This is a genomic window from Nonomuraea sp. NPDC049480 (assembly GCF_044465905.1).
GTDB lineage: Bacteria > Actinomycetota > Actinomycetes > Streptosporangiales > Streptosporangiaceae > Nonomuraea.
Map to the genome: position 1 here is coordinate 869,710 of NZ_JBITMD010000001.1, position 55,500 is coordinate 925,209.

Sequence of the window (55,500 nt, forward strand, 5' to 3'; positions counted from 1 at the left end):
GGGCCGTCTCCGCGAGGGACGCCCGGTTCGACGGGCGCTTCTACACGGCGGTGACGACGACACGCATCTACTGCCGTCCGATCTGCCCCGCCCGTACACCGTCGTTCCGCAACGTGCGCTTCTACCGGCACGCGGCGTCGGCCGAGGCCGCAGGGTTCCGCCCGTGCAAGCGCTGCCGTCCCGAGCTCTCCCCCGGCGACCCCGGCTGGGACCTGCGCGGCGACCTCATCGGGCGCGCTCTGCGGCTGATCGACGACGGCGCGGCCGACGAGCAGGGCGTCGCGGGGCTGGCCAAGCGGCTGCACATCACCGAGCGGCACCTGCACCGGCTGTTCGCGGCCGAGCTGGGCGTCGGACCACTGGCGGTGGCCAGGACGAAACGGCTGCTGCTGGCCAAGCAGTTGCTGACCGAGACCGGGCTTCCGGTGACGGACGTGGCGTTCGCGGCGGGGTTCGGGAGCGTGCGGCAGTTCAACGCGACGATGCGGGAGACGTACGGCTTCACGCCCAGCGAGTTGCGGGCCACGGCCGGGCCGCCGGTCTCCGACGCGACGCTGCGGCTCCGGCTGCACCGGCGGGAGCCGTACGACGTGGAAGGCGTCTTCGCGTTCCTGGCTTCCCGGGCGATTCCGGGGCTGGAGGTGGCGGACCGGACGTCGTACTCGCGCGCCGTGCCGGGCGGGACGATCACGCTCACGCCGCGGCGGGACCACATCGCGCTGGACGTGGCGGTGACGGACACCCGGCAGCTCGCCCGCGTCGTGGCGCGTTGCCGCCGCCTCCTCGACCTGGACGCCGACCCCGACGCCATCGCCGAGATCCTCGGCCAGACCTCGCTCGGGCCCTTGGTGACGGCCCGGCCCGGGTTGCGCGTGCCGGGGGCGTTCGACGGGTTCGAGCTGGCGGTACGGGCGGTCGTGGGTCAGCAGATCTCGGTGGCGGGCGCCCGTACGCTGCTCGGCCGCATCGTGGCGCGGGCCGCCGCCCCGGAAGGCCTCTTCCCCACCCCTGACCACCTCCTGGAGACCGACCTCACCGGCCTGGGACTGACCAACCGCCGGATCGACACGCTCAAGGACCTGGCCTCCCGCCTGGCCGACGGCCACATCGACCTGGACGGCGGCCAAGATCCCGCGGAGGCGGTGGCGGGGCTGCTCGAAGTCCCCGGCATCGGCCCGTGGACGGCCAGCTACATCGCGTTGCGGGCGCTCCGCGACCCCGACGCCTGGCCCGCGGGCGACCTCGTGCTCAAGAAGCGCATGACCGCCCTGGGCATTCCCGACGACCACATCGAGCGGTGGCGGCCCTGGCGGGCGTACGCCGCGCTGCATCTCTGGAGCTCATCATGATCACTGCTCAACTCATCCCCAGCCCCGTCGGCCCTCTGGCCGTTTTGTCCCGCGAGGGTGTGCTGGTGGCCGCCGGCTTCACCGCCGACCCCAAGGAGATGTTCGCCCGTCTCACGCCCGCGCTACAGGCGGAGGGCCTGGAGGTCGCAGACGACGTGGGCGCCGTTTCGGAGGCCGTCCGGGCCTACCTCGCGGGCGACCTGGACGCCCTCGACGCCATCCCGGTCTCCCAGCCGGGCTCCCCGACGCGCAAGCGGCTCCACGCGGCGTTGCGCGAGGTCAAGGCGGGGACGACGGTGTCGTACGCGGAGCTGGCCGAGCGGGCCGGGCTGCCGCGGACGGCGGCACGGGCCGCGGGCTCGGCCTGTGCACAGAACCTGATCGCGCCGTTCGTGCCGTGCCACCGGGTGCTGCCCAGTGGCGGGGGGTATGGCGGGTACTACTACGGCGTACCGGTTAAAGAGTGGCTGCTTGCCCACGAATCCGGAGGTATCGTCAACTCAAAGTAATGAGATGACAGCATTCGGTAATGTGCCCGGCATGCCGACGCTCGAACACGAGTACCTACTGGAACTCGTCCGGAAGCGCCCGTCTCTGGCAGCCGATCTACTGACCGAGGCGGGTGTCTCCCCATCCCCCTTCGAAAAGGCCCGAATGGACAGCGGCGACTTCACGCAGTGCACGCCGACGGAATATCGGGCCGACGGGGTCATCGTGCTGGAGGACGACCATGGACCGGTGTCCGCGATCGTGCTGGAGGTACAGCGGCAATACGACAAGGACAAGCGCTGGTCCTGGCCTCTCTATCTGGCCGCCCTCCGGGCACGGCTGGAGTCTCCAGTCGTGCTCCTCGTCTTCTGTGAGGACGCGGCCACCGCCCGACAGTGCGCGGAACCCATCGATATGGGGCATCCCGGGTGGGTGCTGCCGCCTGTCGTGGTCGGGCCGAGCAAGATACCCCTGATCACAGACCGCGCCTGGGCCATCGACCAGCCTGATCTCACCCTCGTCTCGGCCATCACGCATGCACGAGCCGACGATGGCCCCAAGATCGCCCAAACACTCTGGGAGGCGGCCGACGAGCGACCCGAGGACCTGAGAGAATATGTCCGCCTGATGCTCATGCTCCTGCCCGACGACGCAGTTGCCAAGCTCAAGGAGACCTTGATGACGATGGTGATCGAACCTAGAAACCAGTTCATGCGCGACATGATCGCCCGCTGGCAAGCCGAAGGAGAGGCCAAAGGCAAGGCCGAGGGCAAGGCCGAGGGCAAGGCCAAGGGCGAGGCCAAGTCCATCCTGCTAGTCCTGGAGGCGCGCGGCATTCCCGTGCCCGACGAGGCGAAGACCCGCATCACCGAGTGCACCGACCTGGACATCCTCGAGTCCTGGGTCCGCAAGGCCGCCACCGCCGCCAGCGTCGACGAGCTGTTCGACTGATCCGATCGTCCGGTACCGAAGGCGCCGGTCGCGAGGGCGAACAGGGCGAGAGGCATAGAGTTCTCCTCAGACGACGTTAGTGAGCTTAGGCATTATTTGCATACGCACACTAACCAGCCATACAAGGATGCCGAGGAGGCTGTCACATGCCCCTGGCTGATGAGGCCGTCGAGGCGCGCGCCCAGGGCTGGCGCACCCTCGCGGCGCTGCACGCGAAAATCGAGGACAGGCTGGAGAAAGCGCTTCAGAAGGAGCACGGCCTCAGCGTGAGCGAATACACGGTCCTCGACGTGCTGGGCCGGCAGGACGGCTGGCACATGCGCATGCAGCAGCTCGCCCGCGCCGTCGTGCTCAGCCAGAGCGCCACGACGCGGCTGGTCGCCCGGCTGGAGAACCGCGGGCTGCTCAGGCGCTACCTGTGTGAGGACGACCGGCGCGGCATCTACTCCGAGGTCACGCCCGCCGGGCGCGAGTTGCTCGCGCGGGCGGGCCCCACGCACGACGCCGTGCTGGAGGAGGTGCTGGCCGAGGCGGCGGAGCAACCCGAGCTCGCCCCGCTCGCCGCGGTCCTCGGTTAGGGCTTGACGTTGCTCTGGATCTCGCCAACGGGCACGTCACGGGTGGCCTCCAGCTGCACGGGCGCGAACTGGAACGGCACCACGTCGTCCTGCACCTCGATCGTCCACACGGTGGTCACGGAGAGCGTGTACTTCTCGCGCGGCTGGTCGATCGACGAGCGCAGGTAACGCACGCCGCACGAGAACGTGCCGCCCTTGGTGTACGGCTTGCCGGCGGTGCCGCAGCCGCTCTCGTTGACCTCGGCCCGGTCCTGCGTCGTGCCGGGGTCGATCTTGATGTCCTGGAGGTCGGCGTTCAGGGTCACGCTCATGACGCCGGGAATCTCCGCCGTGATCGTGCGGCGCGGCTCGCCGACGCCCTCCAGCCAGACCCAGGTGGGCAGGTTGACATAGCTCTTGGCGTCAGGATTCAGCTTGACGGTGTGCTCGGGCACGGTCAGCGCGGCTCTGGCGATCTGCGCCAGTTGCTGGAGCGTGATCCCGGACGGCGGCGTCTGACCGGGCGGCACGAACACGCCGGTCGGGTCGAGGTCGGTCATGCAGAGCACGTGGTTCGGGTCGGCCCCGTTGTAGGCGGGTGTCCACCACCGCCCCGGCTTGTCCAGTTTGTCCTCGAAAGGCTTGAGGTACTCCTGGGCGTAATGCTCGTCGATCCGCGCCCGGTTGGCCGCGTCGCGGCCCGTCCTCTGCTGGTCGAGCATCTCCTGGGCGGATGGACCCGGTTCGTACCAGCACGGGCGCGGGATGCGATAGCCGTCGCCCTTCCCGCCTTTGACGCCGTTGCCGCGGTAGCGGATGACGTTGCCGACATACGCGAACGCCCTGTTGCCATCCTGCCCGACCTTGGCGGTGGTCTCGCCGGCGCCTTCTTCCGGCCCATCGAGCAGCAGCGGTGCCATGAGCAACGCCGCGATCAAGACTTTCATCGGGTGCACCTCTCTCTGCCGGTGGCGTACAGCTTCATGCGCCACACCCCGTCGTCGCCGCGGCGGACGCCCACGCTCTGGGGGTATGGGGTGCGCAGCCAGTCGGGTTGGGGCCTGATGACCTTTCCGGTGCGGGAGGAGATCACCCGGACCCCCGACTCGTCGACACACGCGGTGACCTCGGCAGCTCTGCCCATCCGCGCGGCCACCCGCAGGTTGTAGATCCGCCCGACCCCGCGCATCGTCCAGCCCTCGTCGACCCACTCCTTCAGCCACGTGCTCGCCCTGACCCCCGCTTCGAACTCGAGGCCCTTCGTGTAGACGGTCTTCCCCTCGACGAGGGCCTTCCGGGTGCCGACGTACTGGTCGACCATGGGCTTCAGCGCCGGGTGGGGGTCGGCCGGCCACTCCACCCGGATGCGCAGGCCCTCGCCGACGTCGACGGTCTGGGGGCCGGACGGCAGCTTCTCGTCCGCGGGCTGCTCGGCCTGTGCCGGGCTGCTCCCTTCGGGCGTGGCGGCCTCCTGCGGCGTGGCGGGCTTGGCCGCATCTCGCGGCGTGGCGGGCCTGGCCGCCTCTCGCGGCGCGTACGGGCTTTCTGCCTGGCCGCAGCCCGCCGCGGCGAGCAGGGCCAGCGCTATCGCGATTCGTCTCATGCCGATGACTCCCTCACCACGTGGATCCGCCACGTGGGCAGCAGTTCTTCGATCAAGGCCTCGGTCTCCGGGGCCATCCCGCCGCCGTACGGGTGCGAGGCCGCCCTTCTGGTCAGGCCCTCGACGACGGCGCGCAGGCGTACGACGTCCTCTGTCGCGTGCGTGGCCCGCAGCAGGTCGCGCCACAGACCCTCGTCGTCGGGCGCCAGCAGCAGCGCCGCGCGTACGGCGGCCACCGCGGCGTCCGGCTGGTCCTGGGCGAGCCTGAGCTCACAGAGTTGGTGCGCCGCGTCGGCGACCTCGGCGGCCACGTCGTACTCCAGGTCCTCGGCCGCCAGCCACGCGTATCTGCCGGGCGGCCGGCCCGTCAGCAGCGGGCCTCTGACCAGGCCGAGCGCCTTCTCCAGGAGGACCGACCTGGCCGTCGGGTCGCCGTGCGAGCGGCGGACGAGCTCGCGGAACAGCGCCCAGTCCGTACGCACCTCGGGCCCCAGCCGCAGGCGGCCGGCCTCGTCGGTGAGCAGGTGGCGCGGCCCGAGCCATTCGGCGACCCTGGCGATCGTGGCGTCCCTGACCATCTCCTGGACGCCGCGCGGCCACAGCACGCCCCCGAGCACGACGGGATGCACACCGCCGGGATGCGTGGCCAGGTAGACCAGCAGCTCCGTGGCCAGGGCCATCCGGCCCTCCTCCAGCGGGCCAAGGCCGAGGACCTCGATGGGGCCGAGCATCCGGATCTCGACGGCGGGCGGTTGCGTGCCGGCCAGGGGTTCCGGCTCGGGTATGGACTCGCCGTCCATCCGGCCTGCCGTGCGGAACAGGTCGACGAGCGCCCGGTAGTGGCGGCGGGGCAGGAGCTGGGCGTCCACCTCGAAGCCCAGTTCGGCGATCTTGGCCTTGCCGTCGTCGGTGATCTCCAGCGTCCAGGTGGCGTGCGGGACGTCGCCGGCCACGACGTACCCGGCGGTGTCCCTGCGGGCCAGCAGCGCCAGCCGGCGCGCCTCCTCGTGCGTGGGCGCCACCGAGGACAGCAGGTAGTGGGCGTCGCGCGGGCTTCCGGTGATGCGGCCGGTCAGCACCTCCCTGCGCGGAGCCGCGGCGGCCTCCAGCTCGGGCAGCACCTCGGCCAGGCCGCCGACGGCCCTGATGCGGTCGGGCGCGATCGCGGTCAGCTCCTCGCCGAAGCCGACGAGCGTGACGCGCATGCCGTCGGACCAGCGGTTGGTGGCCAGTTCGACGGCGATGGCGGCGAGGGCGGCCGTGGTCTGCGGCCCGCGTACGTTGATCAGGCCCTGTGCGGCCTCCAGGTCGACCAGCACGCGGCCGTGGGAGTTGGTGCCGATCGAGACCAGCCCCGGGTACGGCGCCCCACCGGGCTGGTCCTCGAGCAGGCGGCCCTCGTGCGCGGGCAGCCGCCACACCTGGCCGCCGTCCTGGGCCGTCCAGGGCGGGGGCGGGTCGGCGTCCGGCGGATGGACCCACAGGTCGAGCGTGCGGGGCGACAGGTGGGCCGCGTACACGGTGGGCGGCGTGCGATGCTGCGCCGCCAGCTGTGCACCGAGCAGCCGCAGGCCGATGTCGAGGATGCGGGCGCCCGGCGCGTCGCCGCCCAGCCTGAGCGCGACCTCGGCCTCGGCGGCGTCGCCGCGCGGGCGGGCGATCCTGCGGCCGAACACGCGGCGCCAGAGCTGCTCGCGGCGCCGCCTGGCCAGCACGAGCAGCAGCCCGGCGGCGGCCAGCGAGGCCGCGGCGAGGTATTCGACCAGCTCGTTGTCCTGGGCTTCCCGAATGACGGTGGGTTGCTCCTCCTGCCGGGGATCCTGCTGCTCCGGCAGGCGGTGCTTGGCGCCGCCCCGCTTGGTCTCCTCCTTCTCGACCTCGCCGTGGATCCTCCCGTCGGGGACCTGCGCCCGGCCCGGGTGCTCACGCAACGTCTGGTCGCGGGGCTGGTCGACGGGGACGATGTGGACGTGCCTCGCGTCGTCCGGCATGTCGAGCACCCAGCCTGGCCTGATCAGGTCGGCCATCCGCAGGCGGGAGCCGTCCGGTTGCTCCTTCGCCTGGTTGAGCCGGTAGATCTCGGGGTATCGGCGGCCGTCGCCCAGGCACTTCTCCGCGATCTCCCACAGGCTCTCGTGGTGCCGCCCGTGCGGGGGCTGGACGACGTACACCTTCTTGGTCTTGTTCGTCTCCAGTTGCTTCTCGACGATCGGCGCCGAGTACGCCACCGCCGTCACGGGCGGCGCGGCGGGAGCGGGCCCGAGCTTGGCGATCGGCGCGATCATCGCCCCGGTCGTGAAGAGCAGCAGCACGGCGCCGACGAGCTTGTTGGCGAGGGCCTGCGTGCCGCCGGAGAGCGGTACGCGTGCGGGCATCCCGACCCGGCGGACCCCGGCGTACACCTCGACGAGCACGCACGCGAACAGCTGGAACCAGGCCAGCCACACCAGCAGCACCAGCACGGCCACGATCGTGCTCGGCCCGACGCGCCCGGTGAACGTCTCGAGGTCGAGCAGCTCGGGCCGGAGCGGCGGCCCGACGAACGTGAGCAGCGCGTACGGCACCCCGCCCACCAGCGCGATCAGCACGACCAGTGCCAACAGCCCGGCGAACACGTCGCCGGCGCTGCGTCTGGCCGAGATGCGCGCGGACGTGTGGCGCCCATGGGAACGCGCGGGCTCTCGCGTCGGCATCGCCTCTCCGTCTCTTTCAGCTCGGGAGCTCCGCTCCCCTCGAATCTCGCGTCCAGCGTCCTGCCGCACGCGTTCCGCATCCATTGAGTGAAGGGATTCGGTCTATCTCGCTTCGGGCGCGGCGGTGGCCTCGCCGGTCATCTCCGAGCCGGGGAATCCGATCGCGCCGAGGAAGAACGCCTCCCACCGCACCGACACGGTGACCGTCACCTGCGCGTCCCCCTGCACAACTGAGCACTCGCCGCTGGTCACGTCGTCGCCGCCCTGCGCCGCGACGATCTCTTCGGCCCTGGCGCACACCTGGTCGTCCCCGAGCAGCCGGGGCTCGCCGGTGGCGCGGAGGTGGTCGACGTCGATCTGGTCGGCGCCGGCTCGCGCGGCCTGCTCGGCCACGTCCGCGGCGCGCAACCGCGCGTTGATCGCCGACCCGCCGTCCACGAGCAGCCCGGCCAGCAGGAACGCGACCACGGAGAACAGCACGGTGAACACGGACATGGACCCCCGCTCCCTCACTCCTCGACCCTCCTGAACTGCTCCAGCGGCACCACGGCCGTGCCGGTCAGCTGCTTGGTGCCGCCGAACCCGAGGAAGCCGAGGTCCAGCTCGCAGGTGACCTCGGCCTGGATCTGGCCGCCCTGCTCGTACGCGGAGCCGTCCAGGGAGGCCGCCGGCGACCCGCAGGGCCCGGTTAGCGCGCTCTCGGCGATCGCCTCGGCGGCGGCCTCGGCCTCGTCGAACGTACGCTGCACGGACGCGGCCCTGGCGGCGTCCCTGGCCGCCCCGTCGACCCGCCCCTGCGACTCCACCAGCACCCCGGCGCCGACGAGGAACATGAGGAACAGCAGGAAGACCGGGGCCAGCATGACCGTCTCCACGGCCATGGACCCGCGCTCGCGATCCCTGGTCATTCGCAGTCCTCGCCGCCGTTGTCGGGACGGAAGCACTCCACCGGCCCGCCCGCGGTGGCGCTGATCGTGAACGTGAGCGGCGGCAGCAGCGGGATGACCTGCACGGCGCTGCCGGTCACGGTGACGAAGCGCTCGTCCGGATCCTTCTCGGACGTCGTGGCGGTGGCGTTGCCGAGCAGCCGGGGCCCGACGGCGCGGACGATGTCGGTGGCCTTGGCCGTGGCCGCTCCCGGCCAGTCGCCGGAGTCGATCGGCGCAGACCTGGCCACGCGGGCGCCTTCCCTGGCGGCCGCCTCCGCGACCTGCCGGGCGTGGAACCAGAGCGCGACCTGCACGATGAGCAGCGCCACCGCGAGGATGACCGGCATGAGGATGGCCAGCTCGACCGCCGTCACGCCGCGCTCGCGGTCGCGGCTTCTACGGCTCGGGGTTGCCGTTGCCACCGTCACCGCCGAAGCTCTGCTCGATCTCGCCCTGCTGCTGCTCGACCAAGGTCTTGATCAAGGTGGCCAGGCCGAGAGCGACGCCGGCGATGATCGCGGTGATGATCACCCATTCAACGGCGGAGGCGCCGCGCGTGGGCGCCGTGCGGGCACGGTGGACGCGTGAGCTCAGGTACGCGGTGAGATAGACGATCCAGGGATGGTTCATCAGACCCCCAACATCTTCATAGCGGCGGGAAAACTGAGAAAGATCACGAATCCGGCGCAGAGGAGGAGCTGGGCCACGAGCATCGATTGCGAGCGTTCGCCCGCCCGGCCCTCGATCTCCGCCAGCTCGCGGCGGCGCAGCGTGGCGGCCCTGGCCGTCAGGGAGGCGCGGACTTTCGCGCCGTCGTCGGCCACCAGGCCGAGCGCCGCCGACAGGTCGCGCAGCTCGTCGACGTTGATCTCCTCGCCGAGCTGGCCGAGCGCCTGCCATGGGGTGATGCCGACGATCCTGGCGCCGCTCAGCGCGTCGCGGATGCGGCCCATCGCCCAGTTGGGCCGCTCGCCGCTGACCGAGACGGCCATCATCAGCGCCTCGGGGACACCGCGGCCGCCGGCCAGATTCATGGAGACGAGGTCGAGGAACGCGCCCACGGCGTGGCGGAAGTCGCGTCTCCTGGCCGCAGCCTCCTTCTTCACCTGGAGGTCGGGCAGGAAGAAGAACACCATGGCGACGAGCAGCGAGGCCCAGAACGGGATGGCGAGCGAGGTGCCCCATTCCATGAGCACCAGCCAGCCGAGCAGCAGCGGGAACGCCAGCAGGCCGCTCGCGGCCAGCAGCGTCTTGGTGGCCAGGAACGCCTCGAACGAGCGCCCGACCAGAGCCAGATCCGCCTTGGTCGACCTGGCCTCCCAGCCTCGGGCGCCGTACAGGCGGGCCAGCCGGACGCCGAGGCCGCGGCGGAACGCGCTGACCTCCTCGTCGGGCAGCACGAGCTGGATGCGGGGCCCGTCCGTGTCCTCGCGCACGGCGTCGAGCGCGAGCAGCCGCGCCACCAGCCCTGGCCGGGCCGGGAAGAGCGCCCGCAGCAACGCGAAGAGGCCGAGTCCCAGGACCGCGCCGGCCAGCGCGCCCTCAACCATTGGCGCCCCCTCCCGTCAGCAGCCGCGTCGGCTTGTCGAACCTGGCCAGCCGCCTCATCCAGGCGAATCCGGCGCCGAACAGCCCGGCGACGACCACGAGGACGGCTTGGCCGAGGAAGCCCTCGTACTCGGCGACGTACGAGGGGTTGAAGATCACGAGGATGCCGGCGAAGACCAGCGCGGTGATCACCACGATCTGGACGCTGCGCCTGGTCGCGCGGCGTTCGGCCTCGACGCGGCGGCGCATGTCGAGCTCCTCGCGGGCCGAGACGGCCAGCGCGCCGAGCACGTCGCGCAGGCCGGGGCCGCGCAGCTTGGAGTTGAGGATGAGCGCGGCCACCACCAGGTCGGCCGAGGGGTCGTCGAGCTCGTCGGCGAAGAGCGCGAGCGCCTCGGGCAGCGCCATCCTGGTGTGCAGCCGGTCGATCATGGCGCGGAGGTGCGGCCGGAGCGTGGGGGCGGCGGCCCTGATGGACGACGGGATGGCCTGTTCGAGCCCGGCCGCGCCGGCGATCGTGTCACGCAGCGACTCGGTCCAGGCGGCCAGCCCTTCGAGTCGCCGCATCGCGGCGCGTTCCTCGGCCGCGCCGCCGGACAGCCCGCGCCAGGCGAACACGAGCAGCACCGTGCCCACCGCCACGACCGGCCACCCAGTGACCAGCAGGACCATGGTGGCGGCCACGGCGGCTATGGCGGTGCGGGTGGTCAGCATCTTGACCAGGTGGCGCTTGGGCTGGGGCGGGCGGGGGCGCAGGCCGTACAGGGCGATGACGAACAGGAACAGGCCGCCGCCGGCCAGGGCGCCGGCCAGCAGGGCGAGGGGGTCGAAGGCGATCATCATCGTCCGTCACCATCCCCCCGGCGTGTAGCCGTGCGCCATGAGCTCGTCCAGGCAGGAGACCGGCGCGTGCGGCACCGCGCCGCCGTCGGGTCCGGGCAGGAACACCTCGCTCGACAGGACGCGGCCGTCGCAGCCGTTGACCTCGCGGACGCTGGAGACGTAGCGGCGCAGCGTGCCGCCGCGGTGGTAGTCGTTGCGCTTCTCAATGAAGATCACAAAGTCGATGGCGCCCGCGATGAGCATGTGGGTGGCGTCGATGGGGAGGCGCTCGCCGGCCTGCAGGGCGTACGTGGCGATGCGGTTGAAGACCTCCATGCTGGAGTTGGCGTGGATGGTCGACAGGGAGCCGTCGTTGCCCTGGGTCATGGCGTTGAGCATGGTGACGATCTCGTCGCCGAGGACCTCGCCGACGATGACGCGGCTGGGGTTCATCCGCAGCGAGCGCCTGACCAGCTCGGCCATGGAGATCTCGCCCTGACCCTCGGAGTTGGGCAGGCGCTGCTCGAAGGCGACGACGTTGGGGTGCAGCTCGGGGAATTGGTCGAGGCCCAGCTCCAGGGCGCGCTCGACGGTGATGAGGCGCTCGCTGGGCTGGATCTCGTTGGCCAGGGCGCGCAGCAGGGTGGTCTTGCCGGCGTTGGTGGACCCGGCGATCATGAGGTTCTTGCGGGCGGCGACGGCCGCGCTGAGGAACCTGCCCACGTCCGGGCTGATCGTGCCGTTGCCCACGAGGTCGGACAGGAAGACCTTGCCCAGGCGGGCGCGGCGGATCGAGACGGCCGGCCGTACCGTGACGTCCATGACCGCGCTCAGCCGGGACCCGTCGGGCAGGCGCAGGTCGAGTTGCGGGTTCGCGGTGTCGAACGGCCGGCTCGACAGGCCCGAGTACGCCGCCAGGATCTGGATCAGCTCGATCAGCTCCTCGTCGGACTCGGCGACCGGGTCGTGCATGACCTCCTGGCCGTCGGCGTAGCTGACGAAGACCTTGTCGCAGCCGTTGATGTCGATGTTCTCGACCTGGGGGTCGTCGAGCAGCGGCTGCAGGCGGCCGACGCCGAACAGCGCGGCGTGGATGCCGGCCGCCAGCGCCTCCTCCTCTTCCACCGTGGGCGGCGTGCGGCCGAGGCCGATCTCGTTGCGCGCGTGCTCCTCCAGGACCTGGGAGATCAGCGCCCTGGCGAACTGGCGCTCGTCCTCCCCGGTCATCGCGGGCAGGCCGTTGGCCTGGTCGAGCCTGCGCTGGTGGGCCAGGCGGTCGCCGACCTCCTGGCGGAACCGCTTGACCAGCGTGTGATCGATCATCGGTGGCTCACCAGCCTCGCCGCGAGGTCGCGGGCCGTGCGGATGAGGAGTGAGCGGTCCAGGCGGCCGCCCCACTGGCCGCGCAGGAGCTCGGCGCCTTTGGGGTCGTACGCCAGGCCGTAGACGAACTGGACACTCGGGCCGACGATCCTGCGTACGTCGTCGATCGAGGCGCGGTAGGCCCGCGGGTCGGCGATCACCACGACGCCGTGCGCCTTCGTGATCTGGAGGCGCTCACGCAGGTGTGCCACGTGGTCGAGGGTCGCCCTGGTCAGCAGCACGACCTGCTCGGCCTCGGCCAGCAGGTCGCCGAGCTGCGGGTGCGTGCCGAGGCGGCCGCAGTCGGCGATCACGTCGGCGTTCGGGATCGCGGCCAGCGCCCGGCCGAGGGGGCCCCACAACCAGGTGAGCCCGGCGGCCTGCTCACCGTGCGTGAGCCCGGCCAGCACGTCCAGCCCGCCGACGATCTTCTGCGTGTGCTGGTGTATCTGGGCGGGCTCCAGGCCGCGCCGGGCCGTGGCGCCCAGCGTGAGCAGGCCCTTGCCCGGGTTGAGCACGCCGCCGCCGTCGGCGGGCAGCCGGTAGGCGAGGTCGCCGCCCGCCGGGTCGCACTCGGCCAGGAGCACCGGCCGCGGCCACACCGCGGCCAGGGCCGTCGCGGCCGTCGTGACGCCCGGCGCGCCCTTGTCGGCGGCCAGCACGATGAGTCCCACGTCAGCGCGCTCCCGGCAGCTCGGCCACCGCGATCTCGCCGCTGGAGGCGAACGCCACAATTTCCGGCGCGGCCGATGAATCCACAACCACCGTGATCTGGCCGGAATTTCCGGAACGGGACCTCTCGCCGGTGGCGAAGACGAGCGCGCTCGAAGCGAGCACGCGGGTTTGTCCCTGGCTCGACCGGCTCGGCACGTAAATTACCTGGACGCGGTCGCCCTGTTGAATGCCCGCGGGCATTTGGCCCGGCTTGAGCGCCAATCCTACGGTGGCCTTGCCCTCGCCGAGCTCGCTGCTGGCCTTGACGCCCATCTGATTCGTCAGCAGGGTGCCGGGCAGGATCGTGACGGCCGCGAAGCTGTTGATGACCTGCCGGCGCTGTGACCAGCTCACGAAGTCCACGCCGGTATTGGCGATCTTCACCTCTTCGAGCGCCTCCGGCGGGAACTTCTGACCTGCGCCGATCTGCTGGGTGATTCTGATGGCGGAGACGCGGTTCCCGCTGTTCAGCACGAGCAGGGTCGTGGCCAGCGCGCCGCCGAGTATGAGCAGGACGGCGAGCGCGGCCAGAGCCGGCTTGCGTTCTCTGGGTGGCACGGGGAGCTTGCGCGAGGCCGGGCCGGACAACCCCGCCGCCGCGTTGACGGCAGGCTTTTCACTGGTCCTCATGGGTGGGGGGCTCCCAAGGTGAATTGCGGAATCCACGCCATTATGTGGGGCTCATTGGATTGGCGGGGGCGGAATGCGAGGAACCATGCTTGTTTCGCAGGTGGCGAGATGTCAATGAGAAATAATCGATGCCTATTGTTTCTATCGAGTTGACGGAAAGGCATTTTTCCGGCTAGTCGCCACTTCTGTCACACATGCCACTTTCTTCACGGACGTTTACCGCTTTATGCGCGCCGGGCATGTATATCCGTCGCGCCATCGGGCCCGCCTTATCCACAGAACGCCGTTCTCATGCCATTGCGGTCAACCGACCGGCCTAACCTCGCTTCGGGCGCTACCTTGGCGGCCGAAGTCGAGCGAGGAGACGGCACCATGCGGATCATGCTCACCGTGCTCGGCGGGCAGGGCGACCGTGACGTCGTGATCGACGGCGACGACGGCGCCACGGTGGCCAGGGTGAGCGAGGCGCTCAGCGACCACGGGCCTCTGGCGAAGGTCGTCCGCCTGCCCAGAGCACGCGCCCCCTACGGCATGTCCGCCGGAGGGGCGGCCGACGGCGCCGGGTTCCACGTGCCGCCGCCGCGCAGGCCCGAGAGGGCGGGCGCGCCGGGCGGCCATGAGCCGGTCATGTGGCGCGACGGCCGCCCGCTCGACCCGCGCGCCCGGGCCGCCTCCGTGCTGCGGGACGGCGACAAGGTCACGCTCGACTCCCGGCTGGCCCGCGCCACGGTGATCGAGGAGCCGGGCGGCGTGGCCGAGGTGCGCGTGGTGGGCGGGCCGGCCGCCGGCGCGGTGCACCGGCTGGGGCTGGGCACGCACATCATCGGCTCCGACACGATGTGCGCGATCGCCGTCGCCGACCCCGCGATCGCCCCGGAGGCGGCGACCGTACGCGTGACGCCGGACGCGATCACCGTGGAACGCACCTGGCGGGAGCCGGGAGAGTCGCCCCGGCTCAAGCTCAAGGGGCGATGGGCCGAGGAGGTCGCCGAGCTGTCGGCGCGGGCCGCCGAGCGGGAGGCGGCCGAGTTCGCGGCCGACTACGGCGAGGTCCCCGAGCTGGACGGCAGACCGCTCACCGAGCCCGTCGAGTGGGCCGACCAGGCGGTGCTGACCTGCGGCTCCTCGGTGTTCGTGCTGACGTCGATCGAGCCCAAGGACGCCCACCTGGCGCCGCGCAGCGAGGGCGGCGTGGCCTACAACCGCCCGCCCAGGCTGCGCCGCCCCGAGCCCGAACGCACGTTCGTCCGGCCGAAGGAGCCGACCAGGAACGAAGGCCTGCGCCTGCAGTTGCTGGCCGCGCTCCTCCCGGCCGCGCTGGGGCTGACGCTGGCGATCGCGCTCAAGCAGCCCTACTACCTGCTCGTCGCCCTGATGACGCCGATCATCATGATCGGCCAGTGGTGGAGCGACCGCCGCCACGGCAAGAAGCAGCACAAGAAGGCGATCAAGGAGCACAAGGAGCGGCTCCAGGCGTACGACGAGGCGGTCGAGCGGGCCAGGGTCGCCGACGAGGCGGCCCGCAGAGCCGACGCGCCCGACCCCGCCCAAGTGCTGCTCACGGCCACAGGGCCGCGCAGGCGGCTGTGGGAGCGCAGGATCCACGACTCCGACGCGCTCAGGCTCCGGGTCGGGCTCGCCGACCTGCCCGCCAACCTGGAGCTGTCGGAGGAGCAGGGCGGGCCGATCGATCCGCCGATCTGCCGTTCCGTGCCCGTGGCGCTGCCCATGCGCAGGCTGGGCGTTGCCGGCGTCACGGGCCCGCGGGCCGCCGCGACCGGTCTGGCGGGCTGGCTCATCGCGCAGGCCGCGACCCTCCACAGCCCCCGCGACCTGGCCATCGTGGTCGTGTCGGCGCATCCCGACGGCGAGAGCCGGTGGGGGTGGATGCGCTGGCTGCCGCACTGCGCGCCCCGCGCCGGCGAGGAATGCGTGGCGTTGTTCGGCACCGACCCGGACTCGGCCGCCCGCCGCGTCTCGGAGCTGGCCGCCCTCATCGACGAGCGCCAGAACACCAAGATCCCCGAGCTGGGCAAGATCCCCACCGGCTGGGACGATCTCGGCGGGGCGGAGAAGCCCTCCTTCTCCTCCTATGACGTACGCCCTCACGACGTGCTGGTGATCCTCGACGGGGCCCAGGTGCTGCGCGGCCTGCCCAGCATGCCGCAGGTGCTGCGGCAGGGACCGCGTTCGGGCGTCTACACGCTGGCCATCGACGACGACCAGCGCCTCCTGCCGGAGGAGTGCCAGACGGTGGCCGCGTGCGGCGGCGACGGCCTCGTCCGCCTGCGCGGCGGCGGCCTCGACGTCATCGGCCCGGTCCTGGGCGACTTCGTCTCGCATGCCTGGTGTGACCGCCTGGCCAGAGCCCTGGCCCCGATCCGTGACGTGAGCAGGGACGATCCGGCGGGCAACCTGCCCGACGCGGCGCGCCTGCTCGACCTGATGCGGCTGCCCAACCCCTCGGGCAAGGAGCTGGCCGCCCGCTGGGGCGAGCGGGGCTCCACGACCGCGCTGATCGGCGTCGGCCCCGAAGGACCGTTCTCGGTGGACCTCAAGCTCGACGGCCCCCACGGCCTGATCGCCGGCACCACGGGCGCGGGCAAGTCGGAGTTGCTGCAGACTCTGATCTGCGCGCTGGCGGTGGCCAACCGGCCGGACCAGCTGACGTTCGTGCTGATCGACTACAAGGGCGGGGCCGCGTTCAAGGAGTGCGTACGCCTGCCGCACACGGTCGGCATGGTCAGCGACCTCGACGGCCACCTGACGCAACGCGCGCTCGACTCGCTGGCGGCGGAGATCCGGCGCAGGGAGCGCCTGCTGCTGACGGCCGGGGCCAAGGACATCGACGACTACGCCGGCTCGGTCCCGCTGCCGCGCCTGGTCCTGATCATCGACGAGTTCGCCGCCCTGGTGGCCGAGCTGCCCGACTTCGTCACCGGCCTGGTGGACATCGCCCGCAGGGGCCGCTCACTGGGCGTCCATCTGATCCTGGCCACCCAGCGGCCGGCAGGCGTGGTGACGGCCGACATCCAGGCCAACACGTCGCTGCGGATCGCGCTGCGGGTGACGGAGCCCGCAGAGTCGTCGGACGTCATCGACCTTCCTGACGCGGCCCACATCTCCAAGTCCACGCCTGGCCGTTGTTACGTGCGTTCAGGGGTGGGGGCGGCGACCGCCGTGCAGACGGCCAGAGTCGGCGGCCGCAGCCCGGCGGCGCCCGCGCAGGGAGCGCTCGGCGCGGCCGGCGGCGACGTGCGCGTCGTGGACGTGACCTGGCGTTCCCTGGGCAAACCCCTCCCGCGCCCCCCGGAGCCGGAGGAGGACTCGACCGTCACGGACCTCAAGCTGGTCGCCGACGCCCTCATCGAGGCCGCCCACCTGACCGGCGTCCCGGTCCAGCCCAGCCCTTGGCTCGACCCCCTCCCCACCCACTTCATCCTTGACCTGCCCACTCCCGCTTCTCCCGGTCCCACACCCGAGGGCCCATCGAACGGCGCGCCGGGCACCACCTCCGACCCACCGGGAAGCACTGCGGGGACCGGCTTCCAAGGGACAGGCACGGCCTCCGCCGCGACCGGCACCGCTGGGAGCGTGGCAGGCAGCGCCTCTTCGGGCGTCACGGGCGACGGGCGTGGTGGGTCCGGCACCGGTTCGGGTTCTGACTCCTCCAGGCCAGGCGCCACCCGAACGCCGGGCTCCGGGGCATCTGACGCTGACGGTGCCGGGTCAAGCCGCCCGCCGGGGGCCTCACCCCTTCACGCGTCGGGCGTCGCCTTCCGCGGCAACCCCATCGAGACCCGGGTGAAAGGCTCCGGCCAGCCCGCGCTGGGAGACTCCGGCCGCCAGGGGAATGTCGCCGCAGGCGTGGTCCCGACTTCGGGATTCGGCCCCGTCCCGCCTCCGGGCTCCAGCGCGATCCCACCATCCGGATTCGGCGCAATCCCACCGGAAGAGCCGGACATGTCCCACCCGGCGGGGTCGAATGCCCACCCCCCAGCCGGGCCGGACGCGCACCCCCCAGCCGGGCCGGACGCGCACTCTCCAGCCGGGCCGGACGCGCACTCTCCAGCAGGGGCGGACGCGTATTCCCCGGCAGGGGCGGACAGTGCCCTGTCCTGGGGATCGGACAGGCATCGGGCCTCGGGCGAGGGCAGGGCTCCGGAGGCAGGCGCAGGGGTGCCGGCGAGTGGGGCGTTCGCCGAAGTGGTGCCGCTGCCCTTCGGGATCACCGACCGGCCGTGGGCGCAGGATCGGCAACCCCTGGCGCTGGACCTCGCGCACGGGGGGCATCTGCTCATCGCGGGGGCCGCGCGGAGCGGCAGGTCCACGGCCCTGCGGACGATCGCCGGGTCCATCGCGGCCCACGCCTCCCCCAGCGACGTGCACCTCCACGCGGTCGACTGTGGTTCGGGGGCGCTCCTGCCGCTGGTGGCGATGCCTCACTGCGGCGCGGTGGTGACCCGTGACCAGCTCGACCGGGTGGAGCGCCTGCTCACCCGGCTCCGGGCCGAGATCGGCCGCCGTCAGCAACTCCTGGCCGAGGCCGGGCACGCCTCGCTGGCCGAATACCGCCAGGCCGGCCACCGGGTCCCCTGGCTGGTGTTCATGCTCGACCGCTGGGAGGGCTTCGTGGCGGCCTTCGAGAGCTACGACTACGGCCGCCTGATCGAGGCGCTGCTCCAGCTACTGCGGGAGGGCCCGGCGGTGGGATTGCGAGGCGTGGTCACCAGCGACCGATCCGGCCTGCTGGGCCAGGTCTCGACGGTCTTCGACGAGCGCCTGCTGCTGCGCCTGTCCGACGCGACCGACTACGGTCTGGCCGGATTCCCCCTCAAGGGGCTGCCCGCGTCCATGCCCGCGGGCCGGGCGCTGTCCATGGGTGAGCACGGTGTGGTGGAGCACCACATCGCGCTCCTCGCCGGCGACCCCTCCGGTCCCGCCCAGGTGGCCGCGCTCCAGTCCCTGGCTAGGCACGCGTCCGCGGCCTACGAGGACGAGGCCGGTCGCCCCCTGCTGCGGCGTCTCGCGCCCGCCCACGAAGGCGGCACACCGCTGGGGAGAGGCGCCTGGCGGTGGAGCGGGGAGCCACCGCTGCGTGTGGACGCCCTTCCGATGCGCATCACCACGGCCCAAGCCGTCGACCTGGATCCGTCCTTCGTCCCGCCATCACCTCTGTGGGCGCTGATCGGCGCGGGAGGCGACGCCCTCGGCCCGCTCGGGCTCGACCTGCTGGCGCACGGCCCCGGCGCCGTGATCGCGGGCCCGGCCCGCTCCGGCCGTTCGTCGGCCCTGCTGACGGCCGCCCGCTCCCTGATCGATCGCGGCACCCCGGTCATCGCCATCGCCCCGCGACGCAGCCCGCTGAGAGACCTGGGCGGAGCGCTGGCGGTGCTGGACGGCAACGCCGCCAACCTGCCCGAACTGGTCGCCGACCAGCACCACTACGTCGTGCTCGTGGACGACGCCGAGCTGATCAACCCCGATTCCCCGCTGGGAACGGCCTTGGAGGAGGTGCTCCGCTCGGGCAGGGACGGCGATCACGGCCTGCTCATCGCCGGCACGACCGGGGACCTGGCGGTCGCGTACCGCGGTTTCGCGGCGGAGACCCGCAAGTCCCGTACGGGCCTGCTGCTGGCGGTGCAGGGGCAGACCGACGGAGACCTCTTCACCATCCGCCTGCCGCGGGGCACCGCGGGCGGGCCGCCCGGACGAGGTCTTCTCGTGACGACCGGCAACATCACACCCATCCAGGCGGCTTTACCGGACAACGCCTGAGGTCTCCCCGACGTCCTCCGGCTGTGGGTTCGCCCCGCAGACCGGAGGACAGTCGGCCGGTTCGCGCCGCAGGCGGAAGGACAGTGCGCGGGTTCGCGCCGCAGGCGGAAGGACAGTGCGCGGGTTCGCGCCGGAGGGCGGTGGGCGCGGGTTCGCGCCGGAGGGCGGTGGGCGCGGGTTCGCGCCGGAGGGCGGTGGGCGCGGGTTCGCGCAGGAGGCGGAAGGACAGTCGGCGGGTTAGCCGATCTTGTGGTTCACTGCCGAGTCCGCGTCGCCGCCCCACACGTCGTCGTCCTCGTGGAGCCACGTGGTGGATTCACGATCCCCGGATTCCTGCCCTCCAGCCCCACCACCCATGCCGCCCATCGGCATGAACGGCATGCCCGGGCCCCCACCGGCTTTGCCGCCGCCCGTCAGCGCCCCAGGGGGCACGCCACCGCTGCCGTAGACGCCGGGGCCACCACCGGGGCCACCACCGGGCCCACCGGGGCCGCCGGAGGTGCCGGGGCCGAAGGACGACGGGTTGGGCGTGCCGTAACCGGTCGGGTTCGAGGTGGGAACGGTCCCGTTGGGCGTGCCATAGCCGTTCGGGGAGCGCTGGAAGTCCTGGAGGCTCGTGGTGGGGTTGGTGCCGGCGCCGGGGTTCGGCACATGGCCGGAATTCTGCGTCGTGCCGCCGCCCGGGTTCTGGCCACCCGGGTTCTGGCCTCCCGGGTTCTGGCCTCCCGGGTTCTGGCCTCCCGGGTTGGTCGGAGAGCCGTTGGAAGGGTCTCCTGGCTGGTTCGTCCCAGGGCCGTTCGGGTCGGTCTGAGTGGGGGGAGGGTCGGTCGGGAGATTGATGGAGCCGAAGCCCGGCCTGTCGGTGTCCTGTCCTCCCGGCCGGTAGCCGGTCAGGTCGGAGTTGCCGTACGAGGTCGGCGTGACGTCCCCCACGCCGCGATTGTCGCCGAAGGAGTAGTCCACCGGAGGGGGCGGCTGTTGCGACCCTGCCGGCAGGTTGATGACCCGCAGCGTCTCGTCCAGCTTGTCCGGCATCTTGTAGAAGATTTGCCTGAGGTCGTTGCCGAACGTCTGCAGGTGGCGCCCGGCCAGTTCGTTCGGGCTCCCCCATTTTCCCTCGGTGGAGTTGACACGCTCACCGCGCTCGTTGTAGTAGCCGGTGTAGGTGCCGTAGTAGTCCGTCCAGTCGTCGTTCCAGCTGCCGCCGTTGGTGAATCCCCCCATGTTCCAGAACCCCTGGTAGTGCCAGGCCGGCAGCGCGAAACCCTTCCAGTCGTCGTTGAGAAACCCCTGGTGACCGCGTACGACGTCACCGAACTCCGAGAGGGGGTGGGCCATTTTCCCCAGCTTGTCGGCCAGCTCGCTCAGCGTCACGTACAGGATCGCGAGCGCCTTCTGGGCTTCGACGGAGGCCTTGCCTTCCCAGACCTTGGCGAGCTTGTGGGCCTCTTCCTTGATCGCGTCCTTCGCCTCGCCGACCGCCTTCTGCGCATCGCGGTAGGAGATCGCCGCCTCGTCGATGGGCGTGGCATCGAACTTCTGGAGGAGGGTCAGGACCTGCTCGACGTTCCGATTGTCGGGGCTGTCGACCCAGCCCTCACCCGAGGGCTTCAGGGAGTAGGTCTCATGCCTGTTGTCACCCATGCCGATCAGTTCCCGCCTTCGTTGGCCGCGTTCGTCACCGTGTAGGTGCCGGCCCCGGCCTCGATCAGGGCGATCGCGGTGTTGAAGTTCTCGATGGCGTTGTTGTAGACCGTCGTGAACTTCCCGTGGCTGTCCGTCAGCGTGTCGAGGAACGTCTTGATACCGTCGACTCGATCAATGCTCTCCACGTGATTGCGCAGTCTGGAGAGGTCGCCGGAAGCGGTGAGATCCCCGACCGAACCCTGGCCGGTGCCAGTGCCCGTGATGGGCTTCATCGCCTCACGCAGTGCTTCGGCGATATTCGCGATCTTCCTGGCGTCGTACGTGACGCCGTCCCGTTCGGCCTCCAGCCCCGGCCAGTCACTGGGCGGTTGCGCTTCTCCCACGAGACCCTCCCCCTCGGCACTCGATCAAGCAGCCTACTCGAGCGATTCCATTGCCGTACAGAAAACACATAGTCAACTTGCGTAACATAAGGCAATATGCAGACCCAAAAAGATCTTTATCAGGCGCATCGGCTGATGACGCAGCGTCTGGGGCTGGCTCTGCTGCAGGGGGAGCCGGACGTGCCGGAGTCCCCTATGCGGAGGCAGAACGTGGCGACGTTCGCCGGGATTCTGATCGCGATATTGATCGTCGCCGGGTTCGGGATCTGGGGGCTGCTCAAGCCGGGTAACGCCACCAAGCTGACCGAGGCGGGCCAGCTCCTCATCGAGGAGGAGACCGGCGCCTCGTACGTCTACAACCAGCAGACCGGCAGGCTCCAGCCGGTGGCGAACTACGTCTCCGCGCGGCTGATGCTCGACAGCGAGACCATCAAGGTCAGGACGGTGTCCGCCGAGTCGCTGGCCGGCTTCGGCCGCGGCCAGAAGGTGGGCATCCAGGGGGCGCCCGACTCGTTGCCCAAGCGGGAGCGGCTGGTCAAGGCGCCGTGGTCGGCGTGCGTGGTGGAGGGGTCCGATGCCACCGGGGTGCGCAGGCCGTTCGTGACGCTCGTGGGCGGGACCGACGTCGGCGGGACGCAGGTGGGTGGCGATGCGCTGGTGGTCAACGACGGGCAGCAGAGCTGGGTGCTCTGGGCCAACCAGCGCCTGCGGGTGACGAACGTGGACCGGCTCACCGACCAGGCGCCGCGCCGCGTGCCCGCCTCGTGGATCAACGCCATCCCCGCGGGCGTGGACTTCGCCGCGCCGAAGATCCCCCTGCGCGGCAAGAAGGCCGCCGGACCCGGCGGCAAGGCGTCCCGGGTGGGGCAGGTGTACAAGGTGGCGCCCGTGGCGGGCGCGGGCGAGCGCTGGTTCGTGCTGCTAGCCGACGGCCTCGCGCCGATCAGCCAGACGCAGGCGATGCTGCTGCTCCAGGACCCGGGCACCAAGATCGCTTATGGCAACCGCCCGGTCCGCGAGACGCTGATCGACGCGGCGAGCGCCAACGCCGTCAAGTCCGCGCAGAACCCGCTGAACAACGGCCTGCCGGCCACCATGCCCCGCTTCCGCACGCCGGGCGCGTCGGCTCCGCTCTGCGCGGTGTACACGAACACCGTGAAGGGCTCGACCCGCGCCGTGCTGACCACGGGCAGCAAGATCCGCATCCCGACGCCGGCGGTGAGCGCCGGTCAGGAGAAGGTCGACCAGGTGCTGCTGCCGCCCGGCAGCGCCGTGCTGGCCGGGACCCTGCCGGGCGACGGTCAGCTGTCGGCGGTGCAGCAGTTCTCGCTGATCACCGACCAGGGCAGGAGATACCGGCTGGCGTCGGCGAACGTGATCGGCAAGCTGGGGTACGAGGCCACGGACGTCGCGCCGGTTCCCGCCTTCCTCCTGCGGCTGATCCCCGACGGTCCCGCCCTGGACCCGGCCGCGGCCAGGACGCCGGTGCAGGAGGTGGTGCAGGCCATCCAGCCGCCGCAGTGACGCCCTAGGCCGGGATGTTCCCTCCAAGGCCTCTGGTCAGGGACTCGTCCATCTTCGGGGTCAGACCACCCATCCCCGGGTCGTAGATCATGCCGTCGTTCGTGAACGGCATCTTGCCGCTGGATGACGTCATAGCGGTCGGTATGCCGGCCTCGAGCGTTGGGAAGATCTTGCCGCTCATCTTGGTCTGCTGCACGGCCATGGTCAGGAGCGTGCCGAGGCCGACCACCACCATGCCGTGCTTCTTGACCACATTCCCGATCACGGTGAGAGTGGCCTTGCCCACGGCGGCATCCACGGTCTCCGCGGTAAGGGCGGTCGGCGGAGTGCTCCTCATGGCCATTTTCCAGATCCCGAACGCGTACATGCCGGCAGCGATGGCGGTACAGACGACGGCGCCGACCTTGTAGAAATTGGACGTCGATTCGACCCCGTCGGCGGTGTTGTTGCGTATCTCGCTGAGCTGCTTGATCGAGTCGTTGAAGCTCTTCTGGACACCGTCGAAGGCGGTCTTCGCCTCCCCCTCCCACGTCCCTTTCTGCTCAAGCTGGGTCCTCAGCCCGACGAGCCCCTGGGTCAGGGTGTCGAGTTCGTTCGTACGCCATTGGCCGGCCGAGCTTTCCATGCTGTCGGGGTCGGAGAGCATGGTGCCGATGCAGGCGGCGACGTAAAAAGGCCACGGCCGCCAAATCATGGAGGCCCCGAGCAGGGCCGTCCCCGCAGCCGTGGTGTACATGTCCTTGTAGTTCACAGCTCCTCCTGCCCGATGACCTGAGGTGCGATGTCCTCTTCGCCGCCCCAGACGCCCTCGTCCTCGGACAGCCCGACAGTCTTGTCACGCTCGTTCTTCTGGTCGCCGGCCGCGCCCGCGCCGCCCATGGGCATGAACGGCATCGGCATGCCACCCGCGCCGGCCCCGCGCAGCCCGGCCGCCGCCGCGCCCGGGACGGCACCGTTGGGGCCGACGACGCCCCCGCCCATACCGGTCCCGGTCCCGGGGCCGGGGCCGGCGAACGTGCCAGGTCCCGTACGGGTACCCAGGCTGGGATCGACGGACGGCAGATTGTTTCCGATCCCCGGGGTCGGGGGCTGGAACGACGACAGGTCGGTCTTGCGGGGATTGAGCGCCGAGTCGAGGTCGGGAACCCTCATGTCCGCCGGATCTTTGGTCGGCAGATTCTGCTGGGGCAGGCCGGCACCCGGCAGGTTGGGGTTCGGCATGTCGGTGCCCGGCAGGTTGGGATTCGGCATGTCGGTGCCCGGCAGGTTGGGATTCGGCAGGTTGGGGTTCGGCATGTCGGTACCGGGCAGGTTCGTGTCCGGCATGTCGGTGCCGGGCAGATCGCGGCCTCCCGGAAGATCCCCTCCCGGAAGACCGCCGCCGGGTAGCTTCCCGTCCGGGAGCGTGCCATCAGGGATCTTGGGCAGGTTCGCGTTCTTGATCCCGTCCATGCCGAGAGAGCCCGGGCCGGGAACGTCACCGGGGCCGGGAAGGTCACCGAGGCCGGGCACATTACCGCTGTTGTCGTTGGCATTCTGGTAATTGTCACTGGCGTTTTTGAGAGCCGGCATCCAGGAAGCCAACGCCGAGCGCGCCCTCTCCAAGGCATCCCGCTGATTGGCGATCGCGTCCTCGTGGACGCTGTGGATCCCGATGCCGATCACGCCGAAGTGCGGCCAGGGCACGCCCAGATTGTTGGTCCCATCCCTCAGCTTGGTGACGCGATCGACCTCTGGTTTGATCGTCTCACCGCTGGCTTTGATCTCGTCAGCAGTGAAGCTGATGCCCGATGACAGCTTGAGTCCTTGGCCGCCGAAGTTTCCGAGCGAAGGGACAGGGTTCGAGCCATTGTTGCCCATCAGTTCATCCGATCACGGGGTCCGTCGTCTCGTGGCTGGTCGTCCAGGCGCTCGAGTCCTCCGGCACGTACGTGTTCCGCTCCAGGTCCCCGCTCTCGCCGGCACCTGCCCCGCCACCCATGAACGGCATGAACGGCATGCCGGAGGCCCCGCCGACGCCGCGTCCCGCACCGGGCCCGGACATCGGGGACTGACCGCCGACGAGGCCCGGCGAGCCGATCACCGAAGGGACCCCCGGCGAACTCCCTAAGGGCGACGGGACGGTGAAGCTGGGCGGCGGGCTGATCGTGGTCGCCGGAGGCATGGTGGCCGTAGGCATGGTGGTCGGAGTGATCGTGCCGGTCGGCGGCCGGTAGCCCGCCATGTCCGTCTGGCGGGGGTCGGCGGTGTTCGTGCCGTCGGTGGTCGTGCTGCTCTGGTCGCCGATGACCGGCGGGACCGTGCCGTCACCGTTGCCCGCGCCGGGGTTCTGCCCGGGAGCCGGGTTCGTGGGCGTGGTCGGGTTGGAGGGGTCACCCGGATTGCTCGGGTCGTTCGGATCCCCTGGGTTGCCCGGATTATTCGGATTGTTCGGGTCAGGATTCGCGGGGTCGTTCGGATTGGAACCACCCGGGTCGGAACCACCCGGATTGGAGCCTCCCGGATTGGGACCACCCGGATTGGAACCGCCCGGATCGGACCCGCCGCCGCCCGGAGTGGACCCGCCACCGCCGCCGGGCCCGGCACCGGAGGAGCCGCCGGAGTTGTCGCCTGCCGGCGAGCCGAACGTAGGGCCTGTCGTTCCGGAGCCTGTGGGATAACCGGGGTCCTGGGTGCCGCCGGGGCCCCCGGAGAGGTTGACCGTGGGCAGGTTGTACTCGACGGAGGCAGGGACCTGGTTGTAGTAGACGGTGGAGATCCACTTGTTGAGGTCCTCGAGCACCTCCCGCGCGTGGGTGTCCTCGTATGCCTTCTGGACGACCTCTTTCTCGGCGGTGGTATCGCTGCTCGAGAAGCCGCCCGGGACCTCCACCTTTTCATTGATCTTGGTGTGGGCTTCCTGGAGGTGCGTCGCGTACGTTCCGAGCGCACCGCCCATTTCCCGCATTCTCGTGACCAGCTGGTCGCCGGTCGCCTGCAGCAAGTCCAGCGCTTCCCGGGCCAGCTCCGCGTCAGGCCCCTTCCAGATCTGCATGATCTTGGCCTGGTGCGTTGCGAGGGCGCTGACAGCCTGCTCGATCTTGCTTGACGCGTTGTTGTACGTCATGCCTGCGCCGTCGACCGTCATCGGGTCGGTGCTCAGGATCCATTGCTTGATCTCAGCCATGGACTTGTAGACATACTCGCCCTTGGGCCCGTCACCACCGGGCTTGATGTCGATCTTCCCCTGATCACCCATCAGGCCTCACCCTTCGTTGGCCCCGCGCGCCCTGTCGTGGTTGTCGGCGCTGAGCTCGACGGCCTTGACGACGTCCTCATACGCCTTGATGAACTTGTCGTACACCTCGGAGAACTTCTGGCCCGCATTGGACGATCCGACGGCCCTTGCGAGGACGTCGGCGTCCGACCACTTGCCGATCTGCGCGGCAGAAAGCTCGTTGTCCGTGTAAATCTGGTTGATGTTGCCGTTCGGCCGCTCTCCCTTGCCCATCATGGCCTCGTAGGCGCTTCTCAACTCCTCCGCGACCGCGCGCATGCCGGATGGTGTGTTCTCCCGGGCGCCGTCAGCCATTCTTCAACCCCCTGGCAGCAGAGCTCTCGGCCACCGCGACAAGACGATGACCGAGAGGATGGACGAGCCTGGCTAGTCCGTCCAGATGCTGATGTTCTTCCGCTCAGCGGACTCGTAGTTGCCCTTGGCGACGTTGACCGCGTTCGCGGCCTGGAACAGTTGCTGGCCCATCGCCTTCTCATGCTGGTTCCACTGCTCGCGCTTGGTGTCGAAGAACTGCTGGGCCTCGCCTTCCCAGCTGGCCCCAAGCTCCTTCTTGATGTCCGCGTACAGGTCGTCGGTGACCCGGTCAAGCTCGGTGACGACCTTCTTGAGCTCCTCGTAGGCCTGCTCCATGGAGCCGAAGCGAACGAAGGTGTAGTCCTCAGCGGGCGTGCTCATGATGTTCTCCGTCCGGCTCAGCGGTTGGCGTTGATGAGGGAGTCGATGCGGCCGCCCTGGCCGGCGCCGGCGAAGCCGCCGGCGATGTCCATGTTCTGGTCGGCGGCGTTCCGGTAGACGCCGGCGCCGATGTTCAGCCGGTCGTAGATGTCCTCAAGGATCTTGATGACCGCCTTGAACTCGACGTCCCACTGGTCGAGCGCGGTGCTGAACTTCTGCGCCGCGCCGCCCTTCCACCCCTGGGTGGTCAGGTCGCCCTTGATCTGCTGGACTCGCTGCCGCATGCCCTCGATGTACTGCGCGGTGTCCTGGCAGTAGCCTGCCGCGTTCGTCAACTGAGTCGGGCTTGCCCCGTACAGTGCCACTGGACCTCCAAGTCGACATGGCCTGGTCTGTCACGACGGGCGGTCACCCGATGAAAGGAACGGACTACCCCCGTGAACAACATCAAATGGCATGGTAGTCACCATTGACCCCAGAATTCCCAGAAACATCAGATTACGGATTGGTCACGCTGCGGCGACTTTTCAACAAACCTCCTGATGAGAGGCCTATCAAGCCCTGACAGCGCCGAGACTTCGGCTGTGGTTGAACGGCGTCAGAGCTCCATCCGGCGGCGGATGCGGTCGAGCTGACCCATCACATCCACGAACGCCCGGTCGTGCAGCGCCTCCACCTCCTTGATCTTGTTGAGCGCGGCGGCGGGGTCGGAGAGCCTCATCGAGTCGTCCTCTCCGCCGAACATCTCACCCATAGCCGCGTTGATCTGGTTCTGGAAGTCGGCCGAGGCGTCCGCGAGCGCGATCTTGATCAACTCGGCCAGCTCGGCCGAGCCCAGCCGCATCGCCTTCGGGTGCAGTTCCAGCTCGCGCACGCCCTGGTGGTCGTACTCGACGGTGACCATGCCGTTCTCGTCCTCGGCGCGGCCGACGTACGAGTCGAGGTTGCGCTGGAATTCCTCCAGGCGGGCGAACTGTTGCTCGGTGCCCTTGAGCAACTTGTCGATGTCGATGTTCGCGAAGTCTCCGAACCCCTGCATTCCGCTATCTCCCTGAATAGATCAGCCGGACAGTCCGCGTACCCAGGAGTAGACCTCCAGCACGCCCAGCGCGAGCGGGAAGAGCTGGACGACCAGCGCCACGTCCAGGATGTCCGCCGCGCGTCCCCAGAACGGCGACGGCTTCCCCGTCGCCAGCCACAGCCCGATGCCCACGGTCATCAGCGCGAGCCACAACACCCCGATCGCCACGGACAGGGATCCGACGATCCCGCCCTGGCCGACCAGGGACAGCGCCAGCATGGCGAACCCCGCCAGGCCTGTGCCGATGAGCCAGAGCCGCTGCCCGAGCCCGCGGAAGACCCGCGCCCGCATGATCACCGTGAGCGACAGCGATCCCGTCATGAGGGCCGTCACCCAGTCGCGGTCGAGCACCAGCAGCACCTGTGTGACCAGCACCGAGAGCCCGATCGCCGCGATCATGCCGGTCGCGTAGCGCTGCGCGACCCTGGTGCGCTCCTGGATGGCCGGCGCGTCCAGGCGCTGGTTGTCGCTGCGGAGCTCCTCCGCCGTGGTCGGCATGGCCGGCAGCGGCACCTTGGCCAGCTTGAACGACAGCGTCGGCACCAGCGGGCTGAACGCCAGCAGCACCGCGACGGCCAGGGCCGCCACCCCGGCCGGCGGCGCCGACCACACCATCACGGCCGCCGCGCAGATCCCGCCGGCCGTGGCGGCGACGGCCGTGCCCAGGAAGCCGGGAACGCCGTCGGAGATCAACGCGCCGCCGACGGCCGCCACCAGCGCGGTGCAGGCCAGCGCGGCCAGCAGGTGCGGCGCGCCGAATCCCGTACCCCCGGGCGCGAACAGGCCGGCGACGAACCCGTACGGCAGCGCCGCGTGCCCGATCAGCGCGCCGGCCATCGAGTCCCCGACCGCCCGGGACAGCAGCGTCCCGGTGACGACCAGCAGCAGCGCCAGCAGCCCGGCCACGATCGTGATCGTCAGCCCCGGCATGCCGGACAGGGCCAGGCCGAGCGCACCCAGCACGAGCAGGCCCGACGCCCCGCTGGCGCCCACGACCCTGGTGTGCTTGGCCGACCAGACGCCGCGGCCGTCGCGTACTCCGGTGGCGACCACGTCGGCCACGTCGTCGTAGAGGGCGACGGGCATGATCGCCTCACGCGGCCGCAAATAGAGGATCTCACCGTCGAGCACGCCCAGCGCGCCCAGACTCTGCCCCAGATCGAACGGCGTCCCGCCGAGCCGCTGCAGCGTCCACCCGGGAGCGGCCGCCGAATCGCCGCCCACCTCGCCGAGCGCGCGGAGCAGGCCGGGCAGCACGTTGGGCAGCGGGATGTCGGCGGGCAGCGCCAGGTCGGCCTTGCGCCGCGGGCCCACGATCGTCACATGGCACTGGGTCGGCAGCGGCATCGGCACCTGCGCCAGAGCGCCCTGTTGGAAGGGCCCTTGCGGAGGTCCCGGAGGGCCAAGATGCCCGGGATACCCGTTCATCGGGGGCGGACCAGGGGGTGGTCCCTGGACCGGAGGCGGACCGGGGGGAGGTCCCTGAACAATGTGTCCCATATCAACTCTCCGTCCCCACCGTCGGTCACGGACAACAGAGAACATATCTGGTCTCTTCTGGTAAGAACGTCTCGATGAGCATCGTCGTCGTACGCCGCCCCGAACGCCGTCCCGGCCCCAAACCACCGCGCGGCGAGATCCTGCTGGAATCCCCTCCCGAGATCCCCGAGGTCCAGGGACAGGGCTTCATGCTGGTCCTCACCTACCTCCCGATGGTGGCGGGCGCGGCGGCGATGGCCCTGATGTTCACCTCTTTCGGCAACGCCAACCCAATCATGTACGTGGCCAGCGGCCTGTTCGCGCTGTCCATGGTGGGCATGACGCTGGGCCAGGTCGGCCGCCAGTCGGGCGAGCGCAAGTACAAAATCAACGGCGCCCGCCGCGACTACTTCCGCTACCTGAGCCAGGTGCGCAAGCGCGCCAGGCGCGCGGCCCGGCAGCAGCGCGAGGCCCTGGAGTGGAGCGGCCCCGAACCCGAGGCCCTGTGGTGGATCGCCATGGGCCCCCGGCTGTGGGAGCGCCGCCCGCGAGACGAGGACTTCGCCACCGTACGGCTCGGCACCGGCGTCCAGAAGCTGGCCATCCAGCTCATCCCGCCGGACTCCAAGCCGGTCGAGGACCTGGACGCGCTCGCGGCCGGCGCGCTGCGCAGGTTCATCAGGGCGCATTCGACGGTGTCGGAGCTGCCCGTCGCCGTGGCGCTCGGCTCGTTCGCCCGGATCAGGGTGACCGGCGACCCGGGCGCCGTACGCGACCTGATGCGGGCCATGATCGCCCAGTTGACCGTGTTCCACTCGCCCGACGACATGCGGATCATGGTGTGCGCCGGGGCCGACTGGATGCCGCACTGGGAATGGGTCAAGTGGTTGCCGCACGCTCTGCATCCCGAGGAGGAGGATGCGGCGGGGAACGTGCGGCTGATGACGGAGAACATGAGCGAGCTGGACCGGCTGGTCGGGGGCGAGCTCAAGGAACGCGCCCGGTTCCGGCCGGGGTCGGCGGCCGACGCCATGCCGTACCACGTGCTGATCGTGGACGGCGGGCACGTGCCGCACGACTCGCAGCTCGGCACCGACGCCATCCAGGGTGTGACGGTGATCGACCTGTCCGGTTCGACCGCCGACGTGGAGGAGAACAACACGCTGCGGCTGGACATCCGGGCGGACGGGTTCCACATGGTGAAGCTCGACCACGCGGGCAAGGAGCACACGACCCGGCTCGGCGACCCGGACAAGCTCGACTACCTGCGGGCGGAGGGCCTGGCCAGGCAGCTCGCGCCGCTGCGGGTCTCGGCGTCCTCCGGCGGCGAGGCCGAGGACGTGCTGTCGATCAACACCACGCTGACCGACCTGCTGGGCGTCGGCGACCCCGCCCGCCTGGACCCGGTGGCCACCTGGCGGCCCCGGGCCGGCCGCAACCGGCTGCGGGTGCCGATCGGGCTCGGGGCCGACGGCCGGGTCGTGGAGCTGGACATCAAGGAGTCCGCCCAGGGCGGCATGGGGCCGCACGGGCTGGTGATCGGAGCCACCGGCTCCGGTAAGAGCGAGCTGCTGCGCACGCTGGTGCTGGGCCTGGCGGTCACGCACTCCTCGGAGATCCTCAACTTCGTCCTGGTCGACTTCAAGGGCGGCGCGACGTTCCTGGGGCTGGACTCGCTCTCCCACGTCTCGGCGGTCATCACCAACCTGGAGGACGAGCTCCCGCTGGTCGACCGCATGTACGACGCGCTGCACGGCGAGATGGTGCGCCGGCAGGAGCTGCTGCGCGCGGCCGGCAACTACGCCTCACTGCGCGACTACGAGCGGGCCAGGGAGCAGGGGGCGGAGCTGGCCCCGATGCCGACGCTGTTCGTGGTGCTCGACGAGTTCAGCGAGCTGCTGTCGGCCAAGCCGGAGTTCATCGAGCTGTTCGTGATGATCGGCCGCCTGGGCCGCTCGCTCGGCGTGCATCTGCTGCTGGCCTCGCAGCGCCTGGAGGAGGGGCGGCTGCGCGGCCTGGACACGCACCTGTCGTACCGGATCGGCCTGCGGACCTTCTCCGCGATGGAGAGCCGGGTGGTGCTGGGCGTGGCGGACGCGTACGAGCTGCCCTCCTCGCCGGGCAACGGCTACCTCAAGTTCGACACCACCGGCATGACCAGGTTCAAGGCCGCGTACGTGTCGGGGCCCCACCTGCCCGACGCCCGCCGCCCCGGCTCCGACGACGGCCACACCGTTCTGCGCCAGGTCGTGGAGTACGGCTCCGCCTACGTGCCGCTCCCGGTCGTCAAGGAGCAGCCCAAGGCGGGCCAGGTCGCGGAGGTGGACGAGCGTTCCTCCCAGGCCAGCCTCCTCGACGTCGTCGTACGGCGCCTGGCCGGGCACGGCCCGGCGGCCCACCGCATCTGGCTGCCCCCGCTCGGCGAGTCGCCCACGCTCGCCCACCTGCTGCCGCCGCTGTCGGTCACGCCCGAGCTCGGCCTGTCCACACCCGGCTGGCAGGGCAGGGGCAAGCTGCACGCCGTCGTCGGGATCATCGACCGGCCGTTCGAGCAGCGGCGGGATCCGTACTGGCTGGATCTGTCCGGCGCGGCCGGGCACATCGGCGTGGCCGGCGGAACGCAGAGCGGCAAGAGCAACGTACTGCGCACGCTGGTCACCGGCATGGCGCTCACCCACACGCCGCGCGAGGTGCAGTTCTACTGCCTGGACTTCGGCGGTGGCGGCCTGGCGGCGCTGGAGGGGCTGCCGCACGTCGGCGGCGTGGCCACCAGGCTCGACGGCGACCGGGTACGCCGGACCGTCGCCGAGGTGTCGGCGCTGCTGCAGCAGCGGGAGCGGGGCTTCGCCGAGCGCGGCATCGAGTCCATCGCCACCTACCGGCGGATGGTGGCCGACGGCAGCGCCCAGAGCGACGGGTGGGGCGACGTGTTCCTCGTCGTCGACGGGTGGCTGACGATCAGGCAGGAGTTCGAGAGCCTGGAAGGCGTGATCACGGACCTGGCGGCGCGTGGGCTCGGGTACGGCATCCACGTGGTGGCGGCGACCAACAAGTGGTCGGAGTTCCGGCCCGGCATCAGGGACCTGTTCGGCACCAGGATCGAGTTCAAGCTGGGTGACGCGTACGAGTCGGAGATCAGCAGGAAGGCGTCGCTAGCCGTCCCCGAAGGCGTGCCGGGGCGTGGCCTGACCAGGGACGGCATGCATTTCCTCGCGGCGCTGCCGCGGATCGACGGGCAGCAGAGCGCCGAGGACGTGTCCGAGGGCATGCGGTCGGTGGTGGAGATCGTCCGGCAGTCCTGGCAGGGGCCGTCGGCGCCGCCGGTGCGCCTGCTGCCGTCGCTGCTGCCCGCGGCCGCCATGCCGGGGCCGGAGGTGACGGGCGCGAACAGGATCGCGCTCGGCATCGACGAGGACGCGCTCTCGCCGGTCATGCTCGACTTCGACAGCGACCCGCACTTCATCGTGTTCGGCGACAACGAGTGCGGCAAGTCCAACGTGCTCAAGCTGATCATGGAGGGCGTGGTCGCCAGGAAGACCGCGCAAGAGGCCATGATGATCGTGATCGACTACCGGCGTTCGCTGCTGGACACCGCGGTGACCGAGCACCGCATCGGCTACGCCGCCTCCAGCACGGCCGCCACGGAGCTGATCCAGGACGCCCGCTCGGCCCTGCTCAAGCGGCTGCCGCCGGCCGACCTCACGCCGGAGCAGCTGCGGTCCCGGAGTTGGTGGCAGGGCTCGGACCTGTACATCGTGGTGGACGACTACGACCTGGTGGCCACGTCCAACAACCCGCTGGCGCCGCTGGCCGACCTGGTGGCGCAGGCTCGCGACATCGGCCTGCACCTGGTGCTGGCCCGGCAGAGCGGCGGCGCCAGCCGGGCCATGTACGACCAGGCCGTCCAGCGCATGAAGGAGATGGCCAGCCCGGCGCTGATCATGTCGGGCAACAGGGAGGAAGGCCAGCTCTTCGGCAACGTCCGCCCGCAGCCGCTGCCCGTCGGCCGCGGCTTCTACGTCGACAGGAGGTACGGCTCGCGCCTGATCCAGACCGCCTACCTGGAGCAGGCATAGACCGTGGCCGGGAGTGCCCGGCCTCTTTCACCGACAGTGGGGGAGTTCGATGGGATTCGTGGATGTGCATGTCCAGGCGCTTGAGGAATGTGGGCGGCAAGCCCTCAAGGTGAAGAACATGCTCGACTTCGGGGACGCGTTCGTGGCTCCCGGCAGCAAGGCGCCGCAGGGTGACACCGAGTCCGGCATCTTCGGGGATCTCGAGGGCGCGACCGACCTGGCCGCCAAGGTCGACGCGGTCTGGAATGCGGTCAGGGCCGAGCTCGGCCGGGGACGCAGCCGCTTGGAGGACGTCGAGCGCGCGCTCGACGAGGTCGCCGCCAACTTCCGCGGCGCCGAAGGGGCCTCAGGCGCATGAGCATCGTGCAGACCCTGGCGAACCTGAAGAAGAAGGTCGACGGCGACCCGCAGGCGATCAGGACCATCGCCTCCAACCTGCGGACGATGGGCGACCATGTCTCCACCTCGACGAACCGGCTCGTCAGGCACGTCGGCGACGTCGGCAAGGCGTGGCAGGGCGCCTCGGCCCGCGAATTCGCCACCTACATGAACGCCTACCCCAAGGCCGGCCAGGACCTGAAGGGCGCCCTCGACGCCTGTGCCACCGCCCTCGACACCGCCGCCACCAAGCTGGAGAGCGCGTACACCACGGTCAACGGACTGCACCAGGCCGCGAGCTCGGCAGAGAGCTCCTACAAGCAGCAGCACAGCGACGCCACGCAGACCGACATCGACAACCACGTCAAGGAGCGGCTCGGCGACCCCGTCACCACCGCCAACGAAGCCGTCACCACGGCGACGACGGCCCTGACCACCGCCAAGAGCGCCCTTGGCGCACAGCTCGGCGATGACGACGAGTTCGGCTTCTTCAAGGGCATTCGCCAGCCCGGCGGTGAGGACTTCCTGCCCGGGGACAACAAGGTCGACTGGCAGAAGGTCGCGGGCTACAGCCCCACCGTGCTCGCCTCGGCGAACGGCCCCGACGGCTCGCCGAACCCCGGGGACGGCGGAGGCGGTGGGGGCGGCGGCGGAGGTGGCGGAGGCGGGGGCGGCGCCGGCGCGCCGTCGTCGTTCGGCAACGCCCCGGCTCCCAAGGCCCAGGTCGCCGACTGGATCAAGCAGGCGCTCACGATCATCAAGTCGCCCGAGATGGCCGAGATCATGCGCAAGCGCGGACTGGACGTCAGCGACCTGGACCCGAACGACCCCAAGGACATCCAGCGCATCTGGACGATCATCTACCACGAGTCCGGCGGCAACCCCAACGCGATCAACAACTGGGACATCAACGCCAAGAACGGCGTCCCGTCCCAGGGCCTGATGCAGACCATCCCGCCCACCTTCAACGCGCACGCCCTGCCCGGCTACGACAAGATCCGGGAGCCGGTGGACAACATCATCGCCGGCGTCCTGTACACCTACAGCCGCTACGGCGACCTCGGCGGCCACCCCGGCATCTCCTCCCTGGAACGCGGCGGCGGTTACAGGCCCTACTGAGCCGGGGAAACACCCGGTTACGGCAATGTGAAAAATGATCAGACATTGCCCTTCACCTGGACGAACGCCGATTTGTACGACATTCCCCGGTGATACAAAGATCGGGTGTCGACCGATCCTCCGTTCACCAGCGCGAGCCCGTCTCCGACGGGCGGCGCCTCGCCGAGCCCCTCGACGCTTTCTCCCAGCACGACACCGACGAGCACGCCGCCGACCAGCGGGTCGCCGTCGCCCACGGCGCCTCCTTCGACGACGTCGCCTTCCCCGAGCACGTCGCCTTCCCCGAGCACGTCGTCCCCCACGCCGAGCCCGTCGCTGGTAAGCCCGTGCCCGCACACCCCCCAGTGCCCGCCGCCCGTCTGCCTGCCGCCGTCGCTGCGGCCCTCGGCGAGCTCCAGCCCCGGCAACCCCGCCGGCAACCCCAAAGAGTCCGGCGGCTCCGGTGACAAGTCGAACCTGCCCGGCTACGAGAGCCAGGCCGGCTCCATCGACAAGTTCGCCGGGTCCATGAGCGGCGCGGCCCAGGGCGTGGGCCTGGTCAAGGAGGTGACCCCCCGCTTCGAGGGCTGGAACCTGGTACCCCTCGCCGGCGTGCCCCTCGTCGGCCGGATGTTCGTCGGCCGCTACAACGGCATCTCCGACACCTGGCGTGACAGCGCGGGCATCCTGCGCACCGTGCTCGACAACGACAGCCAGAAGGTCACCAGAGCGGCGCAGAACTACCGGAACGCCGAACGTCCCGGCTGAAAGAACTGAGAAGGATCCGGATGTCCACTCCCTCGAACCAGCCGCCGAAGCTGATCATCCCCGGCCAGGCGACCACGCCCCCGTCCGGCGGGCAGCTTCATCTGGCCAACGCCCACGGCACCGTCACGAAGACCATCCCGGTGTCACCCGCCGCCGCCACCCGTACCGACCCCGGGTTCTTCAAGCGCGTGATCGTCCAGCTGAACCCGCTGCGACAGACCGCCAGGTCGGCGATGTTGATGTCCGGGCTCGGCGTGGCCGCGCTCTCCTTGGACGTGGCGGCCACGCTCAACGTGGGCAACCCGTTCCTGTTCTACGACCGGCGCGAAACCTGGAAGGAGATGTCGGGTTCGCTGGAGGGCAACCGGTCGAATCTGTGGCGCGGCTACTTCGACAACGTCTCGCCGAACTGGAAGGGGCATGCCTCCGAGATGCTCCAGCAGTACATCCGGTTCAACGTCAACGGCCTGTTCAGCCAGCTCGGCAAGATCAGCGACGAGATGAGCGGCAGCATGCACACCCAGTTCAAGGAGGTGGCCGAGTACGACGTATCGGTCCTCGGCCTGTACGCCTCCCAGGTGCCGATCCTCAGAGCCCTGGCGAGCATGAGTGCGCACCCCGTCGGACGGGCCGCCCTGATGGCCAACGTCGGCATCTTCGCGGGCGGGCTCGGAAATCTCCTCAAGCAGTTCGCCGACATCTACATCACCAACGAAGGCGAGCTGAACAAGCTGGAGCTGAAGCTCAACGACCTGAGGGGCGCCTTCTACAACTCCGGCAAGCCGGAGCTGGGAGCGCGCGACCTGAATCTCTCGGGCGGCATCGAGAACAACGACATCTGGGTCCCGGCGACGGAGCAGGAATGAAAGAGATCAACGCTTTCGCCGAGGGCGGGGAGGGCGACGTCGGCCGCCTGGTGCGCGAGATCAACGAGTGGACCGGCACGCTGACCAGGACGCTGAACGACCTGGCCCACGAGCAACTGGACGGTACCGACGAGCGCGGCGTCGTACGCGCCCGGATCTCCGGCGCAGGCCGCCTGCTCGGGCTCACCATCGACTCGCGCGGGCTGCGCGACCTCGATCACGTGCAGCTGGCCGAAGCCGTCAAGGAGGCGATCGGCGCCGCCCACGGAACGATGGGAGATCGGCTGACGGAGCTGACCGCCGGCCTGGTCGACCCGCGGTGGACCACCCCGGACGGCGGGGACCCCCTGGCGTCCCACATCCAGCGCGTGTTGCGGGAGGGATGAGCCGTGCAGGAGATGGACGAGCTGATGGCGCGCCTGGATCAGATCGCGTCGGCGGCCAGGAGGGCCGAGGAGAAGGCGGCCGAGTGGAGCGCGCGCCAGTTCGTGGGCCGCGCCGACGAGGGCCGCATCGTGGCCACGACCGACGCGCTCGGCACCCTCATCGGGCTGGAGATCAGCCCGATGAGCAGGAAACGGCTGGACGCCCGCCGCCTCGCCGACGAGATCCTGGCCGCCGTCACCAAGGCGGAGGACGCCGCCGCTGCCGCCAAGGACGAGCTGATGGGCGGCCTGCGTCCCTGACCCCGACATGGAAAACCCCCTCCGGGCCCGTCCCGGAGGGGGTTTTCATGTCGGTCAGCCGCAGTTGGCCCAGTCCGCGGTGGTGCCGCTGGCGCCGACGCTGCCGGCGAACTTCACGCACTTGCCCTTGGCGGGGAGCTTGACCGGCCCGGCGTAGTACTCGAAGTTGCCGCTCGCGGTCCTGCTGCCGCCGCCCTGGACCTCGAGCGTGACGCTCACGTTGGTCGCCTTGCCGATGTCCACGGTCTTCATGGTGACCACGCAGTTCTCACCGGTGGCGGTGTTGTACAGCTGGAAGGTCTCGCCGCCGGCGAAGGCCTTCGAGCGCTGCACGTAGAAGCCCGGACCGCAGGCCTGGACCGGCGAGTGCGGGTTACTCGTCGGCTGCGTGGCGGTCGGCTTGGGGGTCGGCTTGGGGGTCGGCGTCACCGTCCGGGTCGGGGTCGGCTTCGCCGTCTGAGTGGGCTTCGCCGTCTGAGTCGGGGTCGGCTTCGCCGTCTGGGTCGGGGTGGGCTTCGCCGTCGGGGTCGGCTTCTGCTCCGGGCGCTCGGTCGCCGTCGGTGACGGGCTCGGCGTCGCGGTCGGCGTCGCGGTCGGCGTCACGGTCGGCGTCACGGTCGGCGTCACGGTCGGCGTCACGGTCGGCGTCACGGTCGGCGTCACGGTCGGCGTCACGGTCGGCGTGGGTTCCGCCGTCGGGGTGGGGGACTGCGGGGGGGTCGGGGTCTCCTTCGGCTTGGTCTCCTTGGGCGTCGCCGTCACGGTCACCGTGGGCTGGGCCGTCGTGGGCTGCGCGGTCGGCTGGGCGACCGGCTGGGTGTTGAGCGGCACCGGCGTCGGCACGGTGCTGAGCTCAGGCGGCGTGGGCGACTGCGACGTCCAGTCGGTCGGCAGCACCATCGGGCCCACGTCGTCCGGGTCGGCGCTCGGCGTGTTCGCCCACGGCACGGTGACCTCGGGCTGGCTCTGCTCCGGCTGGGGCTGGCCCGGCTGCGTGACCCCGTTCTCCGCCCCGTTGCCTCCTGGGGCGGCGTCGGTCGCCGGGATCTCGGCCGCGGCCACCTGCTCGAAGCGCTGCGTCCCCGCGTACTGGTTGGCGCCCCACAACCCCGCGGCCGACAGCAGTGCCAGCGCGCCCACCGCGGCTGCCAGCCCCATCGGGAACCGGCGAGGCGCGCGGGCGGGCACCGTCTGCCCGTGGAGTGGCGCCTGCCGCGCCTGCTCGCGCGGCGGCTCCCACATGGGGCCGGAGGGCGGCAGCGGCACGCCCTCCATCGGCGGCACGCCGTGCATTCCCTGGCCGGGCCCCTGGGCGCCTTCCGGCACCGCCGGCGGCCCCCACGTCGGCTGCGGCGGCATGGGCTGCCCCACTGCCGTCGGCGGGCCCTCGACCGGCATCCCGGCCATGGGGACGCCCTCGACCGGCGGCACACCCTGCACGGGAACGCCCTCGATCGGCGCGCCCGGCTGAGGAGGCAGCTTATGCGTCATGACGCCGGCGGCCGCGCCCCTCTTGTCCCCGAGGAGTTGCAGCAGCGCCATGTACGTGGTCGGGCGCGGCGTGACGTCCTTGGCCAGCGCCGAGAGCACCACCCGGCGCAGCGGCTCGCCCAGGTTACCCACCTCGGGCTGCCCGTTCAGCACCGCCTCTTCGTCCTGGCCGAACGGCGGCTTGCCGGTCGCGGCGAACACCACCGTCGCGGCCCAGGAGAACACGTCGGCGTACGGACCGTACGCCAGCCCTCTGAGCTGCTCGGGCGAGCGGTAACCCATCTCGCCGGCGGGCTCGCCCAGATCGATGTCCGTCACCCGGGGACCGTCGGGACCGATGATCACGTTGTGCGGGGTCAGCCCGCGGTGCGTGATGCCGGCCAGGTGCACCGCGGTCAGCGCGGTCAGCACGCCCACCGCCACCCGTTCGAGCGCGTCGGCGTCGAGCGGGCCGTCCTCGGCCACGACCTCGGCCAGGCTCCGTCCCTCGACGTGCTCGCGCACCACGTAGGGCCGGTCGCCGTGCCTGCCGGCCTCCAGCGTTCTGGCGACGTATGAACTGGATACGCGCTGCACTCCGGTGAGCCGAGCGACGTCGTCGGTGCCCGCCTCCGGTGCCGAAGGCAACAGCTTGATCACTCGTAATGGCGCGTCGTCGGACTCCTTGCCGAGGTAGGCCGCGCCCCGCGGCCCATCGGTCAACCGTCCTGATATGACGTACGCGCCCAGCTTCTCGGGATCACCCGGCCGCAGGGGGTGCATCTCCATCCCTTCAGTCAAAGCACGATCTCAAAGGGACATTCAACCAAATCCGCCACTTTTACATCACCAGTTTCACTGGTGAATTGACAATTCATTCGCCGGACACGTTCAGGTAGGCCTCCCCGCACGCCAGCCCCTCCGCCGTCCCAGCGGAACGAGCAGCGCGAGCCCGCCCGCGACCATGAGCGCCATCAGCGCGCCGGCGCCCACCGCCATGGAGATGCCCACGGCGGTCTCGTCACGGGGCGGGACCTTGGCGATGGCGCCGGCCGGGATCGCGGAAGGGGGCGGCTCGGCCACCACGGGCGCGTTGCCGCGTTCGTAGGGCAGCACGGCTGTGAGCGCGAGCACCGGGTTCACCATGCCCGTCCCGGTGCCTGTGCCGGCCGTGCCGTCGGCGGTGGCGATGATGCGGCGGCGTACCTGCTCCTGGGTGAGCTGGGGGAAGCGGGCCCGGACCAGCGCGGCGGTGCCCGCCACGTACGGCGAGGCGAAGCTGGTGCCCTCCAGGCCGCGCATGTAGCCGCGGCCCGGCCAGGGGGCGGTGATGTCGATGCCGGGGCCGAGCACGCCGACCGGGGTGGTGGCGTTGGAGGAGTCGGCGCGGCGGCCGTCGGGCATGGCCCCGCCCACGGCGAGCACGCCCTCGTACGCGGCGGGATAGGCGGGCACGTCCTCGTCGTCCGGGCCGGTGACGTTCCCCGCGGCGGCGACCACGACGATGTCCTTGTCCAGCGCCCGCTGGACGGCGGCCCGCAGTTGGGGGTGGTCGGAGGCGCGAACCGAGATGTTGATCACCTCGGCCTTCGCCGCGACCGCGTCGTCGATGGAGCTGATCAGCTTGTTGATGTCGCCCTCGGTCTTGTTGCTCTGCTTGACCATCACGAGCTTGGCGTCGGGCGCGACGCCGTGAAAGGGGACGCCGGCCACGAAGCGGGCGCCGATGATGCCCGAGACGGCCGTGCCGTGGCCCACGCAGTCGCGGTGGCCGGTGTGCGTCTCGTCGATGATCTTGGAGATCTGGACCTGCGGGTGGTAGTCGGCGCCGCTGTCGACCACCGCGATCGTCACTCCCGCGCCCCTGGTCAGCCGCCAGGCGTTCTTGATGTCGAGTCGTTTCTGCGCCCACGGCTCGCTGGCCGGCAACTTCAGCGTGCCCTTCTTCGGATTGCAGTCCTCGGGCGCGGCCGCCGCGGGTGCCGCGGCGATGTGCAGAGCGAGCAGGCTCGCCATGAGGGCTCGACCAATCATGGCGGGAAAGCGTAGCCTGCCCGGTTTAACAGGCAGAAGCCCCGACACGACGGCCAGGGCCTCTGTCCGTTGCTCATTGCGTGGCGGACTCGATGTTCTGCCGGTAGGTGCCGATGACTCGCGAGGCCTCCTGGAGCTCCTCGGTCATCCGCTGGAAGGCCGTGCGGTAGTTCTGCCAGGCCTGCTGGAAACGCTGGGCGCCAGGACCCGTCCACGCCGTGCCGACCTTGGCGGCCTCGCGGTCGAGCGCGGTCATCGTGGTGCGGACCGCCTCGGACTGCTGCGTGAACTGGCTGGCCATCTGCTGCATCTCCGCGGGGTCGCCGCCGAGCATACTGTGGCTCATGCATACCTCCTGGACCGTGTGAAAGCGCCATCACCTTAAAGGGGCCCCACCTGCCGCCGTCTGGGTTATGCCGAGCGGCTATGGTCTTCCAGAGGAAGATTCGGATTCGACGGGAGCTGTCCGGCCATGCGCGAGGTTGTGGTGACCGGCGGCGGCACCGGGATCGGATACGCGATCGCGGCGGCGTTCGCCGCCCAGGGCGACCACGTCACGATCACCGGCCGCCGCGAGCACGTGCTGAAGGAGGCCGCCGAACGCCTCGGGGCGGCGTACGCGGCCTTCAACGCCGCCAGCCCGGTCGCCGTCAAGGAAGCGCTCGACAGCCTGCCCGCGCGGGTGGACGTGCTGGTCAACAACGCCGGCGGCAACACCAACCTGGACCGCAGGCAGTCGGACGACCTGATGGACGTGGCCGAGTCCTGGTGGGCCAACCTCAACGCCAACCTGATGTCCGCCGTGCTCATGACGACCGCGCTGGCGCCGCGCATGAGCGAGGGCGGCCGGATCGTCTCACTCGGCTCGATCGCCGCCCGGGGCACCGGCTCCGGCTCGTACGGCGCCGCCAAGGCCGCCGTCGAGTCCTGGACCGCCGACCTGGCCGCCGAGCTGGGCCCCCGGGACATCACCGCGAACGTCGTCTCCCCCGGCCTGGTCCTGGACACCGAGTTCTTCCGCGGCCGCCTCACGGCGGAGGGCGTCAGGGCCCGCGTGGAGAACACGCGTAACGGCCGCCCTGGCACCCCGTCTGACGTGGCCGATACCGTTCTGTTCCTGGCTTCCGCGGGAGCGGGGCACGTCACCGGGCAGGTGCTTCACGTGAACGGCGGCGCCTACCTGGGCCGCTGAACTCTTCGAGGAAGGACGAACGTCGGTGCGCAAGGTTCTGATCGCCAACCGCGGCGAGATCGCCGTACGGGTGGCCAGGGCATGCAAGGACGCCGGGATCGTCAGCGTGGCCGTCTACGCCGACCAGGACCTCGACGCCCTGCACGCCAGGGTGGCCGACGAGGCGTACGCGCTGGGCGGGCTGTCCCCCGCCGAGACCTACCTCGACATCGCCAAGCTGCTCGACGTGGCCGCCCGCTCCGGCGCCGACGCCGTGCATCCCGGATACGGCTTCCTGGCCGAGAACGCCGCCTTCGCCCAGGCCGTCATCGACGCGGGCCTCATCTGGATCGGCCCGCCGCCGGCCGCGATCGCCGCGCTCGGCGACAAGGTGCGGGCCAGGCACATCGCGCAGAAGGTCGGCGCGCCGCTGGTCGCGGGCACCAAGGACCCGGTGTCGGGGGTCGACGAGGTGGTGGCGTTCGCGGAGGAGCACGGGCTGCCGATCGCGATCAAGGCGGCGTACGGCGGCGGCGGGCGCGGCATCAAGGTGGCCCGCCGGCTGGAGGAGGTCGCCGAGCTGTACGAGTCGGCGGTGCGTGAGGCGGTCGCCGCCTTCGGGCGCGGCGAGTGCTTCGTCGAGCGCTACCTGGACCGGCCTCGCCACGTCGAGACCCAGTGCCTGGCCGACCGCGCCGGCAACGTGGTCGTGGTCAGCACCCGCGACTGCTCGCTCCAGCGCCGCCACCAGAAGCTCGTCGAGGAGGCGCCGGCGCCGTTCCTGACGGAGGAGCAGGTCGCGATCCTCTACTCCAGCTCCAAGGCCATCCTGAAGGAGGCCGGGTACGTCGGGGCGGGGACGTGCGAGTTCCTCGTCGGCCAGGACGGCACGGTCTCCTTCCTCGAGGTCAACACGCGTCTGCAGGTCGAGCACCCGGTCACCGAGGAGGTCTCGGGCATCGACCTGGTGCGCGAGATGTTCAGGATCGCCGACGGCGAGCCGCTGGGCTACGACGACCCGGCACTGCGCGGGCACTCGTTCGAGTTCCGGATCAACGCCGAGGACGCCGGCCGGAACTTCCTGCCCGCGCCCGGGACGCTGACGGTCATGCGCGCGCCCTCCGGGCCGGGGGTGCGGCTCGACGCGGGCTACGAGGCCGGGATGACGGTGCCGGGGACGTTCGACTCGCTCGTGGCCAAGCTGATCGTGACCGGGCGGACCCGGGAGGAGGCGCTGGAGCGGTCGCGGCGGGCGCTGGCGGAGTTCGAGATCTCCGGGATGCCGACCGTGCTGCCGTTCCACCGGGCGGCCGTCGACGACCCGGCCTTCGCGTCGGCGCCGTTCTCCGTGCACACGCGGTGGATCGAGACCGAGTGGGACAACACGATCGCGCCGTACGCGGGGGACGTGGCCTCGGACGAGGCACCGGCCGCCCGGGAGACCGTGATCGTCGAGGTCGGTGGCAAGCGCCTGGAGGTGGTCCTGCCCGCCGGTCTGGGGACGTCCACCGGCACAACCGCCGCGAGCAAGGCCCCCGGCAAGCGTGGCGGCGGCAAGGCGAAGAAGGCGTCGGCCGGCGGGGACTCGCTGGTGAGCCCGATGCAGGGGACGATCGTCAAGGTCGTGGCCGCGGACGGGGACACGGTGAGCGAGGGCGACACGGTCGTGGTGCTGGAGGCCATGAAGATGGAGCAGCCGCTGACCGCGCACAAGCCGGGCACGATCACGGGGCTCACGGCGGCGATCGGCCAGACGGTGACGTCAGGGGCGGTCATCTGCGAGATCAAAGACACCTGAGCCCCTGACTTGACCTTGACTTTGCGTCAATGACTCCAGTCATGGAATCCACGGCCCCAGGATCTTCGTCCGGGGTGTGCGCTTGCGGGCTTCCCGGCGGGTAACGTGCGCAGTGAGGAACTTTGCCGACCGCCCGTTCGTCCTCATGGGCGAAGGAGGCTTGCTGCCAATGACCCATTCGCTGCGCCGAGCAGGGGCCGCGATCGCGGCTCTGATCGCCGGTCTAATCGTCGTTCTTGCGCTGTCCCCTGCCGCCAACGCGGCGGCTCCCCCTGACGCTCAGTCGGTGGTGTCCAACTGGAAGAAGGATCCGCTGTACGTGGTGTCCGGCTCGTCTCTGACGTCGGACCAGCAGAGTGAGATCAATGACGCGCTGAAGGGGGCCGACAGCAAGATCTACGCTGTGGCACTCCCTGACGGCACGGTGGACAACTCCAGCATTGAGTCGTACATGACCTCTCTCAACACCGCGCTGGTCGCCGCGGGCCGCACCCGCGCCACCGTCGCCGTGCTCGACGGCCCGACGCTGTTCGCCGCTTCGAGCGCCATCCGCCAGTCCGGACTGGCAGGTGAGCTGGCCAACCGCGCCGTCACCGCCAACTCGGACGTCGTGGACGGCATGAAGGACTTCGTCAACCGCGTCGACTCCGCCGTCGCGGGCAAGACGCGCACGGCGCTCGACACCGGCAGCCAGGCCAACCCGGGCGCCGGCGGCACCGCCGCGCTGATCGGCCTGGGCGTGCTGGCGCTGGCCGGCGGTGGCGGCTACTTCCTCTACTCCAGCAACAAGAAGAAGAAGCGCGCCATCCAGGAGGCCAAGGACCTGGCCGCGGTCAAGCAGACCGTGGACGAGGACGTCACCAAGCTGGGCGAGGAGATCACCGCAGTCGACGCGGACGTGACGCTCTCCGGTGAGGGCGGCAAGCACATCGACGAGTGGCAGACGGCGCTCGACTCGTACGAGAAGGCCAAGACCCAGTTGGCCACCATCGAGCGTGTCGACCAGGTCCGCGAGGTCACCCAGACCCTCGAGGACGGCCGCTACGCGCTCGCCGTGGTGAAGGCCAAGGTCAACAACGAGCCGGTTCCCGAGCGGCGGGCACCCTGCTTCTTCAACCCGCAGCACGGCCCGTCGGCGCGCGACGTACGCTGGGCCCCGCCCGGCGGCGCGGTCCGCGACGTGCCGGCCTGCCGGATGGACGCCGAGGCCGTGGAGCGCGGCTTCGACCCGCAGATGCGCGAGGTCATGGTCGACGGCCAGCGCCGGCCCTACTACGACGCGGGCCCGGCCTACCAGCCGTACGCCTACGGCTACTACGGCGGCTTCGGCGACATCATGACCGGCATGTTCATCGGCACCATGATGGGCAGCATGCTGGGCGGCGGCTGGGGCATGGGCGGCTACGGCGCCGGCTATGCCGAGGGCGCCGCTGACGCGGGCGCCGGCGACTTCGGCGGCGGCGGAGACGGCGGCGGCTGGGGCGACTTCGGCGGCGGCGGAGACTTCGGCGGCGGAGACTTCGGCGGCGACTGGTAACCAGCATTCAGAAGCGCTCTCCCGGGGCCCACAAGCTTGGGCCTCCGCGGGGGGCGCTTCGCGCTTTCATGGGGCTCCGGGCTTGCATAGACGATTGCAAGCACCAGGACCTGGTTCTCGCGTTCGTACCGGGGCTTGCTCATCGGTAGCTGCGGGCTCGTATCGTCGTAAGCATGAGTGATCATGTCCGACTGCTGTGCCTGCGCCACGCCGAGTCGGAGAACGTCACGGCCGGGGCCGCCGGGGCGCTGCCCCTCGCGGAGCTGACCCCGGCAGGCCGGGTTCAGGCGGCCGAGGTCGCACGGCTCCTCCGGCTCGAGGGGATCACCCGCCTGTACGCCAGCACCGCCGTCCGGGCCAGGCAAACGGCCGAGATCATCGCGGGCCCACTGGGCGTCGGCATCACACCCATGCACGACCTCGTCGAGATGGGCATCGGCAGTCTGGAGGGCGCCACCGATCCGGCGACTCGAAACCGTACTGCCGAGGTTCTCCGCTCCTGGGTCGTGGACGGACGGCTGGGCGAGGCGGTGGCCGACGGTGAGGACGGGTACGCGGTCACCGCACGGATCGTCACCGCCCTCACCTCGATCGTGACCAAGCGCCCCGGCGAGACGGTCGCCGTCGTCGGGCACGTCGGGAGCCTCACCACCGGGCTCAGCACGCTCTGCGGGCTGGGCGGGCGGGTGTGGGGAGCGCCTCTCCCGCATGCGGTCCCATTCCCAGTCGAGTGGGACGGGCGCTCATGGCGGTGCCCGTCCTGGCCGGGCGCCACCTAAGATCCCGTGAAATGACCTATCTCGCCCAGGGTTCCCGTGTCGCCATCCGCCGTCTCTCCCGCGGCGATCGAGCGGAGTTCCTGGCCTTGCACAGGGAGAGCGCGGACTTGCTCGGTCCCTGGATGCCGGGCAGGCCGATCATCACCCCGGAAGCCTTCGACGCCTACGTCGCGCGCTTCGACGAGCAGGTCCACGAGGGCTTCGTCATCTGCCACAGCGACACCGGCGCGATCGCCGGCCGGGCCAACATCAACAACATCATCCGGGGCACCCACCAGACGGGAACGCTCGGCTACTGCGCCTTCGCGTCCACAACCGGCCGCGGATACATGACCGAGGGACTCCGGCTGCTCGTCCGGTACGCCTTCGACGAGCTGGAACTGCACCGCCTGGAGGCCAACATCCAGCCGGCGAACACCCCCTCCCTGAACCTGATCAAGCGCGTCGGCTTCCGGCGCGAGGGCTACTCGCCCGGCTTCCAGTTCATCGACGGCGCATGGCGAGACCACGAGCGCTGGGCCATCACCGCCGAAATGGCCGGACCGGGTGACGCATCGGGCCGGTGAACTGAGTGACGTGACGGCGAACTGTCGGTGGCACGTGGCAGCATCGGCCGCATGACCTTCGCACCGCCACCGGAGACCGCCGCCTGGCGGCACCTCGACTCCCGCGCGGGCTTCGAAGTGGCTTACTTCCGCCCGCTGGGCGACGGGCATCGCGTCGAGGGCTGCACGACGGCCGTCGAGGAGGGCCTGACCTGGATCGTGGACTACGCCATCGACGTGGACGCGGGCTGGATCACGAGACGCGCCGAGATCACGGGACGGTCCGCGGCCCGATCCCGGCACACCATCCTGGAGAGCGACGGGGAGGGCCGCTGGCGGGTCGACGGCGTGCCGGCCCCGCACATCGACGGCTGCTTCGACGTCGACCTGGAGTCGTCGGCGATGACCAACACGTTCCCCGTGCACCGGATGCGCCTGACCGTGGACGCCGGCTCCGAGGCCCCAGCCGCCTACGTCCGCGCCCTGGACCTGGTCGTCGAGCGCCTCGAGCAGCACTACGTCCGGGTCCCCGACGAGGGCCCCGTGCGGCGTGCGATCGCCGGGCTACGCCCGGACGGCTCATGCCAGCGCTACCACTACGAATCGCCGTCCGCCGACTTCGCCTGCCGCCTCGTCTTCGACGCGTCGGGCCTGGTCCTGGACTACCCGGAGATCGCCGTCCGCGCCAGGTGAGCGCCGGTCACTTGTCCACCGGCAGGAGCGTCCCGAGCGGGCCGAGGTCGAGGTTGAGGTCCGCCGGCGTCAGGTCGAAGCGTTCACACAGGTCGGCCATCGCCTCTTCGAGGCGCATCAGCGTCACCCCGAGCGCCTCGACCTGCTCGTCGGTCAGGTCCCCGCGGTCCATGCGGCGTACGCACTGGCGTTCCACGAGCTGGCGGACGAGCTCCACGATGGTGAGCACCAGACGGGACAGGTCGCGCTCGATCGTCTCCGAGTCGGCGGCGATGCGCCAGGGAGCCCTTTCCACGCTCACACGCTCCCTTCGAGCTCGTCCACCGACACGATCAGCGTCCGCAGCGAGATGCGCACCAGGTCGATGTCGGCGATGGACAGGACGAGGTCGCCGGTCAGGACGATGCCGCCGGCCAGCAGCCGGTCGAGCAGATCCACGAGGGACACACGCTCGGCCGGCAGCAGCGCGCGGGTCGCCACGTCCCGCGTCACCGGGTCTCCATCACCGTGAACGAGTACGGCGCCCACGGGCCGGTCAGCGTCACCTCGACGCCGTCCCCGCCGAGCGACCCCGCCATGGCGGCGAACTCCTCGTCGCGGTCCTCGTCCACCAGGTAGGCGCCGTTGAGCAGCATCCAGTCCGTGCGGCCCGACAGGCGCGGGTCCTGGGGGCGGTGGCGGCGGCTGGCGACGGCGACGGTGGCCAGGGCGGCGTGGATGTGCTCGGCCCGGGCGAACGCCTTCCGCCGGATCTCCTCCCTGCCGCGCAGACCGGCCCGGCGGCGGCGCAAGTAGGAGGTGCCGGGCTTCTCCGGCTGCTCCTCCTCCTCGTGGCCGTCCGCGGGTGCGGAGGGATCCGCGTACACCTTGACGCCCCACTCCCTGCGCCCCGTGACCTGGGAGAGCACCTCCAGGAAGTCGCCGGCGCGGCGGTCGAGCAGGTCGCGCACCTGGTCGTCGCCGTCGTACACGGTGACGAGGCGGACCGGGGCCGTCGGCGTGGCGGCCGCCACGGCGTCCACGACGCGGTGATGCGCCTGGGCCGTCTCGGCCAGCCAGTCCATGTCCTCCAGGGAGCGGCGCAGCGGCTCCTCGCCGAACACCTCCAGCGGCACGGAGCTCACGTACGCGACCAGCCCGGCGCGGGCGACGGTGCGCACAGGCCCCTCCGCCACGCCGGCCGGGCAGCCGGACACCTCGTCGCGGGCGACCGCGTACAGGTAGGTCCCGCGGTCACTCATCGGCGGGCCCCTCGACGGCGGCGAGCCGGCGGCGCAGCCGGCGGTTCTCCTCGACCAGCTCGCGGTCCCTGCCCGACAGGAAGGGATCGTGCTTCCACCAGTCGATGCCCAGCTCCCTGGCGGTGTCCACCGACGCGATCAGCAGCCGCAACTTGATCGTCAACAGCTCGATGTCCAGCAGGTTCACCCGGATGTCGCCGGCGATCACGATCCCCCTGTCGAGCACCCGCTCCAGGATGTCGCCGAGGTTGGCCGGCTCGCGGCCGGCCGGAGGGCCGTACGGGCGGGCCACGGCGGCGCCGCCGCCTGTGCTGCTTATCCTGTCCATCTCACGAGGCCTCACCGTAGTCGCCGCTGGCCCGCCTATAGCGTCTCAGCCTCCGATATGACAGCAAACCGCCCTCCTCATCGAGCTCTACCTGATACAACCCGAGGACGTCGCCGGAGGAGGGGATGCGACGGTCCTCGACCACCTCTACGGTGACCAGCCACTTGCCCTCCGCGCGCTGGACCGCCGTGACGCCCTCGGTCTCCTTGGTGGTCAGTTCGGCGATGTAGCGCAATCCCACCTCGCCCGCGGTGGCCGCGGTCAGCTCGCGTGACTTCTTCTTCTCGTCGATGGCCGACATGGATCACCTTCCTGTCAGTCTCTGGAGGACGCGCCGCACTGCCTGGTCGTGTTCCTCCTCAGTGAGCTCCCCGGCCTCTCTGGCCGCGTCGAGCTCTTCCAAAGCCCGCCGGATCGCGGCGGGGTTGCGGGTCTCCCGCTCCACCTGCTCCTGGATCAGCTCGGCGAGGCGGATGACGCCGCGAACCGGCGCGAGTGGCAGCGTCGCGAGCGAACCGAGCAGGCCCACTCGTCACACCCCTTCCGCGTCCGCCTGCGCGGTGACGAAGTCGTACGGCGCCAGCGGCCCGAGCAGGCGCAGCTCGACCCGACCCGCCCACTGCTCGCCGAACTCGCTCAGCGCGCGCTCCAGCGCCTCCTGGTCGCTGGTCTTGACCAGGAATGCCACGTTGACCGCGTCCAGCTCATGCGTCGGCTCTCGAATGACGCCCTCCGCGTAGAGCCCGGACAGGGCGTCGCAGAGCAGCTCCGTGTCCACGGCGCGCTTGGCCTCGATCGAGGCCGCGATGATCTCGCCGAGCCTGATGCGCTCGTTCCTGGTCGCGTCCTCGGACGTGCCGCGGATGACCTCCCGCAGGGTCGCCGCCTCCCCGTTCTCGGCGAGGATCTCCTCCATCACGGCCAGCTCGGCGTAGCGGCCCTTGACGATGTATTCGGCCTGCCCCTTGAGATCCCGCAGCGCCTCGAGGAACTCGTCGTGGTGCGGCTCCAGCAGCTCGGCCACGACCGCGTCGGTGTTGGCCACCACCGAGCCGAAGCGGAACGGAAGCACGGGCCCCTTGGCGGCGACGACGTCGAGCAGCCGCTCGTGGGCCATGAAGTCCCCGGGCTGGCCGAGCGGCTGGTCCACGTCGACGTCGCTGACGAGCGCGGCGATCTCACCGTGGCGCACCATGTGCACCTTGCCGGCCGGATCGCCCAGCCCGCGCTCGTCGGGCGGCATCTCGAGGTCAGCCGGCACGATGCCGTAGACGTACGACGCCAGGGTCTGGCCCTGACGCGTGGCCTGCTTGGGCACGGAGGCCCCGGAAACCTTGGTCGATCGTCCCATGTCGCTACTTTTCCTCTCGCCTGACACGAGTCGACTTCTCGCGCCTCTCTGCGACCTGGTCGGCGAAGTCGCTCAGCTTCTCGTCGGCCGCCTCGAGCACGCCCTGGATCACCTGTTGGGTCGTGTCCACGCTGGGCTGGCCCTTGGCCTGCTGGATGACCTCGGGCAGGCCCTTCTCGGACCTGGCCATGTCCAGCCGGTTCGCGGCCTCCGCGAAGCGCAGGTAGGTATCGACACTGGCCACGACGACGCGCGCGTCGATCGTCAGAATCTCGATGCCGACGAGCGATACCCTGACGTAGGCGTCGATCACGAGCCCTCGGTCGAGGATCGTGTCGATGACGTCGGCCAGCCCCGTCGAGGACGGACGCCCCATCGCGCTGGTCGCCGCCGGTTGCACTGACGTTGGCATACCTTTCCCCTCTCGCCATCGGGCACCTCCCCTAAGAAAGGGGACACTGAACCACATATGGCGAGATATCGGGCAGGCTTGACGTCCCGCAGGACGAGCGTTTGCCTCAGGTGCTGCTGCGGACGGCCAGGAGCGGGGCGAGCAGGGTGGAGTCCGGGACGGTGCGGCCCTCCAGCTTGTCCATGACCAGGCGGACCGCCTCCCTGCCGACCTCCTCGGCCGGGATCAGCACCGAGGTCAGGGGCGGGCTGGCGCGCTCGGCCACATCGTCGGGGCAGATCGCCACCACGGCCACGTCGTGCGGCACCCGCCGGTCGAGCTGGCGCAGCGCGGCCAGCACGTGCCCGACCGCGGCCTCGTTGTGCACCACCAGCCCGGACAGGCCCGGGTGGTCGAGGAGCAGGTCGCGTACGGTCTCGTACACCTCGTCGAACGTGTCCTCGCAGGGCAGCGCCACGCCCTTGAGCCCGTGGTCGGCCACCGCGGCCTCGAAGCCCTCGAGGGTGCGGGTGGCGAAGCCTGTACCCCGGTCGTACACCACGGAGGGGGCGCCGAGCAGGGCGATCTCGTCGTGCCCGCGCTCGGCCAGGTGGTCCACGCAGCGCGCCCCGGCGGCGCGGAAGTCGAGGTCGACGCAGGTCAGGCCGGCCGGCTCGGCGGGGAAGCCGATGAGCACGCTCGGCTCGGCCAGCTCGCGCAGCAGCGGGACGCGGCGGTCGTCCAGCTCCACGTCCATGAGGACCAGCGCGTCCACCAGCGCGCTCGCGGCCACCCGGCGGATGCCCGCGGTGCCCTCGTCGGCGGTCAGCAGCAGCACGTCGTGGTCGAAGCGGCGGGCGGCCGTGACGACGGCGCTGGCGAAGCGCATCAGCACGGGCACGTGCATCCCGGCGCGCAGCGGCAGCACCAGCGCGATCACGTTGGAGCGCTTGCTGGCCAGGGCCCGGGCGCCGGCATTGGGGTGGTAGCCGAGCGCGCTGATGCTGTCGAGCACGCGCCGCCTGGTGTCGGCCGAGATCGTCCGCTTGCCGCTGAGCACGTACGAGACCGTGCTGACGGCCACGCCCGCGTGCTTGGCGACCTCGGAGATCGTGACCGTGCGCCGGCTCAAGCTCCGGCTCCGAAGCCGAGCCGGGCCAGCGTCACTCTGTCGTTCTCGAACACCACATAAAGATCATGCACCCCGTCGGCGGCCGCAAGGGGTGCCGTGACGGCGTGATAGTCGTACCGGTCGGTCCGGGGCACGGGGAAGGTCGCCAGCTCCGGTCCGTAGAGCGGGTCGCCGCGGCGGAGGGTGATCATGCCGCCCTCCGCGCTGCCCGCCGTGGCCACGCAGGTCGTGGCGCCGGTCAGGTCCACCTGCCGGAACAGGATCCAGGCGCCCTCCGCGTCCGACCGCACGGCGTCCCCGTCCACCTTGGTCTCGTCCACGAACGTGATCGCGTCGTACTCGTCGTGGGCGGCCGCGCGCAGCGACCCGGACTGGGGCGGGATGGTCTCCCCTTCGACCTCGAAGCGGGCGCTCAGGCGCACGTCGGTGGCGCTGCGGCCGACCATGAGCTGGTGCGGCGCGCTCTCCACGACGAACCTGTCCCTCGTCACGTCCCAGAAGGCCAGTTCGGACACCGGCAGGTCCAGGGTGACGACAAGACTCTCGCCGGGCGCGAGGCGTACCTTCTCGAAGCCGCGCAGGCGGCGCAGCGGCTGCTTGACGCGGGAGCGCTGCTGGTGGGTGTAGAACTGGACGACCTCGACGCCGGGCCGGTCGCCGGTGTTCGTGACCGTGGCCTCGGCTTTCATGACATCGCCGTCCTGGCGGACCCGCAGGTCGGCGTACTCGAACGTGGTGTAGCTGAGGCCGTGGCCGAAGGGGTGCAGCGGGGTGCCGCGGAAGTACTGGTACGTGGCGTCCGAGGCGATGATGTCGTAGTCGAGCAGGTCGGGGAGCTCCTGCTCGGAGCGGTACCACGTCTGGGTGAGGCGGCCCTCCGGGTCCGCGTCGCCGAACAGGACCTCGGCCAGGGCGTGGCCGTACTCCTGGCCGCCGTGGGCCGACCACAACACGGCCGGGACCTCGTCGTCGGTCCAGGTGAGCGGGTATCCGCTGGTGATGACCATGACGGTGCGGGGGTTGGCCTTGCGTACGGCGGCGACCACGGCGTCCTGGGCGGAGGCGAGGGCCAGCGTCATGCGGTCCTCGGTCTCGCGGCCGTTCACCAGCGGGTGGTCGCCGACCACGACCACCGCCACGTCGGCGGCGGCGGCCAGACGGGCGGCCTGCTCGGTGCCGCTCCTGACCACGTCCATGGCCAGCCACACGGCCTGGTCGGCGTCGTCCACCAGGCGCAGCACCCCGTCGTCGCCCGCGCCGACGTAGCAGCCGGTCGAGATGTGGCGCAGGGCGAGCGTGCCGCGCGGCCGCTCCTCCATGCGGAACGTCTCGCGCACCTCCCACCCGTTCGGCCCGGGCTGGTCGTTCACCAGCGTGCCGCCGTCCACGGACACGAACCGCCCGGTCGTCACGGCACGCAGCGCGTACGCGCCGCCGCCCCAGTCGAACAGGTCGAACCCGCCCGCCTCCGCGGTCTTGATCTGGAGCGGCCCGCCGGCGGGGTCGGCGATCACCGGGCCTGCGTCGGCGGTCAGCGTCACCCGGTCCACGGCCTCGCAGAAGATCGTCTCGCAGCGTTCGGCCAGCCCGGCGCGGGCGGTGACGGCGTAGGGCAGGGTGCCGCTGTACCAGTCCTCCATGAGCGTGTCGCCGAGCTGTCCGATCACCGCGACCTTCGCCGCCTCCTGGAGCGGCAGCAGGCCGTCGTTCTTCAGCAGCACGAACGAGCGCCGCGCCGCCTCCCTGGCCAGCGCCTGGTGCTCGGAGCTGTTGACCACGATGTCAGTGATCTCGTCGTACGGCGTCGCCGGGTCGAACTCGCCGAGCCGGAACCTGATCGACAGCACGTGCCGCACGGCCGCGTCGACGTCCGCCTCGGCGAGCAGGCCCTGCTCCAACGCCGCGTCGAGATGTCCGAGCGTGGCTTCTGAGCGGTCGTCGTCCTGGGTGAAGCTGTCCACTCCGGCCTTGACCGCGTGCGCGTACGCCTCCGGCAGCGTGTCGTGGTAGCCCTGCAACGAGGTGAGGTTGCCGGGCGCGTACGCGTCGCTGACGACCAGCAGGTGATCCGGCGCCCACTCGCGCAGCACGCCGCCGATCAGCGGGCTGAGGTGCGCGGGGCGACCGTTGACCAGGTTGTACGAGGGCATGACGGCCACGGCCACGCCCTGCTCGATGGCCGGTTTGAAGGCGGGCAACTCGTACTCGCGCAGCACCCGCGGCGGCATGCTGCTGGAGGTGGTGCAACGGTCGGTCTCGTTGTTGTAGGCGAGGAAATGCTTGAGGGTAGGCGCGGTCTTCAGAATTTCGGGAGCGCTCCCACGAAGCCCGCGGGCGTAGGCCGCCCCCATCACACCGGTCAGCCACGGGTCCTCCGAGTAGCCCTCCTCGTTGCGCCCCCAGCGGGGGTCACGCAGCGGGTTGACCACGGGAGCCCACACGTTGAGCCCGGCACCGGCCGGGTCCTTGTGATGGAAGGCCAGCACCTCGTCGCCGGTCGCCTCGCCGACCCTGCGGACGAGGTCCAGGTCCCAGGTGGAGGCCAGCCCGACGGCCTGGGGGAACACGGTTGCCGGGCCCAGCCACGCCAGGCCGTGCAGCGCCTCGGTGCCGGTGCGGAACGCGCCCACGCCCAGCCGCTCGACCGGTGCCTGGTACTGGTGGAGCAGGCCGACCTTCTCCGCGAGAGTGAGCCTGCGCACCAGGTCGTCGATCCGATGGCGAAGGGGTACCGACGGGTCGCGGAAGGGGGGTTCTTGCATGGTCATCCCTCTGAGAGTGTCGAAGCGCTTCGACGACCGGCCTGGGGAAGTTACGCGGACATTTCGGTGGGTTGACTGAAGGGTGCACTTCCCAGTGACCAAGGTCAAGGGATTCGCGACAATCCTCCGGGCAATCTTCCCGAATCGATGGAGTCGAGCACCCTCGCCACACCCCCGAGCGCGGCCGCGTCGTACCCCAGCGTCGAGGCCACGACCTGGCATCCCCCCGCCTCGGAGGCGATGACCCGGTCGCTCAGCTCGTCGTGGACGGCGGGCAGCAACCACGGCGCGAGCGGGACGTAGTAGCCGCCGAGGATCACCACCTCGGGGTTGAGCAGGTTGGTCAGCACGGACACCCCCCGGCCCAGGCTCCGGCCGACCGAATCCAGCGCGGCGAGGGTGTCGGCGTCGCCGCCGCGGGCCAGGCGCACGGACTCCTCGATCTCGATCTGGATCTCGGCGGGCGAGGGCACCTTGCGCAGCACGGCGCCGATGCCGGCCATCGCCTCCAGGCAGCCGCGCCGGCCGCAGTGGCACTCGGGGCCGTCGGGGTCGAGCTGGACGTGGCCGATCTCGCCGCTGTAGCCGCGGCCGCCGCGGCGCAGCCGCCCGTCCAGGATGACGCCCGCGCCCACACCGATCTCGCCGGTCAGGTAGACCAGGTCGGAGGCGCCGGAGTGGGCGCCGAAGCGCTGCTCGGCCAGGGCCGCGAGATTGGCGTCGTTGTCGACCTGGATGGGGAAGCCGGGATCGCGCAGCGCCTTGGCCAGGTCCCCGCCGATGTCGGCGTCGCGCCAGCCCAGGTTCGGCGCCAGGCGTACGGTGCCCTGCACGTCCACCAGCCCCGGCACGGCCACGGCCAGGCCGAGCACCTGGCGCTCCTCCTTGGCCATGCGGCTGACCAC

Annotated in this window: 55 protein-coding genes and 1 pseudogene (2 of these 56 cut by a window edge); 19 read left to right on the forward strand and 37 right to left on the reverse strand. The window is 70.7% G+C overall.

Translation table 11 applies throughout. The annotated features are described in order from the left end of the window. The 4 genes from ACIBX3_RS04045 to ACIBX3_RS04060 all read left to right on the forward strand — a co-directional run. Nucleotides 1-1,349, forward strand: the 3' portion of a protein-coding gene (locus tag ACIBX3_RS04045; RefSeq protein ID WP_397112832.1) for an AlkA N-terminal domain-containing protein. 37 nt of this gene lie to the left of the window's left edge; the window shows 1,349 of its 1,386 coding nt (coding positions 38-1,386); the start codon falls outside the window, past its left edge; it ends in the stop codon at nt 1,347-1,349. After that, nucleotides 1,346-1,858 (forward strand): methylated-DNA--[protein]-cysteine S-methyltransferase, encoded by a 513-nt coding sequence (locus ACIBX3_RS04050; RefSeq protein ID WP_397112834.1) that lies wholly within the window; start codon nt 1,346-1,348, stop codon nt 1,856-1,858. The genes ACIBX3_RS04045 and ACIBX3_RS04050 overlap by 4 nt, the downstream gene beginning before the upstream one ends. Nucleotides 1,859-1,889: 31 nt before the next feature. Beyond that, nucleotides 1,890-2,789: a hypothetical protein gene (locus tag ACIBX3_RS04055; protein ID WP_397112836.1), complete on the forward strand. Its 900-nt coding sequence runs from the start codon at nt 1,890-1,892 to the stop codon at nt 2,787-2,789. Nucleotides 2,790-2,935: 146 nt separating this feature from the next. Then, a complete protein-coding gene (locus ACIBX3_RS04060) occupies nt 2,936-3,367 on the forward strand; it encodes a MarR family winged helix-turn-helix transcriptional regulator (protein WP_397112837.1) in 432 nt (143 codons plus the stop codon). Here the strand turns inward: ACIBX3_RS04060 and ACIBX3_RS04065 are convergent. From ACIBX3_RS04065 to ACIBX3_RS04120, 12 genes are all read right to left on the reverse strand, one after another. Next, nucleotides 3,364-4,293: a hypothetical protein gene (locus tag ACIBX3_RS04065; protein ID WP_397112839.1), complete on the reverse strand. Its 930-nt coding sequence runs from the start codon at nt 4,291-4,293 to the stop codon at nt 3,364-3,366. The two genes, ACIBX3_RS04060 and ACIBX3_RS04065, sit on opposite strands and share 4 nt — an antisense overlap. Then, entirely contained in the window at nt 4,290-4,949 is a 660-nt protein-coding gene (locus tag ACIBX3_RS04070; protein WP_397112841.1) for a hypothetical protein, read from the reverse strand. Before ACIBX3_RS04070 ends, ACIBX3_RS04065 begins: the two co-directional genes overlap by 4 nt. Further along, nucleotides 4,946-7,642, reverse strand: a complete 2,697-nt coding sequence (locus ACIBX3_RS04075) for a BTAD domain-containing putative transcriptional regulator (RefSeq protein ID WP_397112843.1) — start codon at nt 7,640-7,642, stop codon at nt 4,946-4,948. The genes ACIBX3_RS04070 and ACIBX3_RS04075 overlap by 4 nt, the downstream gene beginning before the upstream one ends. Nucleotides 7,643-7,744: 102 nt before the next feature. Next, nucleotides 7,745-8,137: a pilus assembly protein TadG-related protein gene (locus ACIBX3_RS04080; RefSeq protein WP_397112845.1), complete on the reverse strand. Its 393-nt coding sequence runs from the start codon at nt 8,135-8,137 to the stop codon at nt 7,745-7,747. A gap of 14 nt (nt 8,138-8,151) precedes the next feature. Then, nucleotides 8,152-8,550, reverse strand: coding sequence for a TadE family protein (locus ACIBX3_RS04085; RefSeq protein ID WP_397112847.1), 399 nt, complete (start codon nt 8,548-8,550; stop codon nt 8,152-8,154). Next, the gene (locus ACIBX3_RS04090) at nt 8,547-8,945 is read right to left on the reverse strand and encodes a TadE family protein (RefSeq protein WP_397112849.1); all 399 of its coding nucleotides are present in this window, start codon (nt 8,943-8,945) and stop codon (nt 8,547-8,549) included. The genes ACIBX3_RS04085 and ACIBX3_RS04090 overlap by 4 nt, the downstream gene beginning before the upstream one ends. Before the next feature lie 22 nt (nt 8,946-8,967). After that, nucleotides 8,968-9,201, reverse strand: coding sequence for a hypothetical protein (locus tag ACIBX3_RS04095; protein WP_397112851.1), 234 nt, complete (start codon nt 9,199-9,201; stop codon nt 8,968-8,970). Further along, nucleotides 9,201-10,121, reverse strand: a complete 921-nt coding sequence (locus tag ACIBX3_RS04100) for a type II secretion system F family protein (RefSeq protein ID WP_397112853.1) — start codon at nt 10,119-10,121, stop codon at nt 9,201-9,203. The genes ACIBX3_RS04095 and ACIBX3_RS04100 overlap by 1 nt, the downstream gene beginning before the upstream one ends. Further along, the gene (locus ACIBX3_RS04105; RefSeq protein WP_397112855.1) at nt 10,114-10,962 is read right to left on the reverse strand and encodes a type II secretion system F family protein; all 849 of its coding nucleotides are present in this window, start codon (nt 10,960-10,962) and stop codon (nt 10,114-10,116) included. Before ACIBX3_RS04105 ends, ACIBX3_RS04100 begins: the two co-directional genes overlap by 8 nt. A gap of 6 nt (nt 10,963-10,968) precedes the next feature. After that, complete coding sequence (locus ACIBX3_RS04110) at nt 10,969-12,264, reverse strand: CpaF family protein (protein ID WP_397112857.1); 1,296 nt, start codon at nt 12,262-12,264, stop codon at nt 10,969-10,971. Then, on the reverse strand, nt 12,261-12,977 hold the full coding sequence (locus ACIBX3_RS04115; RefSeq protein ID WP_397112859.1) for a hypothetical protein: 717 nt from the start codon (nt 12,975-12,977) through the stop codon (nt 12,261-12,263). Before ACIBX3_RS04115 ends, ACIBX3_RS04110 begins: the two co-directional genes overlap by 4 nt. A gap of 1 nt (nt 12,978) precedes the next feature. Then, a complete protein-coding gene (locus ACIBX3_RS04120; RefSeq protein ID WP_397112861.1) occupies nt 12,979-13,605 on the reverse strand; it encodes a hypothetical protein in 627 nt (208 codons plus the stop codon). Between the two features lie 414 nt (nt 13,606-14,019). Here ACIBX3_RS04120 and ACIBX3_RS04125 point away from each other — a divergent pair, with 414 nt between their 5' ends. Further along, a complete protein-coding gene (locus tag ACIBX3_RS04125; protein WP_397112863.1) occupies nt 14,020-19,425 on the forward strand; it encodes an FtsK/SpoIIIE domain-containing protein in 5,406 nt (1,801 codons plus the stop codon). Nucleotides 19,426-19,662: 237 nt separating this feature from the next. Here ACIBX3_RS04125 and ACIBX3_RS04130 read toward each other — a convergent pair whose 3' ends face one another. Continuing rightward, nucleotides 19,663-21,069 (reverse strand): hypothetical protein, encoded by a 1,407-nt coding sequence (locus ACIBX3_RS04130; protein WP_397112865.1) that lies wholly within the window; start codon nt 21,067-21,069, stop codon nt 19,663-19,665. Nucleotides 21,070-21,074: 5 nt separating this feature from the next. Further along, nucleotides 21,075-21,455 carry a hypothetical protein gene (locus ACIBX3_RS04135; RefSeq protein WP_397112867.1) on the reverse strand — a complete coding sequence of 127 codons (381 nt, stop codon included), beginning with the start codon at nt 21,453-21,455 and terminating at the stop codon, nt 21,075-21,077. Nucleotides 21,456-21,551: 96 nt separating this feature from the next. On the opposite strand from ACIBX3_RS04135, the gene eccB reads away from it, so the two are divergent. After that, the gene (gene eccB / locus ACIBX3_RS04140; protein WP_397112868.1) at nt 21,552-22,979 is read left to right on the forward strand and encodes a type VII secretion protein EccB; all 1,428 of its coding nucleotides are present in this window, start codon (nt 21,552-21,554) and stop codon (nt 22,977-22,979) included. A gap of 4 nt (nt 22,980-22,983) precedes the next feature. On the opposite strand, the gene ACIBX3_RS04145 is transcribed toward eccB, so the two are convergent. From ACIBX3_RS04145 to eccD, 8 genes are all read right to left on the reverse strand, one after another. Continuing rightward, the gene (locus tag ACIBX3_RS04145; RefSeq protein ID WP_397112870.1) at nt 22,984-23,730 is read right to left on the reverse strand and encodes a WXG100 family type VII secretion target; all 747 of its coding nucleotides are present in this window, start codon (nt 23,728-23,730) and stop codon (nt 22,984-22,986) included. Beyond that, a complete protein-coding gene (locus ACIBX3_RS04150; RefSeq protein WP_397112872.1) occupies nt 23,727-24,839 on the reverse strand; it encodes a hypothetical protein in 1,113 nt (370 codons plus the stop codon). The genes ACIBX3_RS04145 and ACIBX3_RS04150 overlap by 4 nt, the downstream gene beginning before the upstream one ends. Before the next feature lie 4 nt (nt 24,840-24,843). Further along, nucleotides 24,844-26,217 (reverse strand): WXG100 family type VII secretion target, encoded by a 1,374-nt coding sequence (locus tag ACIBX3_RS04155; protein WP_397112874.1) that lies wholly within the window; start codon nt 26,215-26,217, stop codon nt 24,844-24,846. A 6-nt stretch (nt 26,218-26,223) separates the two neighbouring features. After that, on the reverse strand, nt 26,224-26,550 hold the full coding sequence (locus ACIBX3_RS04160; protein ID WP_397112876.1) for a hypothetical protein: 327 nt from the start codon (nt 26,548-26,550) through the stop codon (nt 26,224-26,226). Between the two features lie 72 nt (nt 26,551-26,622). After that, entirely contained in the window at nt 26,623-26,931 is a 309-nt protein-coding gene (locus ACIBX3_RS04165; protein ID WP_397112878.1) for a WXG100 family type VII secretion target, read from the reverse strand. 17 nt (nt 26,932-26,948) lie between these two features. Further along, nucleotides 26,949-27,266: a WXG100 family type VII secretion target gene (locus ACIBX3_RS04170; protein ID WP_397112880.1), complete on the reverse strand. Its 318-nt coding sequence runs from the start codon at nt 27,264-27,266 to the stop codon at nt 26,949-26,951. A 263-nt stretch (nt 27,267-27,529) separates the two neighbouring features. After that, complete coding sequence (locus ACIBX3_RS04175; RefSeq protein WP_397112881.1) at nt 27,530-27,970, reverse strand: YbaB/EbfC family nucleoid-associated protein; 441 nt, start codon at nt 27,968-27,970, stop codon at nt 27,530-27,532. Between the two features lie 21 nt (nt 27,971-27,991). Further along, nucleotides 27,992-29,359, reverse strand: coding sequence for a type VII secretion integral membrane protein EccD (gene eccD / locus ACIBX3_RS04180; protein ID WP_397112883.1), 1,368 nt, complete (start codon nt 29,357-29,359; stop codon nt 27,992-27,994). Nucleotides 29,360-29,586: 227 nt separating this feature from the next. Between eccD and eccCa the strand changes: the two genes are divergently transcribed. From eccCa to ACIBX3_RS04195, 3 genes are all read left to right on the forward strand, one after another. Continuing rightward, entirely contained in the window at nt 29,587-33,567 is a 3,981-nt protein-coding gene (gene eccCa, locus ACIBX3_RS04185) for a type VII secretion protein EccCa (protein WP_397112885.1), read from the forward strand. A 118-nt stretch (nt 33,568-33,685) separates the two neighbouring features. Continuing rightward, the gene (locus tag ACIBX3_RS04190; protein ID WP_397112887.1) at nt 33,686-33,925 is read left to right on the forward strand and encodes a hypothetical protein; all 240 of its coding nucleotides are present in this window, start codon (nt 33,686-33,688) and stop codon (nt 33,923-33,925) included. Beyond that, nucleotides 33,922-35,064, forward strand: a complete 1,143-nt coding sequence (locus tag ACIBX3_RS04195; protein WP_397112888.1) for a transglycosylase SLT domain-containing protein — start codon at nt 33,922-33,924, stop codon at nt 35,062-35,064. Before ACIBX3_RS04190 ends, ACIBX3_RS04195 begins: the two co-directional genes overlap by 4 nt. 38 nt (nt 35,065-35,102) lie before the next feature. Here the strand turns inward: ACIBX3_RS04195 and ACIBX3_RS04200 are convergent, their stop codons facing one another. Continuing rightward, nucleotides 35,103-35,483: a hypothetical protein gene (locus ACIBX3_RS04200; protein ID WP_397112890.1), complete on the reverse strand. Its 381-nt coding sequence runs from the start codon at nt 35,481-35,483 to the stop codon at nt 35,103-35,105. Between the two features lie 88 nt (nt 35,484-35,571). Between ACIBX3_RS04200 and ACIBX3_RS04205 the strand changes: the two genes are divergently transcribed. From ACIBX3_RS04205 to ACIBX3_RS04220, 4 genes are read left to right on the forward strand one after another with little or no spacing between them, the layout of a single operon-like run. After that, nucleotides 35,572-35,811: a hypothetical protein gene (locus ACIBX3_RS04205; RefSeq protein ID WP_397112891.1), complete on the forward strand. Its 240-nt coding sequence runs from the start codon at nt 35,572-35,574 to the stop codon at nt 35,809-35,811. A gap of 20 nt (nt 35,812-35,831) precedes the next feature. Next, on the forward strand, nt 35,832-36,677 hold the full coding sequence (locus tag ACIBX3_RS04210; RefSeq protein WP_397112893.1) for a hypothetical protein: 846 nt from the start codon (nt 35,832-35,834) through the stop codon (nt 36,675-36,677). Beyond that, entirely contained in the window at nt 36,674-37,063 is a 390-nt protein-coding gene (locus tag ACIBX3_RS04215; RefSeq protein WP_397112894.1) for a YbaB/EbfC family nucleoid-associated protein, read from the forward strand. Before ACIBX3_RS04210 ends, ACIBX3_RS04215 begins: the two co-directional genes overlap by 4 nt. A 12-nt stretch (nt 37,064-37,075) precedes the next feature. After that, the gene (locus tag ACIBX3_RS04220) at nt 37,076-37,363 is read left to right on the forward strand and encodes a YbaB/EbfC family nucleoid-associated protein (protein ID WP_397113391.1); all 288 of its coding nucleotides are present in this window, start codon (nt 37,076-37,078) and stop codon (nt 37,361-37,363) included. Nucleotides 37,364-37,417: 54 nt separating this feature from the next. On the opposite strand, the gene ACIBX3_RS04225 is transcribed toward ACIBX3_RS04220, so the two are convergent. The 3 genes from ACIBX3_RS04225 to ACIBX3_RS04235 form a co-directional block, all read right to left on the reverse strand. Next, nucleotides 37,418-39,622: a serine/threonine protein kinase gene (locus tag ACIBX3_RS04225; protein ID WP_397112896.1), complete on the reverse strand. Its 2,205-nt coding sequence runs from the start codon at nt 39,620-39,622 to the stop codon at nt 37,418-37,420. Nucleotides 39,623-39,724: 102 nt separating this feature from the next. After that, a complete protein-coding gene (locus ACIBX3_RS04230; RefSeq protein WP_397112897.1) occupies nt 39,725-40,867 on the reverse strand; it encodes a S8 family serine peptidase in 1,143 nt (380 codons plus the stop codon). Between the two features lie 73 nt (nt 40,868-40,940). Continuing rightward, nucleotides 40,941-41,213, reverse strand: coding sequence for a WXG100 family type VII secretion target (locus tag ACIBX3_RS04235; RefSeq protein WP_397112899.1), 273 nt, complete (start codon nt 41,211-41,213; stop codon nt 40,941-40,943). A gap of 126 nt (nt 41,214-41,339) precedes the next feature. On the opposite strand from ACIBX3_RS04235, the gene ACIBX3_RS04240 reads away from it, so the two are divergent. From ACIBX3_RS04240 to ACIBX3_RS04265, 6 genes are all read left to right on the forward strand, one after another. After that, complete coding sequence (locus tag ACIBX3_RS04240; RefSeq protein ID WP_397112901.1) at nt 41,340-42,059, forward strand: SDR family NAD(P)-dependent oxidoreductase; 720 nt, start codon at nt 41,340-41,342, stop codon at nt 42,057-42,059. Between the two features lie 25 nt (nt 42,060-42,084). After that, a complete protein-coding gene (locus tag ACIBX3_RS04245; RefSeq protein ID WP_397112903.1) occupies nt 42,085-43,836 on the forward strand; it encodes an acetyl/propionyl/methylcrotonyl-CoA carboxylase subunit alpha in 1,752 nt (583 codons plus the stop codon). 169 nt (nt 43,837-44,005) lie between these two features. Further along, the gene (locus ACIBX3_RS04250; protein WP_397112905.1) at nt 44,006-45,373 is read left to right on the forward strand and encodes a hypothetical protein; all 1,368 of its coding nucleotides are present in this window, start codon (nt 44,006-44,008) and stop codon (nt 45,371-45,373) included. Between the two features lie 173 nt (nt 45,374-45,546). Continuing rightward, a complete protein-coding gene (locus ACIBX3_RS04255) occupies nt 45,547-46,152 on the forward strand; it encodes a histidine phosphatase family protein (RefSeq protein ID WP_397112907.1) in 606 nt (201 codons plus the stop codon). Nucleotides 46,153-46,163: 11 nt separating this feature from the next. Continuing rightward, nucleotides 46,164-46,718, forward strand: a complete 555-nt coding sequence (locus ACIBX3_RS04260) for a GNAT family N-acetyltransferase (protein ID WP_397112909.1) — start codon at nt 46,164-46,166, stop codon at nt 46,716-46,718. A 51-nt stretch (nt 46,719-46,769) separates the two neighbouring features. Further along, entirely contained in the window at nt 46,770-47,390 is a 621-nt protein-coding gene (locus tag ACIBX3_RS04265) for a putative glycolipid-binding domain-containing protein (RefSeq protein ID WP_397112911.1), read from the forward strand. A gap of 7 nt (nt 47,391-47,397) precedes the next feature. On the opposite strand, the gene ACIBX3_RS04270 is transcribed toward ACIBX3_RS04265, so the two are convergent. The 11 genes and pseudogenes from ACIBX3_RS04270 to ACIBX3_RS04320 all read right to left on the reverse strand — a co-directional run. Beyond that, on the reverse strand, nt 47,398-47,685 hold the full coding sequence (locus ACIBX3_RS04270; RefSeq protein WP_397112913.1) for a gas vesicle protein K: 288 nt from the start codon (nt 47,683-47,685) through the stop codon (nt 47,398-47,400). A 2-nt stretch (nt 47,686-47,687) separates the two neighbouring features. After that, nucleotides 47,688-47,882, reverse strand: a complete 195-nt coding sequence (locus ACIBX3_RS04275) for a gas vesicle protein (RefSeq protein WP_397112914.1) — start codon at nt 47,880-47,882, stop codon at nt 47,688-47,690. Then, complete coding sequence (locus ACIBX3_RS04280; protein ID WP_397112916.1) at nt 47,879-48,631, reverse strand: GvpL/GvpF family gas vesicle protein; 753 nt, start codon at nt 48,629-48,631, stop codon at nt 47,879-47,881. Before ACIBX3_RS04280 ends, ACIBX3_RS04275 begins: the two co-directional genes overlap by 4 nt. Next, on the reverse strand, nt 48,624-48,959 hold the full coding sequence (gvpJ, locus tag ACIBX3_RS04285) for a gas vesicle protein GvpJ (protein ID WP_397112918.1): 336 nt from the start codon (nt 48,957-48,959) through the stop codon (nt 48,624-48,626). The genes ACIBX3_RS04280 and gvpJ (ACIBX3_RS04285) overlap by 8 nt, the downstream gene beginning before the upstream one ends. Before the next feature lies 1 nt (nt 48,960). Further along, nucleotides 48,961-49,260, reverse strand: coding sequence for a gas vesicle protein GvpO (gene gvpO, locus ACIBX3_RS04290; protein WP_397112920.1), 300 nt, complete (start codon nt 49,258-49,260; stop codon nt 48,961-48,963). Nucleotides 49,261-49,263: 3 nt separating this feature from the next. Then, nucleotides 49,264-49,488: a gas vesicle protein GvpG gene (locus tag ACIBX3_RS04295; RefSeq protein ID WP_397112922.1), complete on the reverse strand. Its 225-nt coding sequence runs from the start codon at nt 49,486-49,488 to the stop codon at nt 49,264-49,266. Nucleotides 49,489-49,491: 3 nt separating this feature from the next. Continuing rightward, complete coding sequence (locus tag ACIBX3_RS04300; RefSeq protein ID WP_397112923.1) at nt 49,492-50,310, reverse strand: GvpL/GvpF family gas vesicle protein; 819 nt, start codon at nt 50,308-50,310, stop codon at nt 49,492-49,494. A 205-nt stretch (nt 50,311-50,515) separates the two neighbouring features. Beyond that, a pseudogene (gvpJ, locus tag ACIBX3_RS04305) lies at nt 50,516-50,686 on the reverse strand (gas vesicle protein GvpJ); the annotation flags it as partial. 142 nt (nt 50,687-50,828) lie between these two features. Further along, nucleotides 50,829-51,833, reverse strand: coding sequence for a LacI family DNA-binding transcriptional regulator (locus ACIBX3_RS04310; RefSeq protein WP_397112925.1), 1,005 nt, complete (start codon nt 51,831-51,833; stop codon nt 50,829-50,831). Beyond that, a complete protein-coding gene (locus ACIBX3_RS04315; protein ID WP_397112926.1) occupies nt 51,830-54,601 on the reverse strand; it encodes a glycoside hydrolase family 3 C-terminal domain-containing protein in 2,772 nt (923 codons plus the stop codon). Before ACIBX3_RS04315 ends, ACIBX3_RS04310 begins: the two co-directional genes overlap by 4 nt. Before the next feature lie 98 nt (nt 54,602-54,699). After that, nucleotides 54,700-55,500: the 3' portion of an ROK family protein gene (locus tag ACIBX3_RS04320; RefSeq protein WP_397112928.1), read on the reverse strand. It continues 411 nt past the right edge of the window; 801 of the gene's 1,212 nt are visible here — the last part of the coding sequence; its start codon lies beyond the right edge, outside the window — the gene reads right to left on this strand; its stop codon occupies nt 54,700-54,702.

Excerpts from the sequence above, each read along its gene's own strand:
- ACIBX3_RS04300 (WP_397112923.1), bottom strand. The coding sequence starts at position 50,310 with ATGGGACGATCGACCAAGGTTTCCGGGGCCTCCGTGCCCAAGCAGGCC.
- gvpO (WP_397112920.1), bottom strand. The coding sequence starts at position 49,260 with ATGTCGGCCATCGACGAGAAGAAGAAGTCACGCGAGCTGACCGCGGCC.
- ACIBX3_RS04085 (WP_397112847.1), bottom strand. The coding sequence starts at position 8,550 with ATGACCAGGGATCGCGAGCGCGGGTCCATGGCCGTGGAGACGGTCATG.
- ACIBX3_RS04215 (WP_397112894.1), top strand. The coding sequence starts at position 36,674 with ATGAAAGAGATCAACGCTTTCGCCGAGGGCGGGGAGGGCGACGTCGGC.
- eccCa (WP_397112885.1), top strand. The coding sequence starts at position 29,587 with ATGAGCATCGTCGTCGTACGCCGCCCCGAACGCCGTCCCGGCCCCAAA.
- ACIBX3_RS04070 (WP_397112841.1), bottom strand. The coding sequence starts at position 4,949 with ATGAGACGAATCGCGATAGCGCTGGCCCTGCTCGCCGCGGCGGGCTGC.
- ACIBX3_RS04100 (WP_397112853.1), bottom strand. The coding sequence starts at position 10,121 with ATGGTTGAGGGCGCGCTGGCCGGCGCGGTCCTGGGACTCGGCCTCTTC.
- ACIBX3_RS04315 (WP_397112926.1), bottom strand. The coding sequence starts at position 54,601 with ATGACCATGCAAGAACCCCCCTTCCGCGACCCGTCGGTACCCCTTCGC.
- ACIBX3_RS04160 (WP_397112876.1), bottom strand. The coding sequence starts at position 26,550 with ATGGCTGACGGCGCCCGGGAGAACACACCATCCGGCATGCGCGCGGTC.
- ACIBX3_RS04155 (WP_397112874.1), bottom strand. The coding sequence starts at position 26,217 with ATGGGTGATCAGGGGAAGATCGACATCAAGCCCGGTGGTGACGGGCCC.
- ACIBX3_RS04065 (WP_397112839.1), bottom strand. The coding sequence starts at position 4,293 with ATGAAAGTCTTGATCGCGGCGTTGCTCATGGCACCGCTGCTGCTCGAT.
- ACIBX3_RS04050 (WP_397112834.1), top strand. The coding sequence starts at position 1,346 with ATGATCACTGCTCAACTCATCCCCAGCCCCGTCGGCCCTCTGGCCGTT.
- ACIBX3_RS04190 (WP_397112887.1), top strand. The coding sequence starts at position 33,686 with ATGCTCGACTTCGGGGACGCGTTCGTGGCTCCCGGCAGCAAGGCGCCG.
- eccD (WP_397112883.1), bottom strand. The coding sequence starts at position 29,359 with ATGCCGCTGCCGACCCAGTGCCATGTGACGATCGTGGGCCCGCGGCGC.
- ACIBX3_RS04075 (WP_397112843.1), bottom strand. The coding sequence starts at position 7,642 with ATGCCGACGCGAGAGCCCGCGCGTTCCCATGGGCGCCACACGTCCGCG.
- ACIBX3_RS04150 (WP_397112872.1), bottom strand. The coding sequence starts at position 24,839 with ATGGGCAACAATGGCTCGAACCCTGTCCCTTCGCTCGGAAACTTCGGC.
- ACIBX3_RS04195 (WP_397112888.1), top strand. The coding sequence starts at position 33,922 with ATGAGCATCGTGCAGACCCTGGCGAACCTGAAGAAGAAGGTCGACGGC.
- ACIBX3_RS04255 (WP_397112907.1), top strand. The coding sequence starts at position 45,547 with ATGAGTGATCATGTCCGACTGCTGTGCCTGCGCCACGCCGAGTCGGAG.
- ACIBX3_RS04130 (WP_397112865.1), bottom strand. The coding sequence starts at position 21,069 with ATGGGTGACAACAGGCATGAGACCTACTCCCTGAAGCCCTCGGGTGAG.
- ACIBX3_RS04165 (WP_397112878.1), bottom strand. The coding sequence starts at position 26,931 with ATGAGCACGCCCGCTGAGGACTACACCTTCGTTCGCTTCGGCTCCATG.
- ACIBX3_RS04095 (WP_397112851.1), bottom strand. The coding sequence starts at position 9,201 with ATGAACCATCCCTGGATCGTCTATCTCACCGCGTACCTGAGCTCACGC.
- ACIBX3_RS04250 (WP_397112905.1), top strand. The coding sequence starts at position 44,006 with ATGACCCATTCGCTGCGCCGAGCAGGGGCCGCGATCGCGGCTCTGATC.
- ACIBX3_RS04125 (WP_397112863.1), top strand. The coding sequence starts at position 14,020 with ATGCGGATCATGCTCACCGTGCTCGGCGGGCAGGGCGACCGTGACGTC.
- ACIBX3_RS04055 (WP_397112836.1), top strand. The coding sequence starts at position 1,890 with ATGCCGACGCTCGAACACGAGTACCTACTGGAACTCGTCCGGAAGCGC.
- ACIBX3_RS04240 (WP_397112901.1), top strand. The coding sequence starts at position 41,340 with ATGCGCGAGGTTGTGGTGACCGGCGGCGGCACCGGGATCGGATACGCG.
- ACIBX3_RS04225 (WP_397112896.1), bottom strand. The coding sequence starts at position 39,622 with ATGGAGATGCACCCCCTGCGGCCGGGTGATCCCGAGAAGCTGGGCGCG.
- ACIBX3_RS04060 (WP_397112837.1), top strand. The coding sequence starts at position 2,936 with ATGCCCCTGGCTGATGAGGCCGTCGAGGCGCGCGCCCAGGGCTGGCGC.
- ACIBX3_RS04080 (WP_397112845.1), bottom strand. The coding sequence starts at position 8,137 with ATGTCCGTGTTCACCGTGCTGTTCTCCGTGGTCGCGTTCCTGCTGGCC.
- ACIBX3_RS04105 (WP_397112855.1), bottom strand. The coding sequence starts at position 10,962 with ATGATGATCGCCTTCGACCCCCTCGCCCTGCTGGCCGGCGCCCTGGCC.
- ACIBX3_RS04280 (WP_397112916.1), bottom strand. The coding sequence starts at position 48,631 with ATGAGTGACCGCGGGACCTACCTGTACGCGGTCGCCCGCGACGAGGTG.
- ACIBX3_RS04210 (WP_397112893.1), top strand. The coding sequence starts at position 35,832 with ATGTCCACTCCCTCGAACCAGCCGCCGAAGCTGATCATCCCCGGCCAG.
- ACIBX3_RS04230 (WP_397112897.1), bottom strand. The coding sequence starts at position 40,867 with ATGATTGGTCGAGCCCTCATGGCGAGCCTGCTCGCTCTGCACATCGCC.
- gvpJ (WP_397112918.1), bottom strand. The coding sequence starts at position 48,959 with ATGGACAGGATAAGCAGCACAGGCGGCGGCGCCGCCGTGGCCCGCCCG.
- ACIBX3_RS04175 (WP_397112881.1), bottom strand. The coding sequence starts at position 27,970 with ATGCAGGGGTTCGGAGACTTCGCGAACATCGACATCGACAAGTTGCTC.
- ACIBX3_RS04265 (WP_397112911.1), top strand. The coding sequence starts at position 46,770 with ATGACCTTCGCACCGCCACCGGAGACCGCCGCCTGGCGGCACCTCGAC.
- ACIBX3_RS04205 (WP_397112891.1), top strand. The coding sequence starts at position 35,572 with ATGAGCGGCGCGGCCCAGGGCGTGGGCCTGGTCAAGGAGGTGACCCCC.
- ACIBX3_RS04260 (WP_397112909.1), top strand. The coding sequence starts at position 46,164 with ATGACCTATCTCGCCCAGGGTTCCCGTGTCGCCATCCGCCGTCTCTCC.
- eccB (WP_397112868.1), top strand. The coding sequence starts at position 21,552 with ATGCAGACCCAAAAAGATCTTTATCAGGCGCATCGGCTGATGACGCAG.
- ACIBX3_RS04110 (WP_397112857.1), bottom strand. The coding sequence starts at position 12,264 with ATGATCGATCACACGCTGGTCAAGCGGTTCCGCCAGGAGGTCGGCGAC.
- ACIBX3_RS04235 (WP_397112899.1), bottom strand. The coding sequence starts at position 41,213 with ATGAGCCACAGTATGCTCGGCGGCGACCCCGCGGAGATGCAGCAGATG.
- ACIBX3_RS04220 (WP_397113391.1), top strand. The coding sequence starts at position 37,076 with ATGGACGAGCTGATGGCGCGCCTGGATCAGATCGCGTCGGCGGCCAGG.